We start from the raw sequence: 57,671 nt of genomic DNA on the forward strand, positions 1-57,671 counted from the left end.
CCTGGAACCCCGAGCTGCCGCACTTGACACGGCAGCTCTTTTTGTGTCTAAAAGGATTAGAAAGTGCTGCTCTTATACTGATGGGATCTGCTGAGACGGGGGATTATGGGGCGGTTACGTTGAATTTAGGCCCTCCTCCGAAAATACTCAATCAGAATCTCTTTGATGTAGTGGTATCTTCGGGCATAGGTATTTTCTACTCGTATCAGCTCAAAGCCGTGGTCCCGGCAAATTTTCTCTTTTTTGCGGTCCCGCTGCTGGACGATCGGGTCATCTTTATGTTCCTGGCCATCCAGTTCAATGGCCAGAATCGGGATGAGCTGCTGGCGGCCCTCCCGCTGATACACCACAAAATCAAACCTGCCGGTATAAAACAAATCGCAGTAACTGGGGTTATTCTGAAACACATGGGAAATCGCCACTTCGCGCCGCACCGTGTACCGTTTTTCTGAGAGGAACACATTATCCAGCGCATGATTCAGCGTTTGCAGGAAGGCTTCTTCCGTCTCGGTGCTGTAGGGCTTAATCCCCAGCGCCCGGGACGCTGCCGGCTTGGGGGACACCTCTGACACACCATTGCTCCGGACGTATTTCACCAGATCATACAGGTCATCGTCTGTTTCCGTCCCATGCAGACGCTCCAGCTCCTGGTTATTGGAAAGCAGGACCAGCTGGTCTTTCGCCCGAGAGGTGGCCACATTAATCAATTCCTTGTTATTCTTCAGCCATTGGTAAGTCTGCGGGCGGGTTTTGTCGGTCAGGGCCAGCGAAAAAATCACCACATCCTTTTCGTCGCCCTGAAAGGAATGAACCGTCCCGCAGGTTCCGTTGCTGTAATGCTTCTCGGTCAGCATCTGCTGGATTAGTTCCCTCTGACGTGCAAAGGGCGTAATGATCCCAACAGATTTTTCCGGGTATTTGCTCAGATACCGATCGATCAAATCTACCTCCGCCGGGGCCGTGTTCTTTTCTGTGCTCGTGTCATGGGGCAGATTCACATAGACCAGAGGTCTTTTGCTTTTCCCTTTGCTGGCCACCTGCAATTTTTGATTGTAGTATTTTTTATTGTTGAAGGCGATAATTTTCGGATCACAGCGATAGTGATACCGCAAAAGCACCTCATCACTGACCGAGTCGCAGGCCAAAAAGCAGGTATAGACGGAATTTCGGATATAATCGTGCTCCTCCCCCACATGGTATCTCTTTCTCAACACCTCATTGTCCTTGGGGTCCAGCAGAATCACCGGCCGGAGCTGCTGTGGGTCCCCTACCAGCATCAACGAATTTCCCCGTACAATCGGAACCAGGGAGACTGCCGTGTTGCACTGGCTGGCTTCGTCCATAATCACCATATCGAAGGCTGGTTCGGGGTCGCCCAGACGCTGTGCCGAAATACAGGTCGTTGCCACAAAGGGGAAAATCCGCAAGAATTTTTTCAGGTTTTCTTCTTTGGACAGGTATCGATGAAAGGCCAGCACGTTGGCAGCCGGATCGGCCTCGCTGTAAATGATGGACTTTAACTCCTCATTTTTCGGCTCGCCCAAACGGCGAATGTACTTGGCCGAAGTGTAGTAGAGGTATTTTAAGAATTCCTGCTCATTCTGGTCCAACAGTGCCAGAGCATCCTCTGTTGTCACGGTTCCCCGGCGCTTCAGTTCAGCTTCCACTTTCGGCAGCTGACCGGTCTGCAATTCAAACTGGAAATTCATGTGGTTGCGGGCTTCCAGCAACCTTTGAATGGTCTCCCGGCGTTCCTGCAAATCCAGGATCTCGTCGTATCGTTCCAGCAGTTCGGTCAGACGCTTTGCCCGTTCCACCCGCTGTTCGTGGTTGCGATCCAGCGTCTTTTCATAGACGGTAATTCTCTGACAAGCTTCGTACATCTGGCGGATCTCTTTTAACGCCCGCTCGACGCAGTCATTATTTCCCAAACGAACGATGGGAAACGGAATTTTTTGGCCTTTATACTCCAGGCTTTTCAGTTTTTTCACCACACCGTCGATGGGATGATTGTTGTAAGAGGCAAACAAAACGGTCCGCTCGTTAAAAAACGCCGTGGTCATGGTGTTTACGATGGTATTTGTCTTGCCGGTACCCGGCGGCCCCTGCACATAGGCAATAGGATACCGCATCGCATTGTTGATGGCGAGCATCTGATCCAGATTGACCTTGTTGTTGAGCAGCGCCAGAGGAAAGGATTTTCTTCTGCGGGGCCGCGCCACCATCTGACGAAAAAATGCCTGGATCGGGGGCGTCACTCCCTCCCCTTCCGGTGCATCAAACATCCGGGAAATTCCGCGGTACTCGTGTTCCAGGTCCACCAAAACTTCCCGCCCAATGGCCACAAGATAGGGCATATCATCCACACCCTGAATCCAGCTGCAGGTCTGGGTCATGCGATCCTTGATCTCTTCTGCATTCTCTTCAAATTCATCCAGCAGCGCGTAGTCCTCGGCGTCCAGGAAAGCGTGTGCACTTACTTTCACCCCATCCACCGTGAACTCCCGGCAGACCACAACCTTGTCCACCGGCCGCAATGTACGATTTTCAATATCCAGTCCTAAGGGCTGATAGGCCAGCACATACAATCCGCGGTCTGTATGGACGCTGAGCAAATTCATCCCCAGCTGCCGGAGCTGGCGTTTTTTTCGATTTGATTGGGACTCAATGCGGTTCTGAAAATTCCGCACGATCTCCGCAAATTGCACTCCATTCAGGGCAAGCGTGCCATCTTGAAACCGGTCCTGATCCAGCTGAGAAATCAGGAAGTATTCTGTCTTATAGGGTGTACTGTCCAGTTTGTGGCAATCTGTCAGATATTCCAAAACCCGAAGATTTGCCGTATTACCAAAAAGGACTTCATATTTGCGAGGGTTTTCCATGACATCCTGAACCAGGGCCTCGTTGATCTCGCACCAGGATCCTTCGATCACCTCGGCAGAAATGATCCGTTCCACCCGGATATAAAGTTCCTGCACCGTCAGTCTGCCCAGATGCAGCCCGTCCACCTGCATCTGTCCATTCTGGGGAGAAAGAGTTTTGACCGCAATCCAGTATTTTGTGATTTGCTCGCTTTGATTCTTATAAACGATGCTCAGCCATTTGCCTTTGTGGATTGCCTCAAAAAGCGCCTTTCCTATGCTGTTCATATTCATCTATCCTTGCGTATAGGGTTTTCTTTATTGTCACAAAGTAATCCCATAAAATCCGAGTGTTATCTTTGCCCTATGCAAGTTTCTTGCAGGCAACGGGCGAACCGTTTTTCATTTCAACCGCTCAAAGTAACTCTCCAGCTTTTCATCACAGATCCGCTGGATCTCCCGTTTTTCTTCCTGGGTCAGCTTCTTCCAGACCGATTCATCCACCTGGACCACGCCCAGGGTCTTGGTATGGTGCAGCATCTGCATATCCTCGAACCGCTTGAAGGGGTTGGACAGGATGTTCCGCTGGGCCTGGGCGTCGGTATAGTCGCCTCTTGCATAGATGCTGTTGGCTTTTTCCACCACCAGACCAGCGGCCCTCCGGGCCTCATAGAATTTCCGGAAATAGTCAACGATATCGCTGAGCTTCATTCGGCCTTTGTTGTCTGCAAGAGAAAGAATTGCTTTCAGCAGCACCGGCTTATAGGAGTAGCTCATATCCATCTGACGAACCATCTCCATGAACAGATCCTTGCGGTTGGAGTCATCAATGAGCGTCCAGCCATATTGCTCAGCGTACTTCTTGAGGGTCTCTTCTTTGAAGTACTTGAAGGTCCGGTGCTCGCTCATGGGGACAACCAAATCCGGCACCAGCAGGCCTTCCCGCACATATCGCTCGATGGTTTCAGTCTGCACATCCACCCGGCGCACAAACTCCATCTGGGAGATCATGCCGGCAGCCTCTTCCTGCCAGTTGAAAAGATCAACCAGCTCATAATCCAGTGCATCCACAGGCCAGTCAATGATCGCGTCGGGGCGTTCGCCGCGCTCATACAGGCCTTGCTCTGCCATTTTCTGCTTCTTGCTTCCCAATACCAGCGCACCCGGTCTGTACTCCTTCAGACGGAACAGCCGGTGCATCGAATAAGGCATATTATACTGGCTGGCGTTGTCCACAAAGTCAAACACCAGCAGACTTTCCTTGCCGGGCGACAGCCGCATACCGCGGCCCAGCTGCTGGGTGTAGAGCACCTTGGACATAGTGGGCCGGGCCATGAAGAGCACCTCGGTGGCCGGGCAGTCCCAGCCCTCGTTAAGTAGATCACAGGCACACAGGACCTTTGTTTGTCCCTTTTCAAAGCGGGCCAGAATTTCCCGCCGGTCGGCCGCTTTGATTTCACCAGATACTGCTTCGGCAGCCACGCCGGCGTCATGAAGCCGCCCTGCAATTTCCTTTGCATGCCGGACAGATGCGCAGAAAATCACAGTGCGCTTATCCTTCACATATTGCAGCCATGTGTCCACAATCAGCTGATTCCGTTCCGGCACATAAATTTTGCTCTCCAGGTCCCGGATGTTGTACTGGATGCTGTTGAAGCGCACCTTGGTCAAATCGATATTGGTATGGATTCGGATGCAGCGCACAGGCACCAGTTCACCGATCTCCACGGCTGTCTGGATGTCCAGTTTGTGGGCGGTATGTTTGAAGATGTCCAGAATATTCTTGTCATCGGCCCGCTCCGGCGTGGCGGTCAGACCCAGGGTGAATTCTGGTGTAAAATAGGCCAGGACCTTCTGGTATGTATCAGCAGAGGCGTGGTGGGCCTCATCCACAATGATGTAGCCGAAGTCGTCTGGCTTGAACTGCTCCAGATTCAAAGCCACACTCTGAATGCTGCCGCAGACGACGAAAGCGTCCTTTTCCTTTGCACTCTCCACATAGCGGCCCACTGTGGCCTGGGGCCACAGTTCCCGGAATGTTCTGGCTGCCTGATCCACCAGCTCCACAGTATGGGCCAGGAACAGCGTTCGCTTGCCAAAGCGCTTGGCATCCATGACAGCGGTCACCGTTTTGCCAGTGCCGGTGGCATGGTAAAGCAGGGCAATGGTCTCAAAACGGCTGCGCATCTCCTCCAGTGCAGCCAGTGCCTGCTTCTGGTGCTCCTTCAGTTCCAGACGGGAGCCATCCAGAGACTTGCCCCGCTGGGTAGGAAGATAGTCCTCAATCTCCTTGAAGCTGGGATGCTGGCCCAGAAAGACCCGCAACTCATCCTTGACCGTTTCCGGCTGCTGCTGCATCTGCCGCACCGCCCAGCGGTACACATCCCAGCCCAGGTAGATCATGCTGTTCTGTTTGAGCAGATCATCATAAAACTTGTTCCGAGAAACCAGCTTGGGGTTATGGGAGGCTTCATCGTCAATCTCAATGGCCACTTTCCGCCCGCCGTTCTCGATCATAAAATCGGCAAACCGGCTGTTCTGATAAATATCAAAGAAAGGGTACTGGGAGTAGAGATAACCTGCCTTTTCAGCACCAAAGGTGTCAGAAAACAATTCAATAAACAAGTCCTCGGCACTGCTGCCAGAGATTGAACGATAAGTAGGCATAGAGGCACCTCACATGATCCGTTCCAGCCGGTCCGCTTCCGGGACCTGGACCTGCAGACTTCGCAATTTTGCCAAAGAAATGGGCCGCTGGCCGTTCTTCTGCATTTTCCCGCAATGCTCCCAGGCAAGTTTGCCCGGCCCATTGTATACCTCGGAAAAGGTGCCATCCGGATGGATCTGCAGCACCAACAGCCATTCCGGTTTGCTCGAGAGTGCGACCCGGTCAATTTGGGTCGCTTTGATTTGAACCAGCCGGCCATCCGGCGCTTTGGCATCGTGGGTTTCTGCCGACGCCTCAAACAGCGCCAAGCCATAGCAGCAGGCCGCCAGCGCCTCGCCAATGCTCCCGATCATATGTCCATCGGGCGTATAGTGTCTCCCGGGAAACAGTTCTTCCAGTTCATGCGAAACACGATAAAGGGTTTTTATTTTTTCCGCTACCATTTCCTGTATCGTTGCTGCGCTCATTCCCACACTTCCTTCAGCAGAATCTTTTTTGCAAATCCGCCGCGTTCGGCTGCCTTGTCCGCCCGCACTTGCTCCAGCTCATCCAATGTCCAGCCGCGAGCCCGCACAACCGCCTGCATGACCTCCAAAAGATCGGCTAATTCCTCCAGGGATTTGCTCTCCTGGTATTCCGCCAGCTCTTCGTTCAGCTTTTGGTCCAGAAGCCGGATGTACGCCTCATCGGACAGCGTTTCACAGACACAGATCTTCCCGTCCGCCTCGATGATCTCCGGGATACGGTCGCGGACCAACTTATGATAGGTTTTCACCAACATCTTTTAGCCTCCTCAAAATCTCCTCGTCCGCCGGACAGAAGGCATACTGGTCGATCTCATTTACCGTGATCCAGCGGATATCGTTGTGCTCCAGCTTCTGGGGAGTTCCCTCCCGGATGGTCGCATGGAACAGGGTCAGATCCACCGTCATGTCCGGGTATTCGTGGACCACGTCCATAAACACTTTGCCAACATCCAGGGTAATGGCCAGCTCCTCCTGACACTCCCGGATGAGCGCCTGCTCTTTGGTCTTCCCCGGCTCCACCTTTCCGCCCACAAACTCCCAGAGCAGCCCTCTGGCCTTATGGGCCGGGCGTTGGCAGATCATAAATTTCTCCTTGTCCCAGATTAAGGCTGCGACGACTTCAGTCATATAATTTCCTCGATCATCTTCTCGATCATCTTTGAATGAACGCAATGACAGCATCTAAATTGTCTAAGATAAATTGCTGCGCCGATCTATTATAAACCACAACTGTATAAGGTCCTCTTAGGCTCTGCCTCTCCTCCGTGGAAATACCAATATCAATTCCCTGATCCGTTGGTCTCCGGACTGTTTTTCCATCATCTTTCACAACCAATTTCAAAAATCCAGTTTCCATAAGCCAATCCGCGATCTGCTTATAAGTCAGTTTTTTCATCTCCTCCGGCTGAATCAACGCGTTAATTCTACGTTCAATTTCACTGATTGGAATAGGCAGCTCCGAATATTCAAATTTTTCTCGACTTTCGTAATCCAGCTGGAACGGAACCTTGGAAGATTTATTTTTTGACTGAGAAATCCCTTTATTTTCTACAACTTGCCTCAAGAGGTCTGACACGTAAAAAAGACAGCGAGATATCTTCACATTATTTATGATATCAGAATCTGGCACCTCTTGATTTGTCAATGGATTGATTCCGTTGGCAAGTTTTTCTATGTAACTCTTTGCATAGGCAATCTTCTCCAGCTCGGTCATCGCGATTCTCCTTTATCCTACAACCAGCTTGTTTGTCTTTTTCAAAAACTTCGCAGGGATTGGCCGATCCAGTTTCCAGGTAATATTCATAGGCCGGCTCCCCTCATGTTTTACATAGTTTGCAGTCCCCAGGAAGGTATACGCCTCCGCTCCACCGCTGATCCGATCCGTTTTGAACTCTTGGACAACCACCGTATATTAAATCATTTGTAATTACCCCTTCTTTAGTTACTACAAGTGCGCTCTCTTCACTTCCAAATAAGCATATTATGAGATACTATTTTTCTTTTCTAATTTCTTTCTAATCACTTTGTAATACCGGCTATTGCCTTGAGCTTCTTCATAATTAGCAATTAAGCCCTTCTCTTTAAATGCCATTAGAAGACGCTTATTTTCATCACTAATGTCAAATCTAGGTCTACTGTGTTCATCAAATATCTTATTAAAATTAGTCAAATTAAGCACATTAAGTATTTCTTTAATTTGGTCAATACAAAGCATTGGAATCATCGCGGAAAAAAGATAAATTTTCATCGATTCATCTAGTTTACTAGAATGAAGAAGACTATTCTTTAATTTTTCCGACACATTGGCGTAATTTTTTATAATGACTTCCATATTACTTAATGCATAATCAAATATTTTTGTCCGAATCGAGTCCTCCCACTGCTCATACGTTGAAAATAGAGATACCAAATCAGAATTCTCAAAATTATTATCAAGAATATATAGGCAAATTTTGGGAGAATAATTTTTCCCAATCACCGAGATTGCACAACTCGAAAATTTAAGTAGTTCAATTTTCAGATTTTCTTCAATATCCCATGTAAGTATCTCCAACAGCTCCTCCTGTGAAAACAAATCATTAGACATTATGCTTACATACTCTACTATGTTTTTACATATAAAATATAGTTTTAGGTCAGAATAATATTGTCGTAAAAAAATTAAGTTTTTAGCAGTCATTTTTATAATATCTGCATCAATTAAAATCGTCACTTTTTCAAGTGGAATATTTAAAATTTCAAAGTCATCATAATAAAAGCCCAAAGCCACCAATACTTGTTTATACTTTGAATTGACGATATCTCCACATCTCACCACGCCCTCAAAAAGTTTTTCTTTGCAAGATTCCTCATCTTTAAATCCTGAAAAATCAAACTGGATATCACATCTATTAATATATGAAATAACGCCTTGAGACAATTCAAGTATATTGAACTCATCGATAATATTACGTTCCGAATATTTTACTATATCGGCCTCTAGAAGATCTTCCCATAAAGTATGATCCGTAACATCACTTATAAAAGTAATAGTTGTCTGCAATGCTGAAATATACGCACATTTATGTTCAACCATAAGTTCCGGATTATTCAGTACTGAAATAACAGTTTTCTCATCGTCAAAAATAATCCCCCCACACATCTGCAGTATAACAACAAAATATTCATTAATGTTATGATTTACATATTGAGTTATGGCAGAATCCGGATATGAAAGTAAGCAAGTATAATTCTTATGTGCAATATCATCATTACTTATATTCAAGATGTTGCCCTGAATAAGTTTTAGATTTTCGGCACTGATCTCATACAAAGATTCTTGATAAACCGCGTGAAACAGATCCTTATTTAGGATTTCATAATCAAAGTTCTCAAAACATACTCCAAGTAACTTAAACCCATGAATCAGCTTATTAATGTCTGGTTCATCTATTGCAAGATAATCAGATCTTCTGGAAATATAGTCGCAAAGGCAATTATCTTTATTAACCAATTTTATTGTATTTTCATCAGAATAATAAAGCGAAGCAATTGAATACTGACGAATCTGTTTTTTTGTAAGAGCCTGTTTATCAAGAGCCGTGCAAAACAATTCAGGCCACTTCAAATTAAGACATTTAACATATTCATTTCGATCAGATGCAACATCAAAGTATTGCCCTACAAATTTATAATTATTTGTAGCCTTAAGTTGGTTAATAAATTTTTCCAGATAATCAGCATGAGTTTTAGTGTTCAACAAATATGTGAGCAAAGAAAAATTCAAGATTTCTTCCTGGTCAAAATCCACTAATCTAAGCCGCAATACAACCATTTGAGGATTTTTTAATTTATAGGAATATTCTTTTGCCTTTTTGTCTGTTATACTCCTCAGAAAAATCTTATCAATACGGCTCAAACTATTCTCGTAAAAATAGGTCATATAGTCAGCATAGGTCTCATCAATATAGCCATTTCGGATAAGATATTTAAGGAGATCAAAGTATTCGCTGCTTTTTATCTCGTTAAAATCTGTTACTTTTCCAATTTCATTTATGCTTGTAACACTAAATATAGAGTCAACATTTTCTCTTTTAATAATATCTTTCAATTGTTTGTTTTTCAAAAAAAGAAGTTCTTGATCGAGCGCAGATTTTTCATCTTCCATCTGAGAGATAGTATTATTCAGTCTTTGTTCAAGGGCTTTCTTGCGATTTGTATATTCAGTTTGGTCTTCACTCGATAGCTTTTTCCTGCTATTCCAGTAATCAGATGTCTTTTTTGTGTCGAAGTATACATCTAGCTCGTGAATCGTTTTAAAATGCTCGTTTTTTGCCATCTCGATTTCATGGCTTTTTTCAGCAATTTTTTCTTTAAGTCTTTTTATCTCCTTTTCTATAAATAAATCCTTACTATCAAAAATCGTATATACAAAGCCCTTATTAAGCTGCAAATCAGAAAAATCACGTGGGAACAAATTTTTATATGCAATAATGGCAAGCATCTTATTGCAATCGAGTTCTGTAATATTCAGTCTATTAAAATAAATTACAAACTCGTTGTAGATATTTTTTAACAGACGCATATCATCAATATAAAGAGATAAACCTTGCAAAAAGCCCTCGTCAAACTTTTGAAATAATCCGCTCTTTTTAAAATGAGAAACAAACTGGTCATAGGAGTTGGAACCATCTATAACCGGCACAACAGGAATGATATAATCAAAAAATTTTGTTCTGTCTTTAGACACAAAAATATCATCACGCAACAAATAAAAAAAGCGCAGAATCTTTTTGTTCTCTTTTTGAAGTTGAATGTTCGCAAGTGTATTCACTTCACGAAGATGCTCAAAAATTCCATTTACATTAAATCGATCCATATCTTCGAATACGATGGCATCAGCATCCGCATTTTCGAAGAGATATAATACTTCATTGAGATATTTATCAAAATATGAATCATCGCTTTCTTCCATTATTTCAATCTCATTGCCTTGTAAATTAAGCTTACGAAAAACATTTTTATTCTTTTGAATCAATCTATATATAAAAAATCCAAATAATACAATTAAGATACTCCCATCAACCATTAAAGTTAATGGATCTGTAGATAACTCTATGATTATCTTCAACCAATTCGCGTGTATCCTCCAATCTGCTAGTAACGTCGATACGTATGCTTTCCATATATTAAAGTACACAAAATGCATCGTTGCAATTAAAAAGACAACGACTGCTAATGTTTTTACCGCAATGCATCTGCCGCTAATTCTTTTTTTCACTTTGAAATTTGTTAACGGAATTTTGTTTGAAGGGATCTGATGTATTAACTGATTTAAAATTTTTCCCTCTAATATTGATTGCTTCACCTCTATTTCATCTTTTTCATTTGGTGATTGGAAATGTGCAAGTGAAATATGAAGAAACCGCAATTTTTCATGTTTTTTCTTGTATGATGCTAAAACACTACTTTTTCCGGCACTATATGCGCCTGAAATAGCCACATTTTTTATATCGCTATTTTCAAACACATAATTTAAAGCATCCTCATAAACATCCAAATCCATATTATCGATTGGTGTTAGCCGCTCAAATTTATACTTGCGTTCTGGCATACTGCTTCCTTCCTTTTCTCTTTTATTCATAACATGGAAAATTTCCGGTAATTATTGCTGAAACTTATACTTCCAATGTCCAATTACACGTGATTTTATGATTTTCTTTTCTGACGCCAATCGATCAAGAATTTTATTCGCTATTGCAGCTGATACTCCACACATCTCCCGTACATCTGCATTCATAATATATTCGTTAGTTTTTAGGTACTTTTGAATCTTACACCAACGAAGAGTACTTTCGCCCCTTTTAGATCGCTACATCGGCAATATTCTCGGGTGGCGTTAATACACGCTTACCGTTTAGCACAACCGTAACCTGCTCTAAAGAAAGCGTGATCTGCCCGATTGCCAAAGGACCATGGATCTTTTTGATACGGTTACTGCGCTGCAATACTGGATTGATTGAAAGAAAAGGCGTTGCTGATAGTTTTCTGACTAACTTCAAAATTCCCGCCACATAACCAATCATTTCATTAGCAACTTCAAAAGGAGGCTTTTTATTTTTCATATAATACATCGTTATATCAACAATTTCCTTTATTATATCATGCATCGCTCATTTCATCAATCAAAACAATCTCGCATTTAAGCGATGTTTTTCTCTTTATGCAATTAACTTTGCGAATTCACCTATAGCAAGGCAGCTCTTGTACATCTTTCCAAAACAGAATATAATTATTTCATAGAAATTCGGGAGGCATTTGTACGGGAAAACTCGAAGCAAGTACTTTTCACTATCTCATACCCACAAATCAGGAGGAAATGACTGTGGCAGACATGAAGAAAGAGCAGGAGCGGGATGAGCTGCACCGCGCTATCTGGGCCATCGCCGACGAATTGCGAGGTGCTGTGGATGGCTGGGATTTTAAGAATTATGTGCTGGGCACAATGTTCTATCGCTATATTTCGGAAAACATCTGTAATTACATTAACAGCGGTGAGCACGAAGCAGGCAATACCGACTTTGATTATGCCAAAATGCCGGACGAGGAAGCAGAGGTAGCCCGTGAGGATTTGGTTCAGGAAAAGGGATTCTTTATCCTGCCTAGCGAACTGTTCTGCAATGTTTGTGCCAAAGCCTCGGCGGATGAAAATTTGAATGAAACTTTGGAATCTGTCTTTCGTCATATTGAGGAGTCGGCCAAGGGCAGCGAGTCCGAAGGCAATTTTGAAGGCCTGTTTGATGATTTCGATGTGAACAGCAACAAGCTGGGGGCTACCGTGGCCAAGCGCAACGAAAAGCTGGTGAAGCTTCTCCATGGTGTGGCCGACATGAATCTAGGCAACGTGAAAGACCACGACATCGATGCTTTTGGTGACGCCTACGAATATCTCATGACTATGTATGCCAGCAACGCCGGCAAGTCCGGCGGTGAATTCTTCACTCCGGCGGATGTGTCTGAGTTGCTGACCCGCCTTGGCACCGTTGGCAAAACCGAGGTCAACAAAGTGTACGACCCTGCCTGTGGCTCTGGCTCTCTGCTGCTGAAAGCAGTGAAGGTGCTGGGCCATGACGCTGTCCGCAACGGGTTCTATGGCCAGGAGATCAACATCACCACCTACAACCTGTGCCGCATCAATATGTTCCTTCACGACATCGATTTTGACAAGTTCAACATTGCCTGTGAAGATACTCTGACTGCACCCAAACACTGGGATGACGAACCCTTTGAACTGATTGTTTCCAATCCCCCCTACTCCATCAAGTGGGCTGGCGAGGATAATCCTCTGCTTATCAATGATCCTCGCTTTGCTCCTGCCGGTGTGCTGGCCCCCAAGAGTAAAGCCGACCTTGCCTTCATCATGCACAGCCTTTCCTGGCTGGCTGCAAATGGCACCGCCGCCATCGTCTGTTTCCCTGGCGTTCTGTACCGGGGTGGAGCTGAGAAGAAGATTCGTCAATATCTTATCGACAACAACTTCATCGACTGCGTAATCCAGTTGCCCAGCAATCTGTTTTACGGCACTTCGATTGCTACCTGCATCATGGTGCTGAAAAAGAACAAGACGGACAATAAGACTCTGTTCATCGATGCTTCCAAAGAGTGCGTCAAGGTAACCACCAACAATAAACTGACGCCGGAAAACATTCATCGTGTTGTGGACACTTTCGCAAACCGCACCGAAACGGCCCACTTTTCCCATCTGGCCAGCTATGAGGAAATTAAGAATCAGGAGTATAACCTCTCCGTCTCCACTTATGTAGAGGCCGAAGACACTCGGGAGAAAATTGATATTGCGCAACTTAACGCTGAGATTGCCCAAATTGTGGCCCGGGAGCAAAAGCTGCGGGAAGCCATTGATCTAATTGTAAAGGAGATTGAAGGGAGTCATAAATGAGACTTTCAGAGGTACTTTCAAAAACTCCTACCAGTAGATTTGAACAGGTTCAAGGTTTTTTGAACAATTCAAAATTGAAGTGCGGGAAACAGAAGAAAATTTCAGTTGGACCCGTCTGGTTGACATACTACTGCGAAAACTGTCAATCCGATATTACATTTATTTCAGGCGATGAGCTCTATTGTATCGGAATTCACGAGCGACTCATTAGTATAGATTGCGTACTGAAATGTCCTCGATGTGGAGCCCCTGTCCCAGTTTGGTTTTTGGTTGAAAGCAGAGAAGAAATCCACGGTGTTGCTCCTGAAGTGCGAATTTTAAAGAAGTCTGAAAAGTTATCTGATATGGTATCTTTGAGCCGTGGTCCTTATGAGGGCTTTTCTGATTTGCTTGAAAAGGCAAACAGAGCCTACCACGATCAGTTGGGTGCAGGTTCCATTGTTTATTTGCGGAAAATTTTTGAGATAGCTACAGTCCAGGCAGCAAATGCTGTTGGAATTGAATATAAAAAATATGAAGGTGGAAATCCCAAAAATTTTTCTGATCTTTTGCAGAGAGTAGATGCACAGTGTGAAATCATTCCTAAAGAATTCTCAGCAAACGGACATAAACTTTTTCAGGAACTAAGCACAGTTGTACATGGCGATTTTGATGAAGAGTTGGGGCTGAAAAAATTTGATGCCTTATATCGGCTGACAGTTGGAATCCTTGAAAACATTCGAAACAAGAAAGAATTTTCGGAAGCCGTCAAGTCTTTGGGGTGGGATAACAAAGGTGGTGCAGAATGAGTCGATTAGAACAGTTAATACAACAGCTTTGCCCGGATGGGGTGGAATATAAAAAATTAAATGAAGTCGTTGAGATCAGGAGAGGAGTACGAGTTGTAAGAAGTCAACTATCTAGTATTGGAGAATACCCTGTCTACCAAAACAGCTTGACGCCGTTAGGATATTACGAAAAATATAATGTAAATGCGGATACTACTTTTGTAATTGTTGCAGGTGCAGCCGGTGAAATTGGATATTCGACAGTTGATTTTTGGGCGGCAGATGATTGCTTTTACTTTGAAGGTGGAAAAACAATCTGCAGTAAGTTTATTTACTATGTTCTAACTAAAAATAAGCATTTACTACTTTCAAAAGTGAGAAAGGCAAGTGTCCCGCGTTTATCACGAGTGGCGATAGAACAAATCATTGTTCCATTTCCTCCCCTGGAAATCCAGCGTGAAATTGTCCGCATTCTGGATCATTTCACAGAGCTGACCACAGAGTTGACCGAAGAACTGACCGCTAGAAAAAAACAGTATGAGTATTATCGGGATGCGCTGCTGACTTTTACAGATACTACTCCTCTAGCTATATTGGGGGAGGTTGCAGTTGTAACAAAGCTTGCTGGATTTGAGTTCACAAAATATGTAAAATATTCAGACTCCGGAAATACAATCGCTTTACGTGGTTTAAATGTAAAAAACGGAAGATTGGATTTAACAGATGTAAAATATATTGATGCCAGTGATTTTTCAAAATTAACCAGAAGTAAACTCCATGTTGGAGATATGCTTTTCACCTATGTGGGTACGATTGGGCAAGTGGCTCTCATAGATGCAGAAGATAAATACTATTTAGCTCCTAATGTTGCACTGATTCGATCAGTAGATAAGAGGCTAAATCCACAGTATATGCGATACTATTTCCAAAGTAATAATTTTTGGAAAACGCAAATAAATAAACTTTTGCAATCATCATCTATGCAGAATATTCCTATGGAAAAAATACGAAAATTTGTAATCCCCCTTCCTTCACCTGAAGAGCAGAATCATATTGTTTCCATCCTCGACAAGTTTGATGCCCTCTGCAATGACCAAACCAGCGGTCTGCCCGCTGAGATTGCAGCACGACAAAAGCAGTATGAATACTACCGGGACAAACTGCTGACTTTCCCGGAACGGAAAAAAGAGGGGTGATCTTGTGTCTTTTTTCAATATCGTGGCATCCACAACTGAAAACACCGTTGTCACCTCTTACGAACCGGCGAAGAATCGCTCAGACAGTTACCAGAGTGAGGCGGCACTGGAGCGGGAGTTTATCCAACTGCTCACTCAGCAGGGCTATGAGTATCTGCAAATTCATCAGGAATCCGACCTCATCGCCAACCTGCGCCGTCAGTTGGAAGCGCTGAATAGTTACCAGTTCAGCGACAGCGAATGGGATCAGTTCTTTCACAATGCCATTGCCAACCCGAACGAGCATATTGTGGAAAAGACCCGGAAGATTCAGGAAGATTTCGTGCAAGTGCTCCGCCGGGACGACGGCACCTCCAAGAATATTTCCCTCATTGACAAGAAAAACATCCACAACAATCGCCTCCAGGTCATCAATCAGTATGAAGTAAGCCAGGGCCAAGGAGCCCGGCACGATAATCGCTATGATGTGACGATATTGGTCAACGGCCTGCCGTTGGTACATATCGAGCTCAAGCGCCGGGGTATGGCCATCCGTGAGGCGTTCAACCAGATCAACCGGTACCAGAGAGATTCTTTCTGGGCGGGATGTGGTCTGTTCGAGTATGTGCAGATTTTTGTTATTTCCAACGGCACCAACACCAAATACTACTCCAACAGCACCCGATTCAATGCCATTCGGGAAGCATCTGGTAAAACCAGAAAACAAAAAACCAGCAACAGTTTTGAATTCACTTCCTTCTGGGCAGACGCCAATAATAAAGTGATCCCTGATCTCATTGATTTCACACGCACCTTCTTTGCCAAGCATACTATTCTAAACGTTCTGACCCGGTACTGCATCTTCACTTCGGAAAATATGCTGATGGTCATGCGGCCTTACCAGATCACCGCTACCGAGCGAATTCTGAACCGCATTGAGATTGCCAACAACTATAAAAAGTACGGCACCATTGAAGGCGGCGGCTACATCTGGCACACCACCGGCAGCGGCAAAACACTGACCTCCTTTAAAACAGCGCGGCTGGCGTCCCAGCTTCCTTACATTGACAAGGTGCTCTTTGTGGTAGACCGGAAAGACCTAGACTACCAGACCATGAAAGAGTACGATCGCTTTGAAAAAGGCGCAGCCAACAGCAACACCTCCACCGCTGTCCTGAAAAAGCAGCTGGAGGATGACAACGCTCATATTATCATTACCACCATCCAGAAGCTGTCCACCTTCATCAAAAAGGAAAAATCCCATCCGGTCTATGAGAAGCATGTGGTCATCATCTTCGATGAGTGCCACCGCAGTCAGTTCGGCGATATGCATACCGCTATCGTCAAGAACTTCAAGAAGTATCACCTGTTTGGTTTTACCGGCACGCCTATCTTTGCGGCCAATGCCCGGACAGCCAGCGGAGCACAATTCTTTACTACTGCCCAGACTTTCGGCGATCAGCTCCACACCTATACCATTGTGGACGCTATCAATGATAAGAATGTTCTCCCTTTCCGAGTGGACTATATTAAGACCATGGACGCCGAACCGGATATTGATGACAAGAGTGTCTGGGATATCGACCGCGAGAAGGCCTACATGGCACCGCAGCGGATCGAATTGGTAACCCGGTATATTCTGGAACATTTCGATCAGAAAACCTATCGGGGAGACAAAACTTACCTGTTCAACACCCTAACCAATATTGCAGAGGTGGCCTCTGGTAAAAACGGTGCAGTGGATGAGATCAAGCAGAAGCAGCGGATCAGTGGATTCAATTCTATTTTTGCCGTTGCCTCGGTGTCTATGGCCAAGCTCTACTATCAGGAGTTCCAAAAGCAGATGGCTGCCGATCCTTCCAAAAAGCTGCGGGTCGCTCTGATTTACAGCTATGGCGCCAATGAGGAAGAGGCGGACGGAATTCTGGGTGAGGAGAATAGTGAGGACACCAGTGCCCTGGATCAAAGCAGCCGGGACTTCCTGGATGCTGCCATCCGGGACTATAATGAAATGTTCCACACCAATTATTCCACTGACGGCGACAGGTTCCAGAACTACTATAAGGATGTTTCCCTGCGGATGAAGAACAAGGAACTAGATTTGTTGATCGTGGTGAATATGTTCCTCACCGGCTTTGATGCTACCACCCTGAACACTCTCTGGGTAGACAAAAACTTGAAAATGCATGGCCTCATTCAAGCCTTCAGCCGTACCAATCGTATTTTGAACTCCATCAAGACGTTTGGAAACATTGTCTGCTTCCGAAACCTGCAAAAACGGGTGGACGCTGCGATTGCGCTGTTCGGCGATAGAGAGGCCGGCGGTATTGTCTTGTTGCATAAGTTCGCTGATTATTACTACGGCTATACTACGGAAGACGGAAAGAATCAGCAGGGCTATGTAGATATGATCGATGAACTGACAAAGAAGTTCCCGCTGTCTGATCCTAGGATTGAAGGCGAACACAACCAGAAAAACTTCATCGCTCTCTTTGGTGCCATCCTTCGGATGCGGAACTTGCTGCTTTCCTTCGATGACTTTAAAGGCAAGGAATTGATTTCGGAACGGGACCTCCAAGATTACCTGGGGCGCTATCAGGACCTGCGAGACGAGTGGGTGAACCGTGCGAAGGGTGAAAAAGAGGATATTACTGACGACATCGTCTTTGAGATCGAATTGATTCGCCAAATTGAAATCAATATTGATTACATCCTGATGCTGGTCAAGAAGTACCACGATTCCCACGGTGATGACAAGGAAATTCTGATTACGATCCAGAAGGCTGTGGATGCCAGCCCTGAACTGCGCAGCAAGAAGCAACTCATTGAAACCTTCATTGCCGGGATTAATGACGTGGATGATGTTCTGACTGAATGGCATAGTTTTGTTGCAGAAGAACGAGAAAAAGAACTGGCCCAGATCATTCAAGACGAAAAGCTTAAGGAGCCGGAGACCAGAAAATTTTTGGAAAACGCATTCCGCGACGGCGAGGTTAAGACTACCGGCACAGACATCGACAAGTTGATGCCACCAGTATCCCGCTTTGGCAAAGGTGGTGCCAGAGCTAAAAAGAAACAGACGGTGATTGAGAAACTGAAGGAATTCTTTGATCGATTCTTCGGAATTGGCGAGACAACTTTCGAAAAATAAGCCGAAGCAATCATCTGAAAATGGTGTGAATCAATTATGAGTTTTGTATATGCAGTAAAATTTCCCATTGAATGTGATGGTCAAACGCGCAAATGCACCCATATATATAGCGATACAAAAATTTCGCTTTATGGTGCCATCAAATCAAACTGGGGTGACAAGACACGCCGCGCTGTAGAACGATATGGTTTGATTAAAAGTATCATTATAAGTCCAAAATGTTGTATTTCCTTTGCAGGAAACAATATTGCTCTTGCACATCAGTTGCTTGAAACTTTGTATGAGTTGAAGAAATTCAGTGAGGAAGAACTTCTTCATCACGCCTTCAAAATTCATGCCGAGCATCCTTCTGATGATGTGGAATTTATCATCTGTCTGGCCAACGAGGATGGAGAAACCGAAATTATCTGCATCAAAGAACATAAAATTGAAAGAAACTGTTTGATTGCCTGGATTGGTTCATATGATGCTTTTAAAACTTTAAGAAAATATCAATATGAGAATCCGACTTTATCAGATGACTACCTTCGTGCATTTACACACACAATTCACCATTGTGGCGACGAAACCGTTGGGGGTTTTGCCATTTATGTACTATTTAATGGATTAAAAAAAGGTTTTGAGTATGCAGAAAGATTTGAAACTGTAACAGGACGTGCACAAAAAGTTCTTCCCGGAATGCAAATGGAATTGGTTGGAAGTGCCTCCGAAGGCGCTTACACCACATACTATCGTTCATCAAATGAGGATGTCATTATTGAGTTCGAGCAAGCACGCGTAATACTATTGTACACCAGGAAATATAGGTTACAGGATGAGGACACTTCAAATCCTCACACAAAACACTTTTTACTGCCAATCGTAGTAGACTCTGATTCCGGAAAGGTACGTCCAATCTAGCACAGAGCCATTTTGCATTTGATACATATTCTAAGAACATTATTTAGAGAGGTAGCAGTTTACCCTGCTACCTCTCTATTTCTATCAAGCTTTGATCTAACTTCTAGACACACAATAAAGGTGCTTCAAAGTAAAAATACCATACGTTTTTGTTAGATGGCCGTCATCGCTCTACATCTTGTTCCTGCTGATGCCGTTCATCTGTTTTTGCGGATTCCTTTTGAGAATCTTTAATCTGCTTAAGAACAGAGAACTTCTTTTCTGGTGGATTTCCTATTTCTACCTTTTCCGGCCCCAGAACCTGACTGACCCAATAGTGGATTTCGTTCAGCGGTTTCAGCTCCGCCTGCACTTGTTCTAGCTGCCGGGCAAAGTCTGCGTGATCCGATTGCAGCTTGCCGTGCTCCGCCTCCAGGGCATCCAGATTCACATTCAGATCAACGTGCTGCTTTTTCAAATAGCGGTAGGCTTTGTTGTAGGCTTTCAGCTCCTCTTGGTGGCTCTCGGCAAAGGCGGCCTGTCTCTTTTTCCAGCCGATCTTCAGGTACTTATCATGGACGGGCTTCTGTTCCCGGCAGACTGCAACGGCATTCTGAATCCCGGCAATGTCCTTCATCCGCTTCTCGGCCTTTCTCATACCGGTATGGGCCTGGCTAGCTTTCTGCTTCACGCCGGACAGGACGGTGTTCAACTGCTCTAGGGTCGAGATCTTATGCTGTTGGAGATAAACAACAGCCCTTGCTACATCCTTCAAATCCTTCAGGTCGCCCTTCTGCTGCCCGAACCAGGACCAGTCACTTCGTTCTGCTTTCCGTTGGTTCAGGTAATCATTGAGGAGTACCCCAAGGTCTGTAGATGCTGCCTCCTCTTTCAGCAGTTCTTTCTCTGCCTGGATAAGCTCCCCCACCCAATCTAACAGGCTCCGAATGGTTTTGCGAATGGCGGACAACATCTGGTTGGCCGCCTTGATATCCCGGTTGAGATTGCCGATGTTGGTCTGGATGCCCCGCCGCTCCATTTGAACCACCGCTGGCCCCATGTGAACGGTGGGGATCACATCCAAGCCCTGCCGCTCATAGGAGCGCAGGTCAAGCCGTTCCGATCTGCCTGCTGCTTCCAGGTAACGGTTGACGGTATCGGCCCAGCCTTGCCGCCAAATCTCCGCATACTTCTGGTCATTCCAGTCCACAGTATCTTCCTTGTGGCTTTTCCAGTTGCCAGAGGGCAAGCGAATTCGTTCGCCGTTTTCATCCAGGTCATAAACCTTCCGGCTCTTGGGGAGCCACTTGCCGGTTTCGTCCATGGCTCGAAGGGTTAGCATCACATGACAGTGAACATTGTGTCCGGGCGGGGCCGGATCATGGATGGCGAAGTCAGCGATCATCCCCTTGGAAACAAACTGTTTCTCGCAGTAGTCCCGTACCATCTGTGGGTACTGCTCCGGTGGGACTTCTTTGGGCAGGGCCAGCACAAAGCGCCGGGCCAGCTGGGCGTTCCACTGTTTCTCAACCGCTTCCACCGAGTTCCAGAGGGTTTCCCGGTTAGCGTATTCCGGCGGAGCGTGAGATGGCAGCATGATTTCCGTGTACAGGATGCCGCGCTTGCCGGAGTAGTTTTTAGTTTTTTGGTCATACTCAGAAAACAACTTCTCGCCGCTCTGGTAGGCGGCACCGGCAACGGCAGACTGTCCCTTGCTGCGCTGGGTGATGGTGATTTGAAAATGCGGACATGGAATAAGACATCACCTCCCAAACAAAAAGACCGTTCTTTTGATGAACGGTCTAGAATCATATTCGGTTGTACTCTCTGCCTTAGGATGGAGCGGGGTGTGCTTCGGCCCTGGGCGAGAGCTGCAAAAGGATAGCTGCGGAGCAGCGCAAGGAAAATGCAGTTTTCCTTGGGATGAAATCGGGATGGCGAACGGAACGCCAGCCCGGTTTCATCAAGCCGTCTGCAAGACCGCAATTGCACCGGAACGGTGTATAATTGCGCCCTATTACAATAGGGTTGGATCTCCTCGGGCTTCCTGCAAATCGTGAATCATCTTTGCCAGGGCCAGCGCAACCTCCTGTTGACGAAATGAAAGCTTTAGCAGCTCCATCACCTGGTCGTCAGTCAGCTCTCCGGGGCAGATCAGAAAACTTTCCAGCATCCCGCCGCGCGTACAGAGACGATGGGTGCGGGCCTTGCGGGTCAGCTCCGGTATCCGGCGCTCCAGCATTTTCTCCTGGTGCTGGTAGTAACGGAGCTTCTGTTCGGCTTTTTTCTTTTGGTCTTTCATGCGATCCAGTTTTTTACTCATAATCCTCCACCTCGTATAATAAGATTTGCAGGTAATTTTTAAGTGTATCCGATTCATTCACTCCATATAATCAGCAGGCTTAGAGATGCCCGTGATACAATAGCTGTAGGACGGCAGGGACAAGTTCTCCACCACCTCGTTGGACTGAAAAGTCACTTCAAAAGGAGTTAGTTCCCCTGAGCCGGAAGTTAGCTGCAAACTCATTGGCTGTTTGCTGGATGCAAGGCTGCCCTTTTAGCAGTAAGGGATATCGCATTAGCCTTCTCCGGAATGATTCTGATACGCGAGGTTGCAGATGCTCCGGTTATCATGGGTATCTCAAAGCCTGCTGGCCTTAAATCTCCATACAGGGAGGTGAAAATTGTGAATCCATTATTTGTTGGCATTGATGTGAGCAGCAGAAGCAATGTAGTCTATCTGATGAATCCTGACGGCAGCAAGTATTCCAGTTTTTCCGTACAGAATAACTTAGGTGGTGCCAAGCTATTGTCAGAGAAAATCGTGTCAGCACTCAGCTCCATGCAGCTCAGTGATGTGGTGATTGGTCTGGAGGCCACCTCCATTTACGGGGACAGCCTGGTTTATGCCCTCCGGGAGGATGGCAGTCTTGGCCGGTTCCAGCGGAAGATTCATATTCTTAATCCGAAGCAGGTTAAAAAATTCAAGGAGGCCTATCCAGATCTACCTAAAAACGACTGGGTGGACGCCTTTGTAATTGCCGACCATCTCCGTTTTGGCAGGATCGCCAAGGAGGTCTATCTAGATGATTATCGTTACCATGCACTTAAAACCCTTACCAGAGCCAGATTTGACGTGATTCAAAACCTGAGCCGAGAGAAGCAGCGGTTTGCAAACTATTTATTCTTAAAATGTTCCGGTATGGCTCAAGACAAGGATATCCCAAATACCAGTGCCACCACCATTGCACTCATGGAACACTTTGAAAGCGTGGATGAACTGGCAAATACAGATTTGAACGAACTGACTGCTTTTATTTCCGAAACAGGACATGGAAGATTTGCTGACCCAGCAGCTACTGCCAAGGCAGTTCGTGCTGCGGCCAGCGGCTCTTACCGGTTGCCTAAAACGGTGAACGACACCGTAAACCAGGCTATGGCGATATCTATTGCCTCCATGCGGGCTTTGGAAAAACAGGTCAAAATTTTGGATAAGGCTATTGATCAGCAGTTTGAGATCATCCCAAATACCTTGACATCTATCCCCGGCATTGGCAGGGTCTACTCTGCTGGTATCATTGCTGAGCTTGGTGATATACACCGCTTTGATTCTCAAGCTTCTGTCGCCAAGTTTGCTGGCCTTGTCTGGCATAAGAACCAGTCCGGTGACTTTGAGGCCGAGCATTCTCGGATGATTAAATCTGGCAACCGTTATCTTCGCTACTACCTGCTGGAAGCCGCCAACTCTGTGAGAAGATGCGACTCAGAGTTCCGACGTTATTACGACCTTAAATTTAAAGAGGTCAACAAGTACCAGCATAAACGCGCACTCGCTTTCACTGCCAGAAAACTTGTTCGGTTGATCTTTCGACTGCTGAAGGACAATCGCTTGTATATCCCGCCAGAGGGCTGAGCGTATCGCTCGCCGCTTTGCTGCGCAGGCCCTGTTTTAAAATTTTTCAGGGGCAGGGCTTAGGTTTGTGTCGCCTTTTTGCAACCTACATCGTGCTTCCTGCTCTATTTTTCTCATTTTTTCTTGCATTATCTGCTTGACTTCACACCATTGGACTCCTGTGAAAAATCAGACTCCGGGCATCTGCCCAGAGTCGTGAAATTGGTTTATTCCGGCCTCCCCCGCCCGGAAAGGAAAGGATCAGTCTCGTTCTACTCTGTATGGTTCTATCATTCTTATTAGGGTGTAGATTCTACACTTCTGGAAGTGTAAAACCTACACCGCCGGAAGTGAACTTCTGACACTTCCAGAATCGTCATCCCAGGGCATCCATAAACTTCTTCACATAGATCAGGCTGGGCCGGCCCTGGCCCTGCCGCCTGCGTTCGATAAGGTCTGCCTTCTCCTCCAGCTCCCGCAGCAGGCCCACTGCCTTCTTGTTGCTGCACTTCAGATGCTCCATAATGCTCTCCACCGTGAAAATGATATACACCCTCCCTTCTTCATCCTTCCACCCGTTCTTCACCGAGAGGCTCATCCAGTCCAGCAGCAAACCGTAGAGGACTTTGGCGTCAGTGGAAATGCCGCGAAAGGTAGAGTCTGTGAACAGCGCTTTGGGGATGCGGTAGAAGGCGAACTGCTCCGCCTGGGGGCCGTAGAAGTAGTTGGGCATAGGGCCTCCTTTCTGCATTTGGGCAAAATAAAAAAGCGTTTGTGGTATCTTTGCAGAAACACACAAACGCTTTGACGAAAAAACGGAGGCAGCTTTCACTGCCTCCGTCTTCTGAGATTGATTTAATTCAAATCTAGGTTAACCGTGACGGCCATATCCTTCCAAACGCTCTTCCGGAACGCGAAATCTGCTTTTCTGCACCAGGCAGAGGCGTCATCCAGCGTCAAAGAATAGTCGTAGGAGAGATATTTCTTAGCCCCTCGGGTTCTTGATGGCAGCCTGAGCGGCGGCCAGACGGGCGATGGGCACACGGTAGGGCGAGCAGCTCACGTAGTCCAGGCCGATGTTGTGGCAGAACTCGATGGAGGAAGGATCGCCGCCGTGCTCACCGCAGATGCCCAGGCCGATGTCGGGGCGGGTGGCGCGGCCGTCGGTAGCGGCCATCTTGACCAGCTTGCCAACGCCCACCTGATCCAGGTGCTGGAACGGATCGCTCTCGTAGATCTTGTGATCGTAGTAAGCGCCCAGGAACTTGGCAGCGTCGTCACGGCTGAAGCCGAAGGTCATCTGGGTCAGGTCGTTGGTGCCGAAGCTGAAGAACTCGGCTTCCTTGGCGATCTCACCGGCAGTCAGAGCGGCGCGGGGGATCTCGATCATGGTGCCGACCTGGTACTTCATGTCCACGCCAGCCTCAGCGATCAGCTCGTCAGCGGTCTTGACCACGACGTCCTTGACGAACTTCAGCTCCTTGACCTCGCCCACCAGGGGGATCATGATGTGCGGAGTGATCATCTTGCCGGTCTCAGCGCTGACCTTCAGGGCAGCCTTGATGACGGCACGGGTCTGCATGACAGCGATCTCGGGGTAGGTGACAGCCAGACGGCAACCGCGGTGGCCCATCATGGGGTTGAACTCATGCAGGCTCTCCACCACGTTCTTCAGCTCCTCGAAGCTCATGCCCATATCCTTGGCCAGCTCGGCGATGTCCTCTTCCTTGCTGGGCAGGAACTCGTGCAGAGGAGGATCCAGGTAACGGATGGTCATGGGACGCTCGCCCATGATGCGGTACATGGCCTCAAAGTCGCTCTGCTGATAGGGCTCGACCTTGGCCAGGGCAGCCTCGCGCTCCTCAACGGTGCGGGCGCAGATCATCTCGCGGACAGCCTTGATGCGGTCCTCCGCGAAGAACATATGCTCGGTACGGCACAGGCCGATGCCCTCAGCGCCCATGTCCACAGCCTGCTGTGCGTCGCGGGGGTTGTCAGCGTTGGTCATGACCAGCATCTGGCGGGCAGCGTCAGCCCAGCCCATGAAGCGGTTGAAGTTCTTGTTGCCGGTAGCAGCCACGGTGGGGATCTGCTCGGCGTAGATGTTGCCGGTGGAGCCGTCGATGGAGATCCAGTCGCCGCTGACGAACTTGTGGCCGTTCAGCTCGAAGGTCTTGGCCTCCTCGTCGATCTTGACGTCGTTGTCGTTGCCGCAGCCGGAAACGCAGCAGGTGCCCATGCCGCGGGCCACAACGGCAGCGTGGCTGGTCATGCCGCCGCGGACGGTCAGGATGCCCTGAGAGACCTGCATGCCCACGATATCCTCGGGGGAAGTCTCCAGACGGACCAGGACGACCTTCTTCATCTTGCCGGACTTGACCATCTCCTCGGCCTCCTCGGCGGAGAAGACGATCTGGCCGCAGGCGGAACCGGGAGAAGCAGCCAGGCCCTTGCCCACGACCTCAGCGGCCTTCAGGGCAGCGGCATCGAACTGGGGATGCAGCAGGGTGTCCAGCTGCTTGGGCTCCACGCGCAGCACGGCCTCGCGCTCGGTGATCATGCCCTCGTCCACCAGGTCGCAGGCGATCTGCAGAGCAGCCTGTGCGGTGCGCTTGCCGTTGCGGGTCTGCAGCATATACAGGTGGCCGTCCTCGATGGTGAACTCCATGTCCTGCATATCGCGGAAGTACTTCTCCAGACGGTTGGCGATGTTGACGAACTCCTCGTACACCTCGGGCATCTGCTCCTGCAGATGGCTGATGGGGAAGGGAGTGCGCACGCCGGCCACGACGTCCTCGCCCTGGGCGTTGATCAGGTACTCGCCCATCAGCTTCTTGGCGCCGGTGGCGGGGTCACGGGTGAAGGCCACGCCGGTGCCCGAGCGGTCGCCCGAGTTGCCGAAGGCCATCTGCTGCACGTTGACAGCGGTGCCCCACTCGTAGGGGATCTCGTTCATCTTGCGGTAAACGTTGGCACGGGGGTTATCCCAGCTGCGGAACACAGCCTTGACCGCCTCGATCAGCTGCTCGTTGGGATCCTGGGGGAAGGGACGGCCCTCGTTGTCCTCATAGATCTTCTTGAAGACGCCCACCAGCTCCTTCAGGTCGTCGGCAGTCAGGTCGGCGTCGGACTTGTAGCCCTTGGCCTCCTTCATCTTGTCGATCTCCACCTCGAACAGGCTCTTGGGGACCATCATGACCACGTCCGCGAACATCTGGACGAAACGGCGGTAGCAGTCGTAGGCAAAGCGGGGGTTGTTGGTCTTCTTGGCCAGGCCCTCCACGGCCTCATCGTTCAGGCCCAGGTTCAGGATGGTGTCCATCATGCCGGGCATGGACTGACGTGCGCCCGAACGGACCGACACCAGCAGGGGGTTGGAGTTGTCGCCGAAGGTCTTGCCGGTGATCTTCTCCAGGCCCTTGACGTGCTCGAAGATGTCAGCGGTGATCTCGTCGTTGATCTGACGGCCGTCGGCATAGTACTGGGTGCAGGCCTCGGTGGTGATGGTGAAGCCCTGGGGCACCGGCATGCCGGCTGCGGTCATCTCAGCCAGACCGGAGCCCTTGCCGCCCAGGATGTTCTTCATCGTGGTCTTGTCGCCGCCGAAGGCTTCATTTCCCTCGCTGAAGTAGTAGATATACTTTTTGCTCATGGATTCATTTACCTCCCGTTTTGATTCGGCCCGGGCCCTTACAGCCCGGGGCATACCCATTGTTCGTTTTTTGTGTAACGTTCACTGCATGCGAAAATATTATACCAGACTAAGCGCACAAAATCCAGCTGTTCGGGGCTAAAATCTGCCGATTTTGTATCAATAAATTTGTGCATTTCCCTTGAAAAAATGCAGCTTTTACGTTAATATAAACTGGGATAGGTTCGGATGTTCCTTTCCGGGGCCGTCCCATCCTCCTCCGGCGGCCGGTCATGGCCGGCCGGGCGGAGGGTGCAGGGTCCCTTTTCCGCTCATTGTAAGGAGGCCTTTTGATATGAAAGACAACACCCAGGCGCTGTGCGCCGCACGCGCCGCGCTGGAAGCCGCCGAGCAGGCCCGCATGGAGATCCTGCTGCGGCATATCGCCAACGGGGTCCTGATCGACAGCACCACCGTGGTCATCGAGGACACCGTCCAGATCGCGCCGGGGGCCCGCATCCTGCCCGGCACCATCCTGCGGGGGTCCACCGTCATCGGCCCCGGCTGCGTCATCGGCCCCAACAGCCTGATCGAGGACAGCCAGGTCGGCGAGGGCACCACCGTCAACGCCAGCCAGGTCTACTCCTCCTGCATCGGGCCCCACAACGCCATCGGGCCCTTCACCCATGTGCGGGCGGGCACCGCCACCGATTACGGCGTCCACCTGGGCGCCTATGTGGAGACCAAGAACTCCCACTTTGCCCGGGGCAACACCGTCAGCCATCTGACCTACATCGGGGACAGCGACGTGGGCAAATACTGCAACTTCGGCTGCGGCACCGTCACCTGCAACTACGACGGCCAGTCCAAATACCGCACCACCATCGGGGACTACTGCTTCATCGGCTGCAACACCAACCTCGTCGCCCCCGTCTCGGTGGGGGACGGCGCCTACACCGCCGCCGGCAGCACCGTCACCCAGGATGTGCCCGCGGGGGCCCTGGCCATCGAGCGGGGCCGCCAGGCCAACGTTGAGGGCTGGGCCGTGCCCAAAATGGAGGCCTATATCCAGAAGAAACAGCGGCTGGAAGCCCAGCAGCTGGCCGACAAACAGGCCCGGCAGGACTGAACGCCCATCCACCGCATGGCAAAGGGGGATCTGCGGCTGCGCGGCGCGCAGCCCGGTTCCCTTTTTGTCTGCCCAAACGAACGACACACGAACGGAAACGCTTTATGACAACAAACGACATCTGGCTGATCGCCGGCCTGGGCAATCCCGAGGCCAAATACGAGGGCACCCGCCACAACGCCGGGTTCGCCGCTCTGGACTACCTGGCCGGCAAGTGGGAGATCCCGGTCACCAAGGCCAAGTTCCAGGGGCTGTGGGGCCAGGGGGAAGTGGGAGGCCACAAGGTCTGCCTGCTCAAGCCCCTCACCTATATGAATCTGTCGGGGGACTCCATCGCCCCCCTGGCATCCTTTTTCAAGATCCCGGCCGGTCACGTCATCGTCCTGTGCGACGACATCACCCAGGCCCCCGGCAAGCTGCGCATCCGGCCCTCCGGCTCGGCCGGGGGGCACAATGGCCTCAAGAGCATCATCGCCCGGCTGGGCACCGAGGACTTTCCCCGCATCCGCATCGGCGTGGGGGAAAAGCCCCGCCCCGACTACGACCTGGCCGACTGGGTGCTGGGCCGCTTTTCGGAGGAGGAGGCCAAGGCTGTGGCCGGCCGCCGCCCCGACATCGAGGCAGCCGCCCGCCTCATCATGGACGGCAAGCTGGGGGAGGCGCAAAACCGCTACAACCGCTGACCGCCCGCAGACTGTGAGGTGAACGTATATGTACGAGGCCCTGCTGAAACAGACCCCTGAATACCAAAAGATCGCCGCCGCCCTGGCCTCTCCGGGCCCGGCCGCCCTGTTCGGCCTGCCCCCCGCCGGGCGCGCCCTGGTCTATGGGCTGCTGGCCCGGGACCTGGGCCGCCCCTTGTGCATCGTGACCCCCGGCGAGGCCGAGGCCACCCACTTTGCCGACGACCTGAAGGCGCTGGGCGTGGCGGCAGACGTCTTTCCCCCGCGGGACTTCATGCTCCGCCCGGTGGAGGGCGCCGGCCGGGAATACGAATACCGCCGGCTGTCGGTGCTGGGCGCCCTGGCAGGGGGGCGGCTGGCCGCCGTCTGCGTCCCGGTGGAGGCCCTGCTGCAATACACCGTCCCCCGGGCCGAGTTCATGGCCAACACCCTCACCCTCAAACCGGGGATGCAGTTTTCCCGGGAAGGGCTGGTGCAGCGTCTGTTCGCCGCGGGCTATGTCCGCCGCTCCCAGGTGGAGGGCCCGGGCCAGTTCAGCGTCCGGGGCGACATCGTGGACATCTTCCCTCCGGATATGCAGTCCCCGGCCCGGCTGGAGTTCTGGGACGATGAGATCGATTCCATCTCCTCCTTTGATCTGATGAGCCAGCGCCGGGACGCCTCGCTGCAAAAGATCTACCTCTCCCCTGCCCGGGAGGTGCTGTTCGGCAGCACCGCCGAGACCGCCGGCGCCCTGCGCCAGGCCATCCGGAAGGCCCGGGGCAAGCACCGCGCCGCCCTGGAAAAGGCCATGGCCCACGACCTGGACCAGCTGGACGCCGGGCTGATGCCCGAGGCCATGGACAAATACTACGGCCTGCGGTATCCCATCCCCGCCACCCTGCTGGACCACATAGACGCTCCCCTGCTCCTGCTGGACGAGGTGGGCGGCATCCGGGACGCCCAGAAGGCCGCCCAGTACCGCCGCAGCGAGGAGCTGACCGGCCTGCTGGAAGAAGGGGTGATCTGCCCCGGCCTGGACGTGCTGTACCAGACCATGGACGACCTGGTCATCGCCGCGGGCCGGCTGCCCACCCTCCTGTGCGAAAACTTCCTGCGGGGGATGAACGAGTTCCAGCTCAAGGACCTCATCAACGCCGAGGCCCACGCCTCCCCCGGCTGGAACGGGGAGCTGCGCAGCCTGCTGGAGGACCTGGACCCCCTGGTCCAGCAGGGGTATGCGGTCACCCTCTACTGCGGCACCCCCAAAGGCGCCGCCGCCCTCACCCGGGACCTGGCCGACAAGGGCTATTCCGTCAGCATGAGCCGGGACATCCGCCCGGCCCCGGGGCTGGTGCAGGTGCAGCCCGGCCACCTGAACGCCGGATGCACCCTGCCCTTCGCCCGGTGCGCCGTCCTCACCAGCCGCCGCCATGGCCTGGACGAGGGCGAGGCCCAGGCCCGCAAGCGCAAAAAGAACAAGGACGCCCTCTCCAGCCTGGCCGACGTCAAGCCGGGGGACTATGTGGTGCACCAGAGCCACGGCATCGGTATGTATGCCGGCATCCAGCGGCTGGAGGTGCAGGGCACCACCAAGGATTACCTCAAGGTCCAGTATTCCGGCTCGGACGTGCTGTATGTGCCGGTGACCCAGCTGGACCTGCTCAGCCGCTACACGCCCCCCGGGGATGAGGACAAGGTCAAGCTGGCCAAGCTGGGCGGCGGCGAGTGGCAGCGCACCCGGGCCCGGGTCAAGAAGGCCACCGAGGAGATGGCCCAGGAGCTGATCCAGCTCTATGCCCGGCGCAAGCAGGCCAAGGGTTTCGCCTTCCCCGCCGACGGCGAATGGCAGCAGGACTTCGAGGCCCGCTTCGAGTACGACGAGACCGAGGACCAGCTGGCCGCCACCGCCGAGATCAAGAACGACATGGAGCACCCCTGGCCCATGGACCGGCTGCTGTGCGGCGACGTGGGCGTAGGCAAGACCGAGGTGGCCCTGCGGGCCGCTTTCAAGTGCATCATGGGGGGCAAACAGTGCGCCCTGCTGGCCCCCACCACCCTGCTGGCCTGGCAGCACTACAACACCATCCTGTCCCGGATGGAGGCGTTCCCGGTCCGGGTGGAGCTGCTCAGCCGGTTCCGCACCGCCAAGCAGCAGAAAGAGGCCCTGCGGGGCCTGCAGGCCGGGAGCGTGGATATCATCGTGGGCACCCACCGGCTGCTGTCCAAGGACGTGCGGTTCCACGACCTGGGCCTGGTCATCATCGACGAGGAACAGCGCTTCGGGGTGCGCCACAAGGAAAAATTGAAGGAGACCTTCATCGGGGTGGATATGCTGACCCTGTCCGCCACCCCCATCCCCCGCACCCTCAGCATGGCCATGAGCGGCATCCGGGATATGTCCACCATCGAGGAGCCGCCCTTTGAACGGCAGCCGGTGGAGACCTTCGTGCTGGAGTACAATCCGGTGATCCTGGCCGAGGCCATCCGCAAGGAGCTGGCCCGGGGCGGGCAGGTGTACTACCTGCACAACCGGGTGGACAACATCGAGGCCACCGCCGCCCGGGTGCAGCAGATGGCGCCCCGGGCCCGGGTGGGCATCGCCCACGGCAAAATGACCGAGGATGAGCTGAACCCCGTCTGGCAGAAACTGCTCAACGGGGAACTGGACGTGCTGGTGTGCACCACCCTCATCGAGACCGGCATCGACGTGCGCAACTGCAACACCCTGATCATCGAGGACGCCGACCGGATGGGCCTGGCCCAGCTGTACCAGCTGCGGGGCCGGGTGGGGCGCAGCGGCCGGAAGGCTTACGCCTATTTCACCTTCCGCCGGGACAAGACCCTCTCCGATGTGGCCCAAAAGCGGCTGAGCGCCATCCGGGAGTTCACCGCCTTCGGTTCGGGCTTCCGCATCGCCATGCGGGACCTGCAGATCCGGGGCGCGGGCAACCTGCTGGGCCACAGCCAGCACGGCCACATGGAGGCGGTGGGCTATGACCTCTATATGAAGATGCTCAACCAGGCCATCGCCGCCGCCCGGGGCGAACCCGTGCAGCGGGACAAGAGCGAATGTCTGGTGGACCTGCGGGTGGACGCCTATATCCCCGAGCGGTACATCCCCGACGGCCCCGGCCGGATCGAGGCTTACCGCCGCATCGCCGCCATCCAGAGCCCTGCCGACGCCGCCGACGTGCTGGATGAACTGATCGACCGCTACGGCGACCCGCCCGCTTCGGTCAGCGACCTGGTCAACGTCTCCCTGGTGCGGGTGCTGGCCGCCTCGGTGGGGGTATACGAGGTCACCCAGAAAAAGGATCTGCTGACCCTCTCGCTGGAGACGCTGGAGCTGCCCATGATCCGCGGGCTGCTCACCGCCTTCGGAGGCCGGGTCACCGCCGGCGCCGGGGCCAAGCCCTACCTGTCGGTCACGCTGCGGGGGGAGGAAAAGCCGCTGGAACTGCTGCAGCAGCTGCTCCAGGCCATGGCCTCCATCCGGGACAAAAAGCCCGCTGCCCCGCCCCCAACGTCTTGACGCCGCACCGCCTCCGGTTTATACTGGATGCATTCTCCCGCTCAAATACAATCAAAGGAGCTATCACATGAAACGGAAACTTCTTGCGCTGGCCAGTGCGCTGGCGCTCTGCTTCTCCCTGGCAGGCTGCACCATCTCCACCCCCGACACGGTGGGGACCATCGGCGGCCAGGAGATCTCTTCGGGCCTGTACCTGCTGGCCCAGTTCGACGCATACCAGCAGGCCGCCCAGCTGGCCGGCGAGGACCAGGACCCCTCCAACGTCGGGTCCTTCCTGGGCCAGACCATCACCACCGAGGACGGGGAGAGCGTCACCGTCCGTGACTTTGTGGCGGACGCCACCCTGGAGGACCTGCGCCGCTATGTGGCGGTGGAGGACCGCTTTGCCCAGCTGGGAGGCGAACTGGACCCCGACGCCGCAGCCCAGGCCGACAGCTATGCCGACCAGCTGCTGGAGAACTACGGCGACCTCTACGCCGCCAACGGCATCGGGGAGCAGACCCTCCGCAGCTATGAGCAGAACCTGTTCAAGCAGGCCGCCCTGGTGGACCTGATCTACGGCGCAGAGGGCGAGACCCCTCTCACCGACGAGCAGCTGACCGACCACCTGGAAAACGAGATGCTCTACATCCGCTACACCACCGTCCCGCTGTACAATCTGTCCACCTTCGCTTTTGCGGACGAGGAACAGACCGCCCAGATGCTGGACCTGGCCGGCCAGGCCATCGCGGACAGCACCCCCGCTACCTTTGACGACGCCGTGATCGCCGCCCTGCCCGACATCTACGCCGTGCTGGGCACCGAGATCACCGCCGAGGAAGCCGCCGACCAGATGAACAACAGCTTCATCAGCCTGAGCGAGATGCAGGGCTCCTTCTCGGAGGAGGACACCCAGACCCTCATGCAGCTGGGATTCGGCCAGACCGCCGCGGTGGAGTACGGGGGCACCTCCCTGCTCATCGCCATGCGCCAGGACCCCCTGGAGACCCTGACGCTGGACACGGTGCGCTCCACCGTCCTGTCCGATCTGGGCACCACCCTTGTGACCCAGGACATCGCCCAGGCCGGCGAGGCCCTGGAAGTCAGCCTGGACAGCAGCGCCACAGCAAAGCTCCCCGCCCGCAAGATCAAAACCAGCGTCTGACCACTTTAGGCAGGGTGCACGCCCTGCCTCTTTTATTCCCCTGACGTATGTTTGACGATGCAGGATAAGCATTCGACTTTTGGCCCCTGCGGGGGTACAATAAAGCCGGCAGAGTTCCTTTTATGTCAGACCATCGAATGGAGGCAATGAAACATATGGCAGTCAAACAGACGGCAGGGCGGGACCAGCTCGGGGATTTCGCCCCCAAATTTGCCCAGCTGAACGACGATGTGCTGTTCGGCGAAGTGTGGAGCCGGGAGGACAAACTCTCCCTGCGGGACCGCTCCCTCATCACGGTGGTGGCCCTGATGGCGCAGGGCCTTACCGATACCTCGTTCCGGCATCACCTGGAAAACGCCAAAAAGAACGGCATCACCCGGGACCAGATCGCCGAGATCCTCACCCACGCGGCCTTCTACGCAGGCTGGCCCAAGGCCTGGGCCGCCTTCCGGATGGCCAAAGAGGTCTGGGCCGGCGCAGCGCCCGCCCAGGAGCCCCACGGCGGCCTCTTCGGGCTGGGCCAGCCCAACGACGCCTACGCGCAGTATTTCGTGGGCCACAGCTACCTCAAGCCCATCACCGGCGAAAACGGCGTGTTCGCCGCCAATGTGACCTTTGAACCGGGCTGCCGCAACAACTGGCACATCCACCACGCCGATCCGGGCGGCGGGCAGATCCTGCTGTGCACCGACGGCCGCGGCTGGTATCAGGAGTGGGGCAAGCCCGCCCAGCCCCTGCAGCCCGGCGATGCAGTGTCCATCCCCGCGGGGGTCAAGCACTGGCACGGCGCCGCCAAAGACAGCTGGTTCTCCCATGTGGCCATCGAGGTGCCCGGCCAGAACTGCCACAACGAGTGGTGCGAGCCGGTCTCCGCGGAGGATTACGCCCTCCTGCCCTGACCTGTCCGCCCCCGAAAGACGTTCCGCAATGTAAAAAGTTCGTAAAACTTAGGTAAAACAATCAAGCAAAGCAGCGGTTTCACACGTGTTACCGCCGCTTTTTTTGTTTCTTTCTGTCACTTCACACCCATGATGCGACATCATTCTTGCAAATCAAATATAAATCAAGTAAAATAGATGTAAGATTTTTGTGCATGGACCCATGCAAAAGATCTCAGCTCTTGGATGTTTTGCGGCTTCGGCCCGACAGGGGCGCTTCGTTTTCTGTCCCGGGGCCTTTTCCGGGCCGCACTGCGGCCTGCATCGCCCCGCTGGACCTGCCGAAAGGAGTCTGTATCAATTTTATGGATCTGTCATTTACCTCGTTCTGGGGTCAGCTGGTCGGCAACCCGATCCTGATCATCACGGTGGCGTTCACGCTGGGTGTCATCTTCGTCAACGGCTGGACGGATGCCCCCAACGCCATCGCCACCTGTGTGACCACCCGCTGCCTCGGTGTGCGGCAGGCCATCTGGATGAGCGCCCTGTTCAACTTCCTGGGCGTTTTTGTCATGACCCAGATCAACAGCTCGGTGGCCTCCACCATCAGCAACATGGTGGATTTCGGCGCCGACACTTCCAGCGCCCTCATCGCCCTGTGCGCAGCGCTGCTTTCCATCGTGGTATACAGCGTGGGCGCCTCCATCTTTGGCATCCCCACCAGCGAGAGCCACAGCCTGATCGCCGGCCTGTCCGGCGCGGCCATCGCCATCCAGGGGGGCGTGGGCGGCATCAACTTCAACGAGTGGGTCAAGGTGCTGTACGGTCTGGCCCTCAGCCTACTGCTGGGTTTTGCCTCCGGCTGGCTCATCTGCAAGCTGGTCACCATCCTGTGCCGCAACATCGAGCTGCGCGCCGCCAACCGGTTTTTCCGGGTGGCCCAGATCGCCGGCGCCGCAGGCATGAGCTTCATGCACGGCGCGCAGGACGGCCAGAAGTTCATCGGCGTGCTGTTTTTGGGCCTGGCCTTCTCCCACGGCCAGAACTCGGTGGCCGGCATGGAGATCCCCGTCTGGCTGATGCTGCTGTGCAGCGTGGTGATGGCCCTGGGCACCAGCGTGGGCGGTGAAAAGATCATCAAATCGGTGGGCATGGACATGGTCAAGCTGGAGCGTTACCAGGGCTTCTGTGCCGACCTGGCCGGCGCCGCCTGCCTGCTGTTCTCCAGCCTGTTCGGTATCCCCGTTTCCACCACCCACACCAAGACCAGCGCCATCATGGGCGTGGGCGCCGTCAAGCGGCTGTCCGCCATCAACTACGGCGTCGTCAAGGATATGATGCTGACCTGGATCTTCACCTTCCCCGGCTGCGGCCTGATCAGCTTTGTTATGGCCAAGATCTTTATGCAGATCTGGTAAGCCCCCTCTGCCTGTTATAAGAAAAAGGAGAAATACGGATATGTCGAAAAAGCAGGATGCCATTTATTTTGACAATTTCATCGCGTGCGCTCAGTACGCCAGCCAGGCCGCCCAGCTGCTGAAAGAGATCTTCCACAGCTTTGACCCCTCTCATATGTCCCAGTGGGCAGACCAGCTGCACGAGATCGAGCACGCGGCCGACAAGAAGCGCCACGCCATGACCGACAAGCTGGCCAAGGCCTTCATCACCCCCATCGAGCGGGAGGACATCGCCGATCTGAGCGGCAGCATCGACACCCTGGTGGACAAGCTGGAGGAGGTATGCATCCGGCTGTACATCCACAACATCCAGTCCATCCGCACCGGCGCCATGAATATGCTGGATGTGGTGATCCGCAGCTGCGAGGAAGTGTGCCACCTGATGGAGGAGTTCGCCGACTTCAGGCACTCCAAAAAGCTGAAGGATTACATCATCAAGATCAACTCCCTGGAAGAGGAGAGCGACCGGCTGTTCATCGCCAATATGCGCGAGCTGCACGTCACCCAGCTGGACATCCACGAGGTGCTGGCCTGGGAGGAGATCTACACCTACCTGGAAAAGTGCGCCGACGCCTGCGAGGAGATCGCCGACCAGGTGGAGAACATCGTGATGAAGAACTCCTGAATGGACAGAAAACAAGACCCATACAAAAAGGACAGCCCCGCAGGGCTGTCCCTTTCTTTTTATTCGCGATCGTATTTTGTTCACCGGCCGGCAGGGCTGTCCGGCATTTGCCAGGCAAAGTGGTCGGTGTGCAGCCAGGCTTCGGCCTCATGGCTGAGGGGCTGGTCCAGCTCGTCCCGGTAGAGGGCCAGCACGTCGGCGTTCTCATGGCTGAAACGCACCGCGCTCGAACGGTCCAACCCGTACAGCACCTGGCCGCGCTCGTGGGCCCGCTCGATGTCGTCGCAGTGGATGGGCTGGCCGCCGCCCCCTGCACAGCCGCCGGGGCAGGCCATGATCTCCACGAACTGGACCTTCACCTCCCCTTTCAGGATGGCCTCGCACAGGGCCCTGGCATTGCCCAGGCCGCTGGCCACAGCCACCCGGACGGTGGTGTCCGCGATCTCGAACTCGGCTTCCCGCCAGGCCCGGCTGTCGCCCCGGCGGGCCTCCCGCACGCTGCGGAACGAATCGGGCCGGGGATTGTGGCCGGTCACGCGGTAGTAGGCGGTGCGCAACGCGGCTTCCATCACGCCGCCGGTGGCGCCGAATATGACGCCCGCGCCGCTGTAATCTCCCAGCAGCCGGTCGAAGGGGGTCTCCAGCACCGAGGCCACCTGCACGTGCTCGGCCCGCAGCAGGCGCACCACCTCACGGGTGGTCAGCACATAGTCCACATCGGGCAGCCCGCTGGGGCTCTTCATGGTGGGCAGGGCGCTCTCGGCCTTTTTGGCCACGCAGGGCATCACCGATACGCAGCAGATCCGCTCGGGGGGCGTCTTGATCTGCCTGGCGAACCAGTGTTTGACCACCGCGCCGAACATCTGCTGGGGACTCTTGGCGGTGGACAGCTGCCCCACCAGCCGGGGGAACTGGCTCTTGACGAACCGCACCCAGCCCGGGCAGCAGCTGGTGAACATGGGGTACTGCTCCAGCTCCCCTTTGCCCAGCCGCTCCAGGAACTCGGCGCTCTCCTCCATGATGGTCAGGTCGGCGGAATAGCTGGTATCGAACACATAGTCAAAGCCCACCTGCCGCAATGCCCCGGCCAGCCGGTTGACGGTGGCCTGCTCCGGCTCCAGCCCAAAGGCCTCGCCCCAGGCGGTCCGGACGGCCGGCGCGATCTGCACCACCGTCACCGTGTTGGGGTCCTCGATGGCGCGCAGCACCGCCTGTACATCGTCCCGCTCCCGCAGGGCCCCCACCGGACAGTGGGTGATGCACTGGCCGCACAGCGAACAGTCCGCCTCGCGGATGGTGCGGTTGTCCGATACGTTCACGCGGGTGTGGCTGCCGGTGGCCACCAGATCCCAGACGTTCAAACTCTGCACCTTGTCGCAGATCTGGATGCAGCGCATACACTCGATGCACTTGGTGGCGTCCCGGATGAGCGGGAAGGTGCGGTCCCACCGGCGCAGCTTTTCGCTGGGCAAGGTCTCCTGGAAGGGGTTCTCACTCAGGCCCAGGTCGTTGGCCAGGGTCTGCAATTCACAGTTGCCGCTGCGCACGCAGAGGGCGCATTTGGCATCGTGCCGGCTGAGGATCAGCTGCAGGTTGGTCCGGCGGGCCCGGCGCACCCGGGCGTTGGTGGTCCGCACCACCATCCCCTCCGATACCACGTTGTTGCAGGCGGGGATCAGCTTTTCCTCTCCCGCCACCTCCACGCAGCACAGACGGCAGGCGCCGATCTCGTTGATCCCTTTCAGGTAGCACAGGTGCGGGATGTGCACCCCCGCCGACAGCGCCGCGTCCAGGATGGTGGTCCCCTCGGGCACGCAGACGGTCTTGTTGTCGATCTTCAGCGTTACCATTTGATGTTTCTCCCTCCCTTAAAGACGCCGTAGCCAAAGTGGTCGCACCGCAGGCAGCGGCCGCACTCCTGCTGGCATTCCTCCTCGGTCATCCCCTGGGTGACCAGCTCGAAATCCCCGGCGATCCGGGCGATGTGGCGGCTGCTCAGGTTGACCCGCCCGCAGGCCGGGCTGTTGGTCAGATGGGGCGCGGGCACGTCCACATCCACCGTGATGGTGTGATGGAAGCCCAGGAAGCTGTCGATGTTGTCTGCCGCCACCTTGCCGGCCGCCACGGCGCGGATGACGGTGGCCGGCCCGGACACCGCGTCGCCCCCGGCAAAGACATTGCCGCTGCCCGGCACAAAGGACGAGCTCTCGGCGTGGATGGCGCCCCAGCGGGTGCCGATGCCGCCCGCCTCAAAGGGCTTGGTATGGATGGCCTGACCGATGGCCACGATCACATAGTCGCAGGGGATGCGCACCGGCGGGGTGTTGGCTTTCTTGGGGCCGGGGCGCCCGTCCGAGCCCACCCGCCCGATGATCTGGGGCTGGGCCCACAGCGCCGCCACCCGGCCGTTCTCGTCCGCCTCGATCCGGGCCGGGGCGTGCAGGGGCAGGATCTCGCCGCCCTCGGCCTTGGCCTCGTCGATCTCCTCCGGCAGAGCGGTCATATCCTCCACCCGGCGGCGGTACACGCAGGTGACATGGGCGGCGCCCAGCCGCAGGCTGGTGCGGGTGGCATCCATGGCGACGTTTCCGCCCCCGATGACCACCACCCGCTTGCCCGCCAGGTCGGGGATGTTCCCTTCGCCGCACTCCCGCAGCATCCGCACAGCGCTGACCACGCCGCGGCTGTCCTCCCCTTCGATGCCCAGCTTTTTGTCGTCATGGGCGCCGATCGAGATATACACCGCGTCATACTGTGCCTTCAGCTGCTCCAGGGACAGGTCCGGGCCGCCCACCTCGGTGTCCAGCACCACTTCCACCCCGGCGTCCAGGATGTACTGGATGTCCTTGTCCAGCACCTTGGGGGGCAGGCGGTAGTCGGGGATGCCGTACCGCAGCATCCCGCCCAGTTTGTGGCGCTGCTCATACACCACGGCCCGGTGGCCCATCAGGGTCAGGAAGTAGGCCGCGGTCAGGCCGCCGGGGCCGCCGCCCACGACGGCCACCTTTTTGCCGGTGGGCTCTGCGCAGGGGGGCGGGGCGATGGGCCCTGCGTGGTCCACCGCGTACCGCTTGATGCCGCAGATGTTGACGGCGTCATCCACCATATGGCGGCGGCAGCGGGCCTCGCAGGGATGCTCGCAGACATAGCCGCACACCGCCGGGAAGGGGTTGTCCTTGCGGATGAGGCGGACGGCATCCTCATACCGGCCGGCCTTGACCAGGGCGATGTAGCCGGGCACGTCCACATGGGCCGGGCAGACCACCGTACAGGGGATCGAATGCTGCAGCCCGCAGATGCAGCGGCCCCGCAGCAGATGCTCCTCATAATCGTCCCGGAAGCCGCGCACTCCCTGCAGCACCATCCGGGCCGCCTCATAACCGATGGCGCAATCCGCCGTGTCCAGGATGACCTGGGCGGTGCTCTCGATGCAGTCGATCAGCTCGGGGCCTCCCTCGCCGTCCAGCACGTTCTCCAGCATCTGGGTCAGCTGGCCCAGGCCCACCCGGCAGGGCACGCATTTGCCGCAGGTCTGGGCATGGCACAGCCGCAGAAAGTTCAGAGCCATATCCACCGGGCACAGCCCCAGAGGGCTGGAAGCGATCCGGCGTTCCATATCCCGGTAAAGCCCCTCCAGCACCCGCTGGGACTGGCGGGGCGTCTCGATCACCAGTCGTTTCAAAGGTCCTTTCCTCCTATCCGTCCTATCGTTCGGCTTTTTCACAGTTTTTTCAAAACTTGTTCCTATCCTGTCTCGGATATCATGCAAGTTGACAACTGCCCCTATTGTACCTGAAAAGTTTGCCAAAGGCAAGTTTTTGCAAAAAAAGCGGGGCTGCCCGGCAAAAGGCAGCCCCGCCCGCACAGGCCGGGTATATTCCGGATCCAAAAACGGACCGCTCTGCTTATGCGCCCAGCTTGGCTTCCAGGCGCTGGCGGATGGCCTTGATAAAGCTGTCGCTGTCCACCGGGGTGGGGGTGATGCCCTCGGCCAGAGCGCACAGGTCCTTGGTCATGACGCCCTCGTTCAGGGTCTGGAGGCTGGCTTCCTCCAGCGCCTGGCCAAAGGCCACCAGGTCGGACAGACCGTCCAGCTCGCCCCGCTTCTTCAACGCGCCGGTCCAGGCAAAAATGGTGGCCATGGGGTTGGTGGAGGTCTTTTCCCCCTTCAGCCAGCGGTAGTAGTGGCGGGTGACGGTGCCGTGGGCGGCCTCGTACTCATATTTGCCGTCGGGGCTGACCAGGACGCTGGTCATCATGGCCAGGGAGCCGAAGGCCGTGGAGACCATATCGCTCATCACATCGCCGTCGTAGTTCTTGCAGGCCCAGATGAAGCCGCCCTCGCTGCGGATGACCCGGGCCACGATGTCATCGATCAGGCTGTAAAAATAGGTGATGCCGGCAGCCTCGAACTTGTCCTTGTATTCGGCGTCGTAGATCTCCTGGAAGATGTCCTTGAAGGTGTGGTCGTATTTCTTCGAGATGGTGTCCTTGGCGCCGAACCACAGATCCTGCCCGGCATCCAGGGCATAGGCAAAGCAGCTGCGGGCAAAGCTGGCGATGGAATCGTCCTTGTTGTAGCTGCCCTGCAGCACGCCGGGGCACTCGAAGTCGTAGATCACCGCTTCCTGCTTAGCGCCGTCCTCGCCGGTGAACCGCAGCTCGGCCCGGCCGGGACCCGGCACGCGGAATTCGGTGCACTTGTACACGTCGCCGTAGGCGTGACGCGCGATGGTGATGGGCTTTTTCCAGGTGCGCACCACCGGCTTGATGCAGTCGATCATGATGGGCGCCCGGAAGACGGTGCCGTCCAGCACGGCGCGGATGGTGCCGTTGGGGCTTTTCCACATCTCGTGCAGCTTGTACTCGTCCATCCGCTGGGCGTTGGGGGTGATGGTGGCGCACTTGACCGACACGCCGTATTTCTTGTTGGCCAGCGCCGCGTCCATCGTCACCTGGTCCCCGGTGGCGTCCCGGTTGGGCAGGCCCAGATCGTAATACTCGGTCTTGAGGTCCACAAAGGGCAAAATCAGCTCATCCTTGATGCTGCGCCAAAGGATGCGGGTCATCTCGTCGCCGTCCATCTCCACCAGGGGGGTGGTCATTTTGATCTTTTCCATGGTTCATTCCCTTCCTCTCGGTAATCTATCACGCCGTTTTAAACGGAACGTTTACTGATATGCAGCCGCCAGGCGCTCCAGGGCGGGCAGGCTGCGGCGCACCTTTTCGGTCTCGATGCAGTAGGCCAGCCGGACATAGCCCTGCACCCCAAAGGTATCGCTGGGCACCAGCAGCAGGTCGAATTCCCTGGCCTTGCGGCAGAAGGCGTTGGCGTCCGCCTCCAGCGCCCTGGGGAAGATATAGAAGGTGCCGCCGGGGCGCTCCACCGCAAAGCCCAGGTTTTTCAGGGCATCGTAGAGGATGTCCATGTTGGTCTGGTACACCGACAGGTCGCTGGTCACCTCCAGGCAGCGGGCCGCCGCCTTCTGGATGATGCTGGGCGGGCAGTTGTGCCCGGTGAACCGGGAGATCTGCACCATCATATCCACCAGCACATCCGCCCCTTCGCAGCCGGGCGCCACCGCCACATAGCCCAGACGCTCCCCGGGCAGGCTCAGGCTCTTGGAAAAGGAGAAGCAGGTCAGGGTATGGGGGTAGAAGGACGCCGGATAGGGCACCGTCTTGCCGTCAAAGACGATATCCCGGTAGGGCTCGTCGCTGACCAGGTAGATGACATGGCCGTAGGCCTGGCTCTTTTGGGTGAGGATCTGTGCCATCTGCACAAGGGTCTGGGCCGAATAGACCACGCCGGTGGGGTTGTTGGGGGTGTTGATCAGGACGGCGGTCACCCGGGGGGTCAGCATGGCCTCGAAGGCTTCGAGGTTGGGCTGGAACACCGGGGGCTGGGCAGGCACCACCTTGAGGGCCGCGCCGGTGCCTGCCACATAAGGCCCGTACTCGGGGAAGTAGGGCGCGAAGGTGAGCACCTCATCCCCGGGCGCCGTGACGGCCCGCAAGGCGTGGGCAATGGCCCCTGCCGCCCCTGTGGTGGGGAAGATGTGCTTCTGCTCATAGGGCAGGCCAAAATGGGCCTTCAGGTGGGCGGCAGCGGCCGTGCGGAACCCCGGGTCACCCTGGTTGGGGCAGTAGCCGTGGAGGCTCACCGGGTCCTCGTGGGCCAGCAGATCCTGCATGGCCGCCGTAAACGCCGGCGGACAGGGCACGCTGGGATTGCCCAGCGAGTAATCAAAGACGTTTTCATAGCCGATCTGGGCGGCCCGCTGGCGGCCGTAGGCGGCCGTTTCCCGGATGACGCTCTTGTTCGCCAGCATCCGGCGGTAAGTCTCATTGAGCATTTACGCTTCCCTCTTTTTGGCGGGCGGGGCAGCCACATAGCTCTGCTCCACCTTGATCTTGCAGATGTAGGCCGGGTCCTGGCCGGCCACAAAATCCCCCAGCTTCTGCCGGACCGCTTTTTCGTCCCCGGTATACCCCGCCGGGAACACCAGGTCAAACAGCACATTGGTGTGGGTAGGCCCCGGCACCAGCCGCAGGTCGTGGATGGACAGGGCCGGATCGATGGCCTTGGCCTCCTGGTTCAGCCGGGCCCGCAGCACCCCCACCCGGGCATCCGAGGTGACGATGGGGTCGTAGTGGATGGTCAGCAGGATGTGCATTTCCTCCCGCACATCCCGCTCGATGTTGTCGATCAGGTCGTGGGCCTCCAGGGGGTCCACTTCGGTGGGGAACTCCACGTGCAGCGAGGCGAACTGCCGCCCCGGCCCATAGTCGTGGACCATCAGGTCGTGCACGCCCAGCACCCGGGGGTAGGATAGCACCTTCTTCTCCAGCTCCTCCACCAGCTCCGGAGAGGGGGTCTCCCCCAGCAGGGGGCTCAGGGTGTCTCGCACCAGGCCCCAGCCCGACCACAGGATGAAGGCGGCCACGCCCACGCCCATGACGCCGTCGATGACGTCCAGGCCGGTGGCATTGCACAGCACCGCCGACAGCAGCACCACGCTGGTGGAGATCACATCGTTGCGGCTGTCGGCCGCCGTGGCGATCAGGGTCTCGGACTCGATGGCGAGGCCCACCCGCCGGTTGAAAAAGCTCATCCAGATCTTGACCAGGATGGAGGCGCACAGGACCGCCACCGTCAGCAGACTGAAGCCCACCGGCTCGGGGTGCAGCACTTTGGCGGCCGAATCTTTCAGCAGGGTCAGGCCGATGGCCATGATCATGGTGCTGACGGCCAGGCCCGCCAGGTACTCATAGCGGGCGTGACCGTAAGGGTGCTCGGCGTCGGGGCCCTTGGCCGCCAGCTTGAAGCCGATCAGGCTGACCACGCTGGAGGACGCGTCGGACAGGTTGTTGACGGCGTCGGCGGTGATGGCGATGGAGCCGAACAGGGTGCCCACCGTCAGCTTGCCCGCAAACAGCAGCACGTTGCACACCACCCCCACAAGGCCCGCCAGACGGCCATAGCGTTGGCGGACGGCGGGGTCCTGCTTGTTCTGATAATCCTTGACAAAGGTGCGTATCAGCAGCTGTGTCAATGAAACGATCTCCCTTCCGTATAGGCATCATATAAATATACCTTTTGTTGACAGTCTTGGCCTTTTTCCGCGACTGTGGATTTAAGTATAACATGTTGCTTTACTGTTGAAAAGTGCTTTGGCCAAATTTTTGCCCTCCCGCAAGGAAAAACTCCCCTTTCGGGCGCAGCCATACCTTCCCCCGCCCCGCCAGCCGGGATATGCAAAAACGCCCAGCCTTGCGGCCGGGCGCCCGGATTCGATTCCTATTTAGATATTATGTCAAAATGTATCCGTTTTGTTCAATCTTCCAGATCCTCGCCGTTGGTGGCGATGACCTTCTTGTACCAGTAGAAGCTGTCCTTCCGGCTGCGGGCCAGCGTGCCGTTGCCCTCGTTGTCCTTGTCCACATAGATGAAGCCATAGCGCTTTTTCATCTCGCCGGTGGAGGCGGACACCAGGTCGATGGGGCCCCACATGGTGTAGCCCATCACCGGCAGGCCGTCCTCATCCACCGCCTGGATCAGGGCGCGGATGTGGGCGCGCATATACTCGATGCGGTAGCTGTCGTGGATGCTGCCGTCCGGCTCCACCTTGTCCACCGCGCCCAGACCGTTCTCCACAATGAACAGGGGCTTCTGATAGCGGTCATACAGGCTGTTCATGGTGGTGCGCAGGCCCTCGGGATCGATGGCCCAGCCCCACTCGCTGGTCTTCAGATAGGGGTTCTTGACCCCGCCGAAGGCCGCATTGCCGGAGGCGCCCTCCTTGGCCAGCATCTCGGGGTCGGCGCTGACGCACCGGCTGGAGTAGTAGCTGAAAGAGATGAAGTCCACCGTGCCGGCCTGCATATCCGCCTCATCCTCGGGGGTGCAGTCCAGCTGGATGCCGGCCCGCTCCATCCGCTTTTTGGCCCATACGGGGTAAGCGCCCCGGGCCTGGGCGTCAATGAAGAAGTAGTTGTCCCGGTCGGCTTCCTGGGCGGCCCAGATATCCCTGGGGCTGCAGGTGCGGGGGTAATACTGGCCTGCGGCCAGCATACAGCCTACCATGGCCCCCGGCATCATCTCGTGGGCCATCCGCACCGCCTTGGCACTGGCCACGATCTCGTAGTGAGCAGCCCGGTACTGGACCTCGGTGGGGTCCTCCCCCGGCTCAAACAGGATGCCCGCTCCCATAAAGGGCAGATGGAGCAGCATATTGATCTCATTGAAGGTCAGCCAGTACTTCACCTTGTTCTTGTACCGGCCAAAGATGGCGGCGCAGTATTTCAGGTAAGCGCCGATCATCCGGCGGTCCTTCCAGCCGCCATACTTCTTGATGAGGGCGATGGGGGTATCGAAGTGGCAGATGGTCACCAGCGGCTCGATGCCATACTTATGGCACTCGTCGAACAGACTGTCATAGAAGGCCAGGCCCTCCTCGTTGGGGGTGTCGTCGTCCCCGTTCGGCAGGATGCGGGTCCATGCGATGGACAGCCGGTAGCACTTGAAGCCCATCTCTGCAAACAGCTTGATGTCTTCCTTGTAGTGGTGGTACAGGTCGATGGCCTGGTGTGCGGGATAGCTGTGCTCTGCGTCGCAGGCCAGCATCTTTTTCTCGCCCCGCATCACCGGCATACGGTCGGGCCCAAAGGGGATGACATCCACCGTGGACAGGCCCCGGCCCCCCTCGTCATAAGCGCCCTCGCACTGGTTGGCGGCGGTAGCGCCGCCCCATAAGAAATCCTTCGGCAAAGACATGGTTTACCTCCTTATCCTATCTCAAAAAACGCCCCCAAAGGCAAAAGCCCTTTGGGGGCGGCTGGCCGGGTGGATCGGGGTCCGCCGCCGGCGGGGCAGCGGACCTCCAAAGACACGCCGTATTCTCTTTTACTTAAGCCTTCGGCTCAGCCTTGGCTTTGGATTTGGCCTTGGGCGCGGCTTCCGCCTTGGGATCCTCTGCCTGGGGTTCGGCCTCGCCGGCCTCCTCGTCCACCACCGCGGCGGCGGGCTTGGACAGGTCGATGCTGCGGATCTTCTTGCGCACCGGCAGGATGCTCTTGGGGTTGACCGACAGCTCGTCCACGCCCATCCGCAGGAAGGTCTCGGTGAGGGACGTATCCGCGCCCAGCTCGCCGCAGATGCCCACCCAGATGCCATGGCGGTGGCCCGCGTCGATGGTCATCTTGATCTCACGCAGCACGGCGGGGTGATGGGGGTTGGCAAAGGGCTCCAGCTTGGCGTTCTGGCGGTCCAGCGCGCAGGTGTACTGGGTCAGGTCGTTGGTCCCGATCGAGAAGAAATCGCACTCCTCGGCCAGGTCATCCGCCACCAGCACGGCGGCCGGGGTCTCGATCATGGTGCCCACTTCGATGTCCCCCATCTTCTTGCCTTCGGCAGCCAGCTCCACCTTGCACTCGTCCAGGATGTTCTTGGCGTCGTGGAGTTCGCGCAGGCTGGTGATCATGGGGAACATGATGCCCAGGTTGCCGTAGGCCGAAGCCCGCAGCAGCGCCCGCAGCTGGGTCTTGAAGAAGTCCTTGCGGGTCAGGCAGATGCGGATGGCACGGTAGCCCAAAGCCGGGTTCTCCTCGTGGTCCAGCTTCATGTAGTCCACCGTCTTGTCCGCGCCGATGTCGCAGGTGCGGATGATGACCTTCTTGGGGGCCAGGGTCTCCACCACCTGCTTGTATGCCTCGAACTGGTATTCCTCCGTGGGATAGTCCTTGCTGTTCAGATAGACGAACTCGGAGCGGAACAGGCCCACGCCGCCGGCGTCATTCTGCTGCACAGCGCCCACGTCCCCAATGCCGCCGATGTTGGCATAGACGTTGATGGTGGTGCCGTCCAGGGTGGTGTTGGTCTTGCCCTTCAGCTCCTGCAGCAGGGCCAGTTTCTTTTTGTCCTCCTGCTGGCGCTTCTGCAGGCTCTTGAGCAGGTCGGCGGTGGGGTCCACATAGACGCAGGCGTTGTAGCCGTCGATGACCGCCATCTTGCCGTCCCAGCTGTCGTCGATCTCCTTGCACTGGATCAGGGCGGGGATGTTCATGCTGCGGGCCAGGATGGCTGTGTGGCTGTTGGTGCTGCCCTCCCGGGTGATAAAGCCCAGAAGCAGGCTCTTGTCCAGCCGCACCGTCTCGGAGGGGGCCAGGTCCTCGGCCACCAGGATGGAGGGTTCCGTGCCCTGCATGCTGTCCACATCGGTGCCCTGCAGGATGTCCAGCATGGCCTGGGCAATGTCCATCACATCGGCGCTGCGGGCCTGCAGATAGGGGTCGTCCATGGCGGCAAAGACGGCCGCCTGGTTGGTGCCGGCCGTTTTGACTGCATACTCTGCGCACATCTTCTGCTTGGTGATGATCTCTTTGATGGCGTCCACAAAGTCGTCATCCTCCAGCATCATGGCGTGGATGTTGAACACCTCCGCGATGTCCTCGCCTGCCTCCTCCAGGGCCTTCTCATACAGGGCGGTCTGCTGGGCGATCGCCTTCTGCTGGGCGTCCTCAAAGCGCAGCAGCTCCGCGCCGGTGTCGGTGACAGGGGTGGTGGAGATGGTGGTATCTTTTTTCTTGTAGATCTTGATCTTGCCGATGGCAATGCCGTTCAATACGCTTTTACCAGTGCCTACCTGCATTACATTCTCATCCTTTCTTTACAGTGCGGCCCCCTCCATGGGCCCGCCCTGCCTTTAAAAAAGCCCCCGCAGAGAACCGCGAGGGCTAAAAATGTGTAGATTTAGAGGTTCTCGGTCATGAACTTCTCGATATCGGCCACAGTGGCGTCCTCATCGTCGCCCTCAACCTTGACGGTGACGGTATCGCCCTGCTTGACGCCCATGCCCATCAGCGCCATCAGCTTGCGCATATCACAGCTCTTGCCGTCCTTCTCCAGGGTGGCGGTGCTGGCGTGGCTCTTGACCACCTTGACCAGCAGGCCGGCAGGGCGTGCGTGGATGCCGCAGGCATCCTTAATAGTATACTGGAATTCCTTCATAGATCATTTCTCCTTATAACGTAAACTCAGGGCGGGGCGCCCCGCCCCCCAAACCATGTGCATACAGGCATGCACGACTGTGGATATATTTATTATAAACCCTGCACCTGATTTTTTCACCCTTTCAATTTGCCAATTTTTTACTTTGTTTTTTGTGGTTTTTTCACAGAACTTTCCGCGTCCCGGCCGGCGCCTTCCCAAAACAGCCGCAAGGCCCCGCCCATCTGGCCCCTTTTGGGGGGATGGGCGGGGCCTTGCGGCCCTTCATTCCACCGGATACCCGTTGGCATCCAGAGGCAGGTCGATGTAAGGCGCCGTGCTCTCCTGCGCCTCCTGGAGCTGGGCCGCCGCTTCTGCCGGGACGCTGGCCGCCGCCTCCTGGGAAGCCGCCGCTGCGGCCGCCTCCTGCTGGGCGTCGGCCATGGCGGCCTGCGCGTCGCCCAGACCGGTCACCATGCCCGAAGGCTTGGCGAGCAGGTAGGCGCCCACCGGCTTTTTCTTGTACACCAGCAGCACCCCATAGTAGCTCTCCTGCCCGTTGGAGGCAGACGGGATCAGCGCCTGCCACTTTTCCACCGTCTTGCCCTTATAGCGGGACAGATCCAATCCGCTCTGGGCCACCACCTCGTTGAATGCCGAAAAGCTGTCGTCCCATTTGCGGGGTATCTTGACCTTGTCGGCCGTGATGGACGCCCCGTCCACCTCCAGCCCATACCCGGTAAACCAGGTCTGGATGTCCTGGGCCGACTCGATCCTGCCCCCGGGGCTGGCTGCCGTCTCGACGGTGCGGGTGCTGATATACCGCCCCAGCAGGGCGCTGCACACCACCACCGCGCAGCACATGGCTCCCACGCCGATCTGGCGCAGCCGCGCCCGGTTGAGTGTCAATACAAACATAGGTTCCGCCTCCCCCACACTGTGCTCGTTCACTGGGTACAGCTTATGCCCCGGAACGCCGGGCTATGCATGGCAAAACAAAACCCCCGTGCTCGTAAAGGGCACAGGGGGCGGCAGGGGCAGCTCAGGCCTCCGAGGAGATGTCGCTGCCGAAATATTTTTCCGAGATCTCTGCCAGGGTGCCGTCGGCCCGCAGGGTGTCGATGGCCTCGTTGACGGCGGCCAGCAGGCTGGCGCTCTCGGGCGCCTTGCGCACCGGGATGCAGACATGGGAGGCGTCATCGGTCTGGGCGACGATCTTGAAGGCCGCGTCGGGATGGACGTTCAGATAGTCGTAGAACGAGACGTCGGCGTTGAGGGTGGCGTCCACACGGCCTGCCAGCAGCATCTGGATGGTCTCATCCAGGGTGTCCACCCCCAGCACTTCGGCCCCATAGCTCTCGGCCAGGGTCATGTAGGTGCTGGCGATGGAGTTGGCGGTGGTCTTGCCCGCCAGGTCCTCAAAGCTGGTGATATCGGTGTTGTCCGACCGCACCGCCAGCGCGGTATGGATGTAGGCGTACGGCTGTGAGAAGTCGTAGCTCTTGGCCCGTTCCTCGGTCACCTCCACGCCGTTGCAGACGATGTCATAGCGGCCGGCGTCCAGGCCCGCAAACAGGCCGTCCCATTCGCCCTCCACATATTCGGGCTCCACCCCCAGCTGCTGGGCGATGGCGCGGGACACTTCCACATCGTAGCCCACCAGGGTATCGGTATCGTCGTGGTAGCACCAGGGAGACCAGGCGCCCTCCAGCGCCACGATCAGGGTGCCGCGCTGGCGGATCTCCTCCAGCCGGTCGGCCGGCGCGCTGGAAGCGGTCCCGGCGCCGCTGCCTGCGGCAGCGCTGCTGCCGGAAGACGAGCAGCCGCTCAGCTCCAGCACACCTGCGGCGGCCAGTACCGCCATCATCGAAATAAAGTTCCTTCTTTTCATAGATCGATCCTCATTTGTAGCATTATCGGTTGGCGATCCGGCTCAGGAAAGCGCGGGTGCGCTCCTGCCGGGGCGCGGCAAAGAACTGGGCCGAGGGGGCGCTCTCCACGATGCGGCCATCCTCCATGAAGATGACATGGCTGGACACATCCCGGGCAAAGCCCATCTCATGGGTGACCACCAGCATGGTCATCCCCTCGGCGGCCAGCTGCCGCATGACGTCCAGCACCTCGCCGGTCAGCTCGGGGTCCAGCGCGGAGGTGGGCTCGTCGAAATAGATGATCTCGGGGCTGGTGGCCAGGGCCCGGGCAATGGCCACCCGCTGCTGCTGTCCCCCCGACAGCTGGTGGGGATACTGGCTGCACCGGTCGGCCATCCCCACCTTTTGCAGCATCTGCACCGCGATCTCCTCCGCCTGTGCCTTGTGCATCCGGCGGGCTACCACCAGCCCCTCGGTGACATTTTGCAGCACCGTCTTGTTGCGGAACAGGTTGTAGCTTTGGAACACAAAGGCGGTCTTGCGGCGCAGGCGGGCGGTGTCTGCGCGGGAGATGCGGGCCAGGTCGAACGGTTCCCCGTCAAAGGTCAGGCTGCCGCTGTCCGCCTTCTCCAGGAAGTTGATGCAGCGCAGCAGGGTGGTCTTGCCCGAACCCGAAGGCCCCAGGATGGCCACCACCGAGCCCTTGTCCACCGACAGGCTGACCCCCTTGAGCACCTCCCGCTCCCCGAAGGATTTATGGATGTCGCTTACTTCCAGCATGGGCATGGGTCAGGCCTCCTTTAGTTGAATCCGTGGGCGTTGAGGTATTTTTCGCCCTTCTTCTGCACCCAGGTCAGCACGGTGCAGAAGATCAGATAGATCACCGCCAGCTCACAGTACACCGGCAGGAACTGGTAGGTATAGGACGCCACCCGCTGGGTGGCCATGAACATCTCCGCCACCGTGATATTGGCGGCCAGGGAGGTGTCCTTCACCATCCCGATGAGGGAGTTGGACAGGGGCGGGAAGGCGGTGCGCAGGGCCTGCGGCATGATGATGCGGCGCATCACCTGCCCCCAGGACATCCCCACGCAGTAGCCCGCCTCCAGCTGGCCGGACGGCACCGACTCCAGCGCGGCGCGGATGGTCTCGGCGCAGTAGGCCCCCTCGTTGATGGAAAAGGCGATCACCGCCGTGGGGAAGGCGTCCAGCACGATGCCCATACTGGGCAGCCCGTAAAAGATGATGAACAGCTGCACCAGCAGCGGGGTGCCCCGCACCACCCAGATGTACACCCGGGCCAGCTGCCGCAGCACCGGCACACGGGCGTACTGCACCAGCGCCACCGCCGCCGCGATCACCATGGCAAAGGCAAAGGACAGCACCGTCAGCGGGATGGTGACGGCCAGGCCCGGCACCAGGATGCGGGGGAATGAGTCGATCAGCACCTGAACGGTGCGGTTTTGCAATAGCGTTTCCAACATAGACAAAAACAACCTTTTCTTTCGGGATGCATCTCCACAGGCCGGCCTGCGGCCCATGGCCCAAACCGGCTTTCCTACTATAACACCGGCCGGGCCGGAAGGCAAATACCTATCCCGTATATCCTACCATACTTCTAGGGCATGGGGTATATCTGCGCAGCCTCAGCCCAGGCAGTTGGAGCAGGGGGTATATCCGGCCTGCACCGCCTGCTCATAGCTGGAGAACAGCACCTGGTTGGCGGGGTCGGGGAGGTTCGAGCAGCTGGGCAGATGGAATTTTTTGGAGTTGACGTTGCCGATATAGGCCTGGATGGTCTGGGGGCTGCTGCTCTGCTGGCCGCTGCCATCGGCGGTGGTGGGGTTCTGCTGCTCGGGCGGCACATACCGCTCGCTGGAGACGGTGTAGTTGGCGCCGTCGCTGGAGATGGTGATGGTGCCCGACAGGTCGGTGCGCCACACGTCCACCCCGGCGTCGCGCAGGCGGCTGAGGGCCGCCTCGCTGGGGTGGCCGTAGCTGTTGCCGGTCCCCACCGAGATGACCCCCACCTCGGGCAGCACCGCATTGAGGAAGACGTACCCGGTGGAGGTCTCGCTGCCGTGGTGGCCTACCTGCAGCACGTCCACATCCACCGGCGCCCCCGAGGCCACCAGATCGTCCTCGGCGTCCTGCTCCATGTCGCCGGTCAGCAGGAAGCTGGTCTGGCCGTAGTCGATCCGCACCACCAGGGAGGTATCGTTGGTGTCGTCATACTGGGCCACCGGCCCGATGATCTGCACGGTGGCGCTGCCCAGCTGCCAGCTGGTGCCCACGGAGGGCACCTCCACCGCCAGGCCCTGCTGCTGGGCGTACTTGACGAAGTCCGAAAAGCACTGTGTATCGGCCTGGGCCACCGGGGCGTAGACGTGCCCCGCCGGGAATTTGGCCAGCACCGCCGCCAGGCCCCCCACATGGTCCTCGTGGGCGTGGCTGCAAATGACGTATTCCAGCCGGCTGACCCCCTTGCTCTGCAGATAGGACACCACCAGGCTGCCGTCCTCCACATTGCCGCCGTCGTACAGCATACTCTGGCCGTCGCAGGTGATCAGGACGCTCAGGGCCTGTCCCACGTCGATGAAGTTGACCGAAAAGGCCCCTTCCGCCGCGGGCTGGACCGGCTGCGCCGTACTGGAGGACGGGGCGGCCGCAGCGTCCTGCAGGGCCGCCAGCGCGTCCTCGCAGCCCGCCAGGCCGAGGGCCAGGGAAACCGCCAGAGCCAGAGACGCCAGGCGGCGCAGCAGCCCGGCCGGGAGGGAGTGTCGATTCTGTTCCATCATTTTTTACCCTTGCGGGGACCTGCCCCGCTCTCCTTCTTTGCATGATCTTTTTTGGGGGCGGTGCGGGGCGCAAAGCGGGCGCCCGGGGCGGGCTGCCGCTGTGCCCCCGCGTTCGTCCTGCCCTGCCTGCCCCTGGGCGGGTGGACGGTGTAGCTGCCGTCGGGGTGGATGGTCACATCCCGGGCCTGGGCCTTTCGGGCGCTGCGCTGCACCGCCCGCCGGCCTGCGGCAGGCACCAGCAGGGGGATCAGGTCCTCCCGGTGGGTCAGCTTGAGGGCCTTGACCACCTTTTCGGCGTTCCGCGGCTCGTAGTATTGCAGCAGGGCCCGCTGCAGCGCCTTGCCCTCTGCGGTCTTTTCCACAAACACCGGCTTGAGGGTGTAGGGGTCCAGCCCGGTGTAGAACATACAGGTGCTGACGGTGCCGGGGGTGGGATAGAAGTCCTGCACCTGCTCGGGACGCATATGGTTTTTGTACAGGTACTCGGCCAGATAGACCGCATCCTTCAGGGTGCTGCCCGGATGGCTGGACATCAGGTAGGGCACCAGGTACTGCTTTTTGCCCGCCCGGCGGCTGAGCTCATAGAACTTGTCCTTGAACCGGTCGAACACCTCGATGGGAGGCTTGCCCATATAGGCCAGAGTATTGGGGGCGCAGTGTTCGGGGGCCACCTTGAGCTGACCCGACACATGGTATTCCACCAGCTCCTTGAAAAAGGTATCGTCGGGGTCGGCCATCAGATAGTCGAACCGGATGCCGCTGCGGACGAACACCTTCTTGACCCCCGGCAAAGCCCGCACCCGCCGCAGGATGTCCAGATAGTCCTTGTGGTCCACGATCAGGTGGGAACAGGGCTGGGGGGCCAGGCAGTGCTTGCCCCCGGTGCACATCCCCTTGGTCATCTGCTGCCCGCAGGAGGGGAAGCGGAAGTTGGCGGTGGGGCCTCCCACATCGTGGATGTAGCCCTTGAAGTCGGGCTCGTGGGTCATCCGCTCGGCCTCGGCCACGATGCTGTCGGCGCTGCGGCTGGTCACCCGCCGGCCCTGGTGCAGCTGGATGGCGCAGAAGTTGCATCCGCCAAAGCAGCCCCGGTTCTGGATGATGGAGAACTGCACCTCCCGGATGGCAGGCACCCCGCCCATGGACTCGTACACCGGGTGGTAGCGCCGGGTGTAGGGCAGGGCGTAGACCTTGTCCAGCTCCCAGCGCACCAGGGGCTTGGCGGGGATGTTCTGCACCAGATACCGCTCGCTCTGTTTCTGTACGATGATCTGCCCGCTCACCACGTCCTGGTTGTCCATCTGGATGCGGCAGGCCCGGGCATAGGCCACCTTGTCGGCGGCCACTTTTTTAAAGCCGGCGCACTCCACATAGCGGGGCGGCAGGTGCTCAAAGTCGGTCATGTAGCAGGTGCCGGCCACATCGGTGATGGTGGAGATATCCTCCCCTGCCGCCAGCCGCCGGGCGATCTCGACGGTCTGGTGTTCCCCCATCCCGAAGCTGATCAGGTCGGCGCCCGCGTCCTCCGCGATGCTGGGCAGCACGGTGTCCAGCCAGTAGTCGTAGTGGGCGAACCGCCGCAGAGACGCCTCCAGACCGCCCAGGATGACCGGCAGGTCGGGGTATGCCTCCTTGGCCAGCCGGGTATAGACGGTGGCGCTGCGGTCGGGCCGCGCCCCCGCCCTGCCGCCGGGGGAGTATTCATCCTCGGCCCGGGGGATCTTGGCCACCGAATAGTGGCTGACCATGCTGTCCACGTTGCCGCCGCCGATGAAAAAGCCGTATTTGGGTTTGCCGAACCGCTTGAAATCCTCGCAGTCGGTGTAGCGGGGCTGGGCCAGCACGCCCACCCGGTAGCCCTCTGCTTCCAGCAGCCGGCTGATGATGGCGGTGCCAAAGCTGGGGTGGTCCACATAGGCGTCCCCGCCCACCACTACAAAGTCCAGCTGGTCCCAGCCGCGCTCGTCCATGTCCGCCCGGCAGATGGGCAGGAATTCGGTATAGGCCGGATACCCGGCCGTCGTGGTCGTATTGCTCATAGGTGCTCCTTGTTCGGGGTGTGTATGGGTCACGGTTCGTCGGGGCTGTTCAGGTTCATCTCAAGCCACTGCTGGCGGCTGATCAGCACCGCCCGGGGCTTGGCCCCCTCGTAGGGGCCGATGACCCCTTTCTGTTCCATCTCGTCCATGATGCGGGCGGCCCGGGCATAGCCCAGTTTGCACCGCCGCTGCAGCAGGCTGGTGGAGGCCTGGCCCGCATCGATGACCACCTCCACCGCAGCCTTGAACATGGGATCGTCGGCCTCGCCGCCGTCGTCATCCCTGTCCTTGGCGCCCTTGTCCTGGATGGTGTGCTCCTCCATGGCCCGGATCATGGCCTCGTCGTACTGGACGGTGCCCGACGCCTTGATGAAGGTCAGCACCCGGCTGATCTCCTCGTCGGTGACGTAGGTGCCCTGGATGCGGATGGGCTTGGGCGCGCCCACCGGCATGAACAGCATATCGCCCATGCCCAGCAGCTTCTCTGCCCCGGCGCCGTCCAGGATGGTGCGGCTGTCCACCTGGCTGGACACCGCGAAGGCGATGCGGCTGGGGATGTTGGCCTTGATCAGGCCGGTGATGACGTCCACGCTGGGGCGCTGGGTGGCCACGATCAGATGCATCCCTGCGGCGCGGGCTTTCTGGGCGATGCGGCAGATCGAGTCTTCCACATCCTTGCCCACCACCATCATCAGGTCGGCCAGCTCATCGATGACGATGGCGATGTAGGGCAGCTTTTCCAGCATGGGGTCGGAGGCCGCCAGCTTGTTGAAGGTCTTGATATCGCGGACGTTGTTGTCGGCGAACAGGCGGTAGCGCCGCTCCATCTCCGCCACCGCCGAGCTGAGGGCGCCGGCCGCCTTTTTGGGCTCGGTGATCACCGGCATCAGCAGGTGGGGGATGCCGTTGTATTCGGCCAGTTCCACCACCTTGGGGTCGATGAGGATCAGCTTGACATCCTCCGGCCCCGAGCGGAACACCAGGCTCATGATGATGCTGTTGACGCACACCGACTTGCCGCTGCCGGTGCTGCCCGCGATCAGCAGGTGGGGCATCTTGCACAGGTCGGCCACCTGGGCCACGCCGGCAATGTCCTTGCCCAGGGCGATGGTGAGGGGGCTGGTCATATGGCGGAAGCTCTGGCTCTCAAAGATGCTGCGGATGCTCACCGAAGCGCGCCTGCGGTTGGGCACCTCGATGCCCACGGCAGGCTTGCCGGGGATGGGCGCCTCCATCCGGATGTCCGCCACCGCCAGGTTGAGGGCCAGGTCGTCGGCCAGGGATGTGATGCGGCTGATCTTGACGCCGGCCATGGGCTGCACCTCATAGCGGGTGACCGCCGGGCCCCGGGAGATATCCAGCACCCGGGTCTTGACCCCGAAGCTCTCGAGGGTATCCACCAGCTTTTGGGCGTTGGCCTTCAGCTCGGTCTGGGCCCCCTCGTCGGTCTCCTCGGCGGGCTTGTCAAACAGCTCGATGGGCGGGTACTCATAGGCGGCGGGGACCTCGGCCTCCTCGGGGGCGGGGGCCGCCGCAGCGGCCGCCTGTTCCGCGTCGGCGGGCTTTTCCATGGCGGCGGCCACCAGGGTGGCGATATCGCCGCCTTCCCCGGCGTCCGCAGGCTCCTCGTCGATCCGGATCCAGCCGTCCTCCTCCGCCTCCTCCGGCGGGCAGGCGGCGGGGGGCGCAGCCTGCGTCCCCTGCCCTGCCGGCGCGGCCGGAGCCGGCGGCGGGGCCACCGGTGTCACAGCGGGCGCAGGGGGCGGCACAGGCCGCTGGGGCTGCGCCGGCGCCGCCGTGCCCTCGTCCTTGTCCTGGTCATACAGGGGCGCATGGTTTGCGGACCGGGGCTCGCTGCGCAGCGGATTGAGCCCAAAGGTGCCTCCCGGCCCGGTGATGATGGGTTCGATGGGTTCGCTTCCCCCGTCCGACACCGCTGCGGGGTCGGGTCCCAGGTCGATGTCGAAGGGGGCCCGGGGATGACTGACCGCCGCCGAGTGCAGCGGGGTCTCGGGGCGCTGGGGCGGCTGGGTGCTGCCGTTTTCATCCGGCAGCCGGCCATGCCCAAAAATGTGGGACAGCCAGGCCGGCATCCCGATGTGGAAGCCCTGGCCTGCGTCCGGGTCCAGGGCCGGGTCGGGGCCGGGCAGGTCCCCGTCGTCCAGATAGCCGCTGTCCTCCTCATCCTCCATGGCCTCGGCCTCGGCTTCCGCCTGGGCGCGGGCGGCCAGACGGGCAGCCCGGCGCTCCTGGGCGGCGGCGCGGCCGTCGGCATACACTTCCAGCCCTTTTTCTTTGGCGCCTCCCGCCACGCCTGCCAGCCACTGCCAGACATCGGCGGGGGTCACGTCAAAGACATAACAGCTGGCACAGGCCGCCAGGGCCACCACGATCAGGTTGGCCGCCGGGCGTCCGCACAGCAGCAGCAGCGTGCCGCCCAGCAGTCCGCCCATCGAGCCGCCCCCAAACCAGGCGTTGACCCCGTTGTCGTAGCAGGCCACCCCCATCTGGGCCACCGTCATCCCCTGGGCCGGGATGTCCGAAAAGACCACCGCCGCCCCGCTGAGGAACACCAGTCCCAGCGCCAGCTTGCCCACGCTGCCCAGCACGGGCCTGTCCTGCGCGGTGAGCACCGCCATATAGCACACGGCGGGGCCCAGCACAAAACTGCCCGCGCCAAAGATCCCGAACAAGAGATCGTGCACGGTGTGCCAGGCTGCCTGCCCGTCCACAAACGCCAGCAGCAGCAGCAATATCCCTGCAAACAGGGTAGCGCTGCTGGCCAGCAGCCGGCGGCGCACCTGCTGTTTGGCCCGGGCGCTCTTGCCCCGGGCACCGGATTTTCGTTTCCTTTTTGCCATTCTCTCCCAGTACCTCTTTTGCAAAAAATCTCAATTTCCATCTATATAAAAGCCAAAAACGCCGGGCCATCCGCCGCAGCCTCCCGTTTGGTCCGAACTGCGGCCCGGATGCACAGCCGGGCGGGACTTTTTGACGGTCCGATCGATTCTTTTATTGTATCACGGGCCGGGCAAAATGGCAAACAGGAGGCGGGGCGT

At 56.6% G+C, this 57,671-nt stretch carries 40 protein-coding genes; 13 read left to right on the forward strand and 27 right to left on the reverse strand.

The annotated features are described in order from the left end of the window. Positions 1-125: 125 nt before the first annotated feature. From B5E66_RS07530 to B5E66_RS13390, 8 genes are all read right to left on the reverse strand, one after another. Positions 126-3,149 (reverse strand): AAA domain-containing protein, encoded by a 3,024-nt coding sequence (locus B5E66_RS07530; RefSeq protein ID WP_087230930.1) that lies wholly within the window; start codon positions 3,147-3,149, stop codon positions 126-128. A gap of 114 nt (positions 3,150-3,263) precedes the next feature. Beyond that, positions 3,264-5,528 carry a DEAD/DEAH box helicase gene (locus B5E66_RS07535; protein WP_087230933.1) on the reverse strand — a complete coding sequence of 755 codons (2,265 nt, stop codon included), beginning with the start codon at positions 5,526-5,528 and terminating at the stop codon, positions 3,264-3,266. A gap of 9 nt (positions 5,529-5,537) precedes the next feature. Continuing rightward, the gene (locus tag B5E66_RS07540; protein WP_206393046.1) at positions 5,538-5,996 is read right to left on the reverse strand and encodes a DUF6998 domain-containing protein; all 459 of its coding nucleotides are present in this window, start codon (positions 5,994-5,996) and stop codon (positions 5,538-5,540) included. Beyond that, positions 5,993-6,310 (reverse strand): nucleoside triphosphate pyrophosphohydrolase, encoded by a 318-nt coding sequence (locus B5E66_RS07545; protein WP_087230936.1) that lies wholly within the window; start codon positions 6,308-6,310, stop codon positions 5,993-5,995. Before B5E66_RS07545 ends, B5E66_RS07540 begins: the two co-directional genes overlap by 4 nt. After that, a complete protein-coding gene (locus B5E66_RS07550; protein WP_087230938.1) occupies positions 6,288-6,683 on the reverse strand; it encodes a (deoxy)nucleoside triphosphate pyrophosphohydrolase in 396 nt (131 codons plus the stop codon). Before B5E66_RS07550 ends, B5E66_RS07545 begins: the two co-directional genes overlap by 23 nt. A gap of 25 nt (positions 6,684-6,708) precedes the next feature. Further along, positions 6,709-7,269 carry a hypothetical protein gene (locus B5E66_RS07555; RefSeq protein WP_087230941.1) on the reverse strand — a complete coding sequence of 187 codons (561 nt, stop codon included), beginning with the start codon at positions 7,267-7,269 and terminating at the stop codon, positions 6,709-6,711. Positions 7,270-7,536: 267 nt separating this feature from the next. Then, positions 7,537-11,148, reverse strand: a complete 3,612-nt coding sequence (locus tag B5E66_RS07565; RefSeq protein ID WP_087230947.1) for a YobI family P-loop NTPase — start codon at positions 11,146-11,148, stop codon at positions 7,537-7,539. Between the two features lie 250 nt (positions 11,149-11,398). Continuing rightward, positions 11,399-11,659, reverse strand: coding sequence for a hypothetical protein (locus B5E66_RS13390; RefSeq protein ID WP_242958127.1), 261 nt, complete (start codon positions 11,657-11,659; stop codon positions 11,399-11,401). 260 nt (positions 11,660-11,919) lie between these two features. On the opposite strand from B5E66_RS13390, the gene B5E66_RS07575 reads away from it, so the two are divergent. Genes B5E66_RS07575 through B5E66_RS12845 form a run of 5 tightly spaced genes read left to right on the forward strand, consistent with a single transcriptional unit; the run spans position 11,920 to position 19,484 of the window. Next, positions 11,920-13,491 carry a type I restriction-modification system subunit M gene (locus tag B5E66_RS07575; protein WP_342395000.1) on the forward strand — a complete coding sequence of 524 codons (1,572 nt, stop codon included), beginning with the start codon at positions 11,920-11,922 and terminating at the stop codon, positions 13,489-13,491. Continuing rightward, the gene (locus B5E66_RS12840) at positions 13,488-14,279 is read left to right on the forward strand and encodes a hypothetical protein (RefSeq protein ID WP_143406946.1); all 792 of its coding nucleotides are present in this window, start codon (positions 13,488-13,490) and stop codon (positions 14,277-14,279) included. Before B5E66_RS07575 ends, B5E66_RS12840 begins: the two co-directional genes overlap by 4 nt. Beyond that, a complete protein-coding gene (locus B5E66_RS07580; protein WP_087230953.1) occupies positions 14,276-15,454 on the forward strand; it encodes a restriction endonuclease subunit S in 1,179 nt (392 codons plus the stop codon). Before B5E66_RS12840 ends, B5E66_RS07580 begins: the two co-directional genes overlap by 4 nt. A gap of 4 nt (positions 15,455-15,458) precedes the next feature. Then, entirely contained in the window at positions 15,459-18,584 is a 3,126-nt protein-coding gene (locus B5E66_RS07585) for a type I restriction endonuclease subunit R (protein ID WP_087230956.1), read from the forward strand. Between the two features lie 36 nt (positions 18,585-18,620). Further along, positions 18,621-19,484 carry a hypothetical protein gene (locus B5E66_RS12845; protein ID WP_143406947.1) on the forward strand — a complete coding sequence of 288 codons (864 nt, stop codon included), beginning with the start codon at positions 18,621-18,623 and terminating at the stop codon, positions 19,482-19,484. Positions 19,485-19,647: 163 nt separating this feature from the next. Here the strand turns inward: B5E66_RS12845 and mobQ are convergent, their stop codons facing one another. Further along, a complete protein-coding gene (gene mobQ, locus B5E66_RS07595; protein WP_087230962.1) occupies positions 19,648-21,219 on the reverse strand; it encodes a MobQ family relaxase in 1,572 nt (523 codons plus the stop codon). Positions 21,220-21,480: 261 nt separating this feature from the next. Continuing rightward, positions 21,481-21,786, reverse strand: coding sequence for a DUF3847 domain-containing protein (locus B5E66_RS07600; RefSeq protein ID WP_087230965.1), 306 nt, complete (start codon positions 21,784-21,786; stop codon positions 21,481-21,483). A 363-nt stretch (positions 21,787-22,149) separates the two neighbouring features. On the opposite strand from B5E66_RS07600, the gene B5E66_RS07605 reads away from it, so the two are divergent. Continuing rightward, positions 22,150-23,376 (forward strand): IS110 family transposase, encoded by a 1,227-nt coding sequence (locus tag B5E66_RS07605; RefSeq protein ID WP_087231110.1) that lies wholly within the window; start codon positions 22,150-22,152, stop codon positions 23,374-23,376. A gap of 355 nt (positions 23,377-23,731) precedes the next feature. Here the strand turns inward: B5E66_RS07605 and B5E66_RS07610 are convergent, their stop codons facing one another. Continuing rightward, the gene (locus B5E66_RS07610; RefSeq protein ID WP_087230968.1) at positions 23,732-24,088 is read right to left on the reverse strand and encodes a replication initiator protein A; all 357 of its coding nucleotides are present in this window, start codon (positions 24,086-24,088) and stop codon (positions 23,732-23,734) included. Between the two features lie 252 nt (positions 24,089-24,340). Beyond that, the gene (gene ppdK / locus B5E66_RS07615; RefSeq protein WP_087230971.1) at positions 24,341-27,007 is read right to left on the reverse strand and encodes a pyruvate, phosphate dikinase; all 2,667 of its coding nucleotides are present in this window, start codon (positions 27,005-27,007) and stop codon (positions 24,341-24,343) included. Between the two features lie 334 nt (positions 27,008-27,341). Between ppdK and B5E66_RS07620 the strand changes: the two genes are divergently transcribed. The 7 genes from B5E66_RS07620 to B5E66_RS07650 all read left to right on the forward strand — a co-directional run bounded on the left by B5E66_RS07620 (position 27,342) and on the right by B5E66_RS07650 (position 36,416). Then, the gene (locus B5E66_RS07620) at positions 27,342-28,115 is read left to right on the forward strand and encodes a DapH/DapD/GlmU-related protein (RefSeq protein ID WP_087230974.1); all 774 of its coding nucleotides are present in this window, start codon (positions 27,342-27,344) and stop codon (positions 28,113-28,115) included. 104 nt (positions 28,116-28,219) lie between these two features. After that, entirely contained in the window at positions 28,220-28,798 is a 579-nt protein-coding gene (gene pth, locus B5E66_RS07625; protein WP_087230976.1) for an aminoacyl-tRNA hydrolase, read from the forward strand. A gap of 28 nt (positions 28,799-28,826) precedes the next feature. After that, entirely contained in the window at positions 28,827-32,312 is a 3,486-nt protein-coding gene (mfd, locus tag B5E66_RS07630; RefSeq protein ID WP_087230979.1) for a transcription-repair coupling factor, read from the forward strand. 67 nt (positions 32,313-32,379) lie between these two features. Further along, positions 32,380-33,456 carry a hypothetical protein gene (locus B5E66_RS07635; RefSeq protein WP_087230982.1) on the forward strand — a complete coding sequence of 359 codons (1,077 nt, stop codon included), beginning with the start codon at positions 32,380-32,382 and terminating at the stop codon, positions 33,454-33,456. Between the two features lie 155 nt (positions 33,457-33,611). Continuing rightward, positions 33,612-34,355 (forward strand): carboxymuconolactone decarboxylase family protein, encoded by a 744-nt coding sequence (locus B5E66_RS07640; RefSeq protein WP_087230985.1) that lies wholly within the window; start codon positions 33,612-33,614, stop codon positions 34,353-34,355. 344 nt (positions 34,356-34,699) lie between these two features. Continuing rightward, a complete protein-coding gene (locus B5E66_RS07645; RefSeq protein WP_087230989.1) occupies positions 34,700-35,752 on the forward strand; it encodes an inorganic phosphate transporter in 1,053 nt (350 codons plus the stop codon). A 40-nt stretch (positions 35,753-35,792) separates the two neighbouring features. Beyond that, a complete protein-coding gene (locus B5E66_RS07650) occupies positions 35,793-36,416 on the forward strand; it encodes a DUF47 domain-containing protein (protein WP_087230992.1) in 624 nt (207 codons plus the stop codon). Between the two features lie 80 nt (positions 36,417-36,496). Here the strand turns inward: B5E66_RS07650 and B5E66_RS07655 are convergent, their stop codons facing one another. The 15 genes from B5E66_RS07655 to B5E66_RS07725 form a co-directional block, all read right to left on the reverse strand. Beyond that, positions 36,497-38,266 (reverse strand): [FeFe] hydrogenase, group A, encoded by a 1,770-nt coding sequence (locus B5E66_RS07655; RefSeq protein ID WP_087230995.1) that lies wholly within the window; start codon positions 38,264-38,266, stop codon positions 36,497-36,499. After that, positions 38,260-40,098, reverse strand: a complete 1,839-nt coding sequence (locus B5E66_RS07660) for an NAD(P)-binding protein (protein ID WP_087230998.1) — start codon at positions 40,096-40,098, stop codon at positions 38,260-38,262. Before B5E66_RS07660 ends, B5E66_RS07655 begins: the two co-directional genes overlap by 7 nt. Before the next feature lie 223 nt (positions 40,099-40,321). After that, positions 40,322-41,536 (reverse strand): NADP-dependent isocitrate dehydrogenase, encoded by a 1,215-nt coding sequence (locus tag B5E66_RS07665; protein ID WP_087231001.1) that lies wholly within the window; start codon positions 41,534-41,536, stop codon positions 40,322-40,324. Positions 41,537-41,587: 51 nt separating this feature from the next. After that, a complete protein-coding gene (locus B5E66_RS07670) occupies positions 41,588-42,772 on the reverse strand; it encodes a pyridoxal phosphate-dependent aminotransferase (protein ID WP_087231004.1) in 1,185 nt (394 codons plus the stop codon). Then, the gene (locus B5E66_RS07675; protein WP_087231007.1) at positions 42,773-43,972 is read right to left on the reverse strand and encodes a cation diffusion facilitator family transporter; all 1,200 of its coding nucleotides are present in this window, start codon (positions 43,970-43,972) and stop codon (positions 42,773-42,775) included. A 281-nt stretch (positions 43,973-44,253) separates the two neighbouring features. After that, complete coding sequence (locus tag B5E66_RS07680) at positions 44,254-45,693, reverse strand: 6-phospho-beta-glucosidase (protein WP_087231010.1); 1,440 nt, start codon at positions 45,691-45,693, stop codon at positions 44,254-44,256. A gap of 133 nt (positions 45,694-45,826) precedes the next feature. Next, positions 45,827-47,566 carry a phosphoenolpyruvate--protein phosphotransferase gene (ptsP, locus tag B5E66_RS07685; RefSeq protein ID WP_087231013.1) on the reverse strand — a complete coding sequence of 580 codons (1,740 nt, stop codon included), beginning with the start codon at positions 47,564-47,566 and terminating at the stop codon, positions 45,827-45,829. Positions 47,567-47,667: 101 nt separating this feature from the next. Then, positions 47,668-47,925 (reverse strand): HPr family phosphocarrier protein, encoded by a 258-nt coding sequence (locus tag B5E66_RS07690; protein ID WP_087231016.1) that lies wholly within the window; start codon positions 47,923-47,925, stop codon positions 47,668-47,670. A 264-nt stretch (positions 47,926-48,189) separates the two neighbouring features. After that, positions 48,190-48,822 (reverse strand): DUF4830 domain-containing protein, encoded by a 633-nt coding sequence (locus B5E66_RS07695; RefSeq protein ID WP_087231019.1) that lies wholly within the window; start codon positions 48,820-48,822, stop codon positions 48,190-48,192. A gap of 124 nt (positions 48,823-48,946) precedes the next feature. Then, a complete protein-coding gene (locus B5E66_RS07700; RefSeq protein ID WP_087231023.1) occupies positions 48,947-49,795 on the reverse strand; it encodes a transporter substrate-binding domain-containing protein in 849 nt (282 codons plus the stop codon). A 22-nt stretch (positions 49,796-49,817) separates the two neighbouring features. Continuing rightward, positions 49,818-50,561 carry an amino acid ABC transporter ATP-binding protein gene (locus B5E66_RS07705; RefSeq protein ID WP_087231026.1) on the reverse strand — a complete coding sequence of 248 codons (744 nt, stop codon included), beginning with the start codon at positions 50,559-50,561 and terminating at the stop codon, positions 49,818-49,820. A gap of 14 nt (positions 50,562-50,575) precedes the next feature. After that, entirely contained in the window at positions 50,576-51,259 is a 684-nt protein-coding gene (locus B5E66_RS07710; protein ID WP_087231029.1) for an amino acid ABC transporter permease, read from the reverse strand. A 162-nt stretch (positions 51,260-51,421) separates the two neighbouring features. Beyond that, entirely contained in the window at positions 51,422-52,573 is a 1,152-nt protein-coding gene (locus tag B5E66_RS07715; protein ID WP_242956004.1) for a ComEC/Rec2 family competence protein, read from the reverse strand. Beyond that, positions 52,570-54,612: a YgiQ family radical SAM protein gene (locus B5E66_RS07720; protein WP_087231032.1), complete on the reverse strand. Its 2,043-nt coding sequence runs from the start codon at positions 54,610-54,612 to the stop codon at positions 52,570-52,572. The genes B5E66_RS07715 and B5E66_RS07720 overlap by 4 nt, the downstream gene beginning before the upstream one ends. A gap of 29 nt (positions 54,613-54,641) precedes the next feature. After that, positions 54,642-57,473, reverse strand: a complete 2,832-nt coding sequence (locus B5E66_RS07725) for a DNA translocase FtsK (RefSeq protein WP_087231035.1) — start codon at positions 57,471-57,473, stop codon at positions 54,642-54,644. Positions 57,474-57,671: the final 198 nt, after the last annotated feature.

The organism is Faecalibacterium sp. An121, from assembly GCF_002160915.1.
GTDB classification, from domain to species: domain Bacteria; phylum Bacillota; class Clostridia; order Oscillospirales; family Ruminococcaceae; genus Faecalibacterium; species Faecalibacterium avium.

What these genes read in the sequence shown, in the direction of transcription:
- B5E66_RS07530 (WP_087230930.1), bottom strand. Translation starts at nt 3,149, where the DNA reads ATGAACAGCATAGGAAAGGCGCTTTTTGAGGCAATCCACAAAGGCAAA.
- B5E66_RS07535 (WP_087230933.1), bottom strand. Translation starts at nt 5,528, where the DNA reads ATGCCTACTTATCGTTCAATCTCTGGCAGCAGTGCCGAGGACTTGTTT.
- B5E66_RS07540 (WP_206393046.1), bottom strand. Translation starts at nt 5,996, where the DNA reads ATGAGCGCAGCAACGATACAGGAAATGGTAGCGGAAAAAATAAAAACC.
- B5E66_RS07545 (WP_087230936.1), bottom strand. Translation starts at nt 6,310, where the DNA reads ATGTTGGTGAAAACCTATCATAAGTTGGTCCGCGACCGTATCCCGGAG.
- B5E66_RS07550 (WP_087230938.1), bottom strand. Translation starts at nt 6,683, where the DNA reads ATGACTGAAGTCGTCGCAGCCTTAATCTGGGACAAGGAGAAATTTATG.
- B5E66_RS07555 (WP_087230941.1), bottom strand. Translation starts at nt 7,269, where the DNA reads ATGACCGAGCTGGAGAAGATTGCCTATGCAAAGAGTTACATAGAAAAA.
- B5E66_RS07565 (WP_087230947.1), bottom strand. Translation starts at nt 11,148, where the DNA reads ATGCCAGAACGCAAGTATAAATTTGAGCGGCTAACACCAATCGATAAT.
- B5E66_RS13390 (WP_242958127.1), bottom strand. Translation starts at nt 11,659, where the DNA reads ATGAAAAATAAAAAGCCTCCTTTTGAAGTTGCTAATGAAATGATTGGT.
- B5E66_RS12840 (WP_143406946.1), top strand. Translation starts at nt 13,488, where the DNA reads ATGAGACTTTCAGAGGTACTTTCAAAAACTCCTACCAGTAGATTTGAA.
- B5E66_RS07580 (WP_087230953.1), top strand. Translation starts at nt 14,276, where the DNA reads ATGAGTCGATTAGAACAGTTAATACAACAGCTTTGCCCGGATGGGGTG.
- B5E66_RS12845 (WP_143406947.1), top strand. Translation starts at nt 18,621, where the DNA reads ATGAGTTTTGTATATGCAGTAAAATTTCCCATTGAATGTGATGGTCAA.
- B5E66_RS07600 (WP_087230965.1), bottom strand. Translation starts at nt 21,786, where the DNA reads ATGAGTAAAAAACTGGATCGCATGAAAGACCAAAAGAAAAAAGCCGAA.
- B5E66_RS07610 (WP_087230968.1), bottom strand. Translation starts at nt 24,088, where the DNA reads ATGCCCAACTACTTCTACGGCCCCCAGGCGGAGCAGTTCGCCTTCTAC.
- ppdK (WP_087230971.1), bottom strand. Translation starts at nt 27,007, where the DNA reads ATGAGCAAAAAGTATATCTACTACTTCAGCGAGGGAAATGAAGCCTTC.
- B5E66_RS07620 (WP_087230974.1), top strand. Translation starts at nt 27,342, where the DNA reads ATGAAAGACAACACCCAGGCGCTGTGCGCCGCACGCGCCGCGCTGGAA.
- pth (WP_087230976.1), top strand. Translation starts at nt 28,220, where the DNA reads ATGACAACAAACGACATCTGGCTGATCGCCGGCCTGGGCAATCCCGAG.
- mfd (WP_087230979.1), top strand. Translation starts at nt 28,827, where the DNA reads ATGTACGAGGCCCTGCTGAAACAGACCCCTGAATACCAAAAGATCGCC.
- B5E66_RS07635 (WP_087230982.1), top strand. Translation starts at nt 32,380, where the DNA reads ATGAAACGGAAACTTCTTGCGCTGGCCAGTGCGCTGGCGCTCTGCTTC.
- B5E66_RS07640 (WP_087230985.1), top strand. Translation starts at nt 33,612, where the DNA reads ATGGCAGTCAAACAGACGGCAGGGCGGGACCAGCTCGGGGATTTCGCC.
- B5E66_RS07645 (WP_087230989.1), top strand. Translation starts at nt 34,700, where the DNA reads ATGGATCTGTCATTTACCTCGTTCTGGGGTCAGCTGGTCGGCAACCCG.
- B5E66_RS07650 (WP_087230992.1), top strand. Translation starts at nt 35,793, where the DNA reads ATGTCGAAAAAGCAGGATGCCATTTATTTTGACAATTTCATCGCGTGC.
- B5E66_RS07655 (WP_087230995.1), bottom strand. Translation starts at nt 38,266, where the DNA reads ATGGTAACGCTGAAGATCGACAACAAGACCGTCTGCGTGCCCGAGGGG.
- B5E66_RS07665 (WP_087231001.1), bottom strand. Translation starts at nt 41,536, where the DNA reads ATGGAAAAGATCAAAATGACCACCCCCCTGGTGGAGATGGACGGCGAC.
- B5E66_RS07670 (WP_087231004.1), bottom strand. Translation starts at nt 42,772, where the DNA reads ATGCTCAATGAGACTTACCGCCGGATGCTGGCGAACAAGAGCGTCATC.
- B5E66_RS07680 (WP_087231010.1), bottom strand. Translation starts at nt 45,693, where the DNA reads ATGTCTTTGCCGAAGGATTTCTTATGGGGCGGCGCTACCGCCGCCAAC.
- ptsP (WP_087231013.1), bottom strand. Translation starts at nt 47,566, where the DNA reads ATGCAGGTAGGCACTGGTAAAAGCGTATTGAACGGCATTGCCATCGGC.
- B5E66_RS07690 (WP_087231016.1), bottom strand. Translation starts at nt 47,925, where the DNA reads ATGAAGGAATTCCAGTATACTATTAAGGATGCCTGCGGCATCCACGCA.
- B5E66_RS07695 (WP_087231019.1), bottom strand. Translation starts at nt 48,822, where the DNA reads ATGTTTGTATTGACACTCAACCGGGCGCGGCTGCGCCAGATCGGCGTG.
- B5E66_RS07700 (WP_087231023.1), bottom strand. Translation starts at nt 49,795, where the DNA reads ATGAAAAGAAGGAACTTTATTTCGATGATGGCGGTACTGGCCGCCGCA.
- B5E66_RS07705 (WP_087231026.1), bottom strand. Translation starts at nt 50,561, where the DNA reads ATGCCCATGCTGGAAGTAAGCGACATCCATAAATCCTTCGGGGAGCGG.
- B5E66_RS07710 (WP_087231029.1), bottom strand. Translation starts at nt 51,259, where the DNA reads ATGTTGGAAACGCTATTGCAAAACCGCACCGTTCAGGTGCTGATCGAC.
- B5E66_RS07715 (WP_242956004.1), bottom strand. Translation starts at nt 52,573, where the DNA reads ATGATGGAACAGAATCGACACTCCCTCCCGGCCGGGCTGCTGCGCCGC.
- B5E66_RS07720 (WP_087231032.1), bottom strand. Translation starts at nt 54,612, where the DNA reads ATGAGCAATACGACCACGACGGCCGGGTATCCGGCCTATACCGAATTC.
- B5E66_RS07725 (WP_087231035.1), bottom strand. Translation starts at nt 57,473, where the DNA reads ATGGCAAAAAGGAAACGAAAATCCGGTGCCCGGGGCAAGAGCGCCCGG.